Below are 56,500 nucleotides of genomic sequence, written 5' to 3'. Positions count from 1 at the left end.
AGCGAACAACGTGACATCGCCGTCTTGGTTCTTGCCTTCATCGGCTCACCTTGCCGCCAGCCGCGCTGGACGACGCAGCCCTCCTTCTCATAAAATCGATGAGCGCACTGATCGTCATCTCTCGGCGCCTTGCCCGGAGATTACCGGCCGGATCTTCCCCAGCCGCAACGCCACCGAGCTTAGCCTTGGCGAGTTTTCTTGCTTGCTCAACGGTGACTGAACCAAAACGTCCGATAGTCAAGATGCGCTGGGTGGCTGATCGACCGCCACCATCTGCTCGATACCTGAGGATGAAAGTCTTCACGCCTGTAGGACCAACGCGGAGATCAAAGCCTGAAAGCTCGCTATCCCAAACGTGGTAACGTTCACGATTGGGTTGAGCCGCATCGACGACGCGCTTCGTCAGCAGCACAGCACTTCGTTTGCCCATTTGCCGCCTCCAGGACTTTGAGCGAGATACCACCGGGATACCACCGCAATCGGAAACCGGAGGATAATGATAGCGTCAAATCGGCTAATGCATCAACATAACTAATTGATATCATAGAATTATGTGCGATGTTTGGATACTGTAGCGCTACCCAATCTCATCCTCGGAGCGGATATACACCTGCAACGTATAACCGATATGCTCGGTCATCAGCATCCTGGCGCGCTCGATATCTCGGTCGAGCGCCGCCTCCATCAGCGTCGTATGGTGTTCCATCGCCATAGCGTCGCGCAAAGCGGCGACCGCCTTTTCGTAGCCGATCGTCAGGCCGGCCGCGGCGCGCTGTGTCGGCGCCAGGCCGAGGAAGCGGTGATGGCGGCGGAGCTGGTCGGAAATCGTGCTTTGGAAGCGCTGAAGCCAGTTCGATGATGCCGCGCTGATCAGCGCGGCGTGAAAGGCCGTATGCTTCTCGTCCCATTCGTCGGCCATTTCCTCGGAAGCGGCATCGGGGACGATCTTGCAGCGCGACAGGCGGTAGTGAGCGGTGACGACGGCGGATTCCCAGTCCGGGCCGCCCCTCTCGATCGATTCCAGCAGCAACGGCAGTTCGACGACCATGCGCGCCCGCATCAGGTCTTCCAGCTCGGCGCGCGATACCGGTGCAACGGCGAAGCCGCGATTGCTGACGGCGGTGACGAGCTTCTCGGCCTCCAGCCGCGACAGCGCCTCGCGCAAAGGCGTCCAGCCGACACCATAAGCATCCCGCAGGGCGCTGAGCTTCAACGATGCGCCGGGCCTGAGCTTCGTGTTGAGAATATCCCGCCGCAGCAGCCAATAGGCCGCTTCCGTCTTGGTCAACGAGTCCTTGTCCTGCATGGTATTCGTCCCGGTCGTCGGAGTCCTGAAATTATATATAAAACGGCTCTGGAGCAAAAATATATATCAAAGGTTCTGATGGTGCATATCATATATCAGAAATTGACAGAGACACGGCAGGCGCTATGATCCGCCGCAACAAGGCCGATTAAACACGGCTGCTTACAACATCCGGGAGGGAAATCATGCGTAAATCCACGTCCAAATGGCTGTCCGGGCTCGTTCTCGCCAGCGCGTTCATGGCGAGCGTCGCGACTGCGGCGGCCGAGCCGATCAAGGTTGCCATCGCCAATTTCGGCGAGCATCCGCAGCTCAACGCCTCGATCGCCGGCTTCAAGAAGGCCCTGGCCGACAATGGCTTCGTTGAGGGCAAGGACGTTGTCTACACCGAGAGCAACACCAGCTTCGACGCTTCGCTGGTGCCGCAGATGATCGCCAAGCTGCAGTCCGATCATCCGAAGCTGATGTACACCGTCACCACGCCGGTCTCGCAGATCGCCAAGAAGGCGCTCGCCGGCTCCGGCATCCCGATCGTGTTCTCGGCCGTGACCGATCCCGTCGCCGCCAAGCTCACACCTTCCTGGAACGCGGGCGACGAGGGCATCACCGGCGCATCCGACCTGCAGGATATCGCCGCCATCATGACCTTCACCAAGAAGCTGCTGCCGAACGCCAAGCGCTTCGGCCTGCCCTACAATCCGGGCGAAGCCAATGACGTCGCCCTGCTCGAAAAGGTCAAGGAAGCAGCCCCGGCTGCCGGCTTCGAAGTCGTTCCCGTCGGCGTCGACAGCGTCAACGACATCCAGCAGCGCATCGCATCGCTGGCCGGCAAGGCCGACGTGATCTACACGCCCGCCTCCAACCTGCTGCAGCCGGCGATCACCGCCGTTTCCGCAGCTGCCCGCCAGGCTCAAATCCCGATCGTCAATTCGGATGACGCCGCGGTTCGCAGCGGTATCGTACCGGCAAGCTTCGCGGTCAATTACGAGCAGGTCGGCGAGAATGCCGGCAAGATCGCCGCGCAGATCCTGAAGGGCGCGGATCCGAAGACGATCGCCCCGGTGCGTCCGGCCTATGCCGACCATGCGCCGCTGATCAACAAGACGGTTCTGAAGGCCTTCGGCGCCGAGGTGCCGGCCGAACTTGCCGATTGCAATTGCTTCGTCAACTGACAAGCGGCATCTTCGACAGACAATTCAGCAGACATGGCGGCGTGGCCAACGCCGCCATTTTTTCAAGGAGGCACGGATGCTGGACATCAAATCCGCGCGCAAGGTTTTCTACAAGGGACTGCCGGACGAGAAGGTCGCCCTCGACGGCCTCACCCTGTCGCTCAAGTCAGGCGAATTCGGCGTGGTCATCGGCTCGAACGGTGCCGGCAAGAGCAGCATGCTCAACGCGATCTCGGGCGCGCTCAGCCTCGATTCCGGTCAGATCATCATCAATGGCGACGACGTTACCGGTTCGCCCGTGCACAAGCGCGCCGCACGGCTCGCCCGCGTCTTCCAGGATCCGATGAAGGGCACCGCCGCCAGCATGACGGTTGCCGAAAACATGCTGCTCGCCGAACTGCGCGGCAAGAAGCGCGCCCTGCGCCCCGGTCTCAACGCATCCCGGCTTGCCATATATAGAGAACGGCTGTCTGTTCTCGGCCTCGGCCTGGAAAACCGGCTAGATACGAAGGTGGAGCTGCTCTCCGGCGGCCAGCGGCAATCGCTATCGCTGATCATGGCCGTCGGCGGTTCGCCGGATGTCCTTTTGCTCGACGAACATACGGCAGCGCTCGATCCGCGCACCGCCGATATCGTCATGCAGGCGACAGTTCGCACGGTCGAGGCGCTGAAGCTGACGACGCTGATGGTAACGCACAACATGCAGCACGCCGTCGATTTCGGTGACAGCATCATCATGCTCGACGCCGGCCGTGTGCATCTCGAGATCACCGGCGAGGGAAAACGCCGGATCACCGTGCCCGAGCTGATCGGTCATTTCGCCGTCAAGACCGACCGCATGCTGCTGGTGAGCTGATATCATGGACTTCATTCAGACAACCGTTTCGAGTTTCATCTCGCTGATCCCGGTCACGCTGGCGCAGAGCTTCATCCTGAGCTTCGTCGTGCTCGGCATCATGATCCCCTTCCGCATGCTGAGCTTTCCGGACCTGACCAGCGAGGGCGCCTTTCCGCTCGGCGGCTGCATCTGCGGCATCCTGCTAGCCGCGGGCGTGACGCCGCCGCTCGCGATCGTCGCCGCCTTCGCCGTTGGGCTTGCGGCCGGCTGCTGCACGGCCTTTATTCACCTGCGTTTCCGCATCCACACACTGCTCGCCGGCATCCTGATGTCGACCATGCTCTACAGCATCAATCTCGGCATCATGGGTAAGTCGAACCTCTCGGTCTTCGGCTCGCCGACCGTGTTCGACTGGGTGCCGCTGACGCAGCCGGGCTTTCCGGCGAGCAAGATCATCGTCGCCGGCGTGATCGCCCTCGTCGTCCTCATTGCCCTCAACCTCTATTTCAAGACGGAGAAGGGCACGGCGATGCGCGCCGTCGGCGCCAATCCGGATATGGCCGAGGCGCAGGGCATCAATGTCTGGGCCGCGACCATCGGCGGCGTCGGCCTTGCCAGCGCCTTTTCCGCCACCAGCGGCGCGCTGATGGTGCAGTCGCAGGGTTTTGCCGACGTCAACATGGGCATCGGCATCCTCATCAACGGCCTGGCTGCCCTGATGATCGGCGAGGCCTTCACCGGCAAGCAGACCGTGTTGCGGCAGTTGCTCGCGCCTTTCGTCGGCTCGATCATCTACTACCAGCTCGTGTCGCTCTGCCTTGCCGCCGGCCTGCCACCATCGAACCTGAAGCTCGCCACCGGCCTGTTTGTGCTGATCATGCTGGCGCTGCCGAGCATCCGCCGCAGCCGTGGCGGTGCGCCGTCCCGGGAAACCATTCGCGAATAAAGAGGCCAGTAACATGGACAGCCTTCCCGATCTCGCCGCCATCGAGGCCATGGACGAGGCCGATTCGCTGCGCTTCTTCCGCAGCCGCTTCGCCCTGCCCCACGGCGTCATCTATCTCGACGGCAACTCGCTTGGCGCTGCCTCCCATGATGTCTTCACGGAACTCAAGCAGGCGATGATGGAGGAATGGGGTAATGGCCTCATTCGCAGCTGGAACAGCGCCGGCTGGTTCCAGCTGCCGCTCGAACTCGGCGACCGTATCGGCCGGCTGATCGGGGCGGCATCCGGCCAGACCGTGGTCGCCGACTCTACGTCGATCAATATCTACAAGGCCTTGCACGCCGCCTTGGCGATGCGCCCTGATCGCAGCGTCATCGTCGCCGAGGGCGACAGTTTTCCGACTGACCTCTATATGGCCGAAGGTGTCACTTCCACGCGGCCGGGCACCGCACTTCGCCTCGAAGACCGGGATGCCGACGATATCGAGAACCTGATCGACAACCAGACCGCCGCCGTCCTCGTCAACCACGTCAACTACAAGACAGGTGCGCTGCGCGATATGGCGGCACTGACGCGCCGGATCCACGAGGCCGGTGCGCTGGTCATCTGGGATCTCTGCCACAGCGCCGGCGCATTGCCGGTCGGCCTCGATGGAGCTAACGCCGATTTCGCGGTTGGCTGCACCTATAAATATCTGAACGGCGGACCCGGCGCGCCAGCCTTCATCTATGCCGCGCACCGCCATCATGCCTCGATCGTCCAGCCGCTCAGCGGCTGGGGGAGCCATGCCCGGCCTTTCGCCTTCGAGCAGGGCTTTGCCGAAGGCGACGGCATCAAGCGCTTCCTCTGCGGCACGCCGCCGGTCTTGTCGCTAAGAGCATTAAAGGGCGCGCTCGGCATCTGGGACGAGGTCGATCTAAACATGCTGCGCCAGAAGAGCATCGCGCTCAGCGATCTCTTCATTCGCCTGGTCGAGGCGAAATGCGGCCAATATGGCGTCGTGCTGGACACCACGCGCGATAGCGAAAAGCGCGGCAGCCAGGTCTCCTTCATCCATGACAACGGCTATGAAGTCATGCAGGCGCTGATCGAGCGCGGCGTCATTGGCGATTTCCGTGCGCCGTCGACCCTGCGCTTCGGCTTCACGCCGCTTTATGTCAGCTACCGCGATGTCTGGCAGGCGGCCGGCGTGTTGGAGGATATTCTGAGCAGCGGATCTTGGCAGGAAGCACGCTTTGCCGTGCGCTCCGCCGTGACCTGAGCACTGGCAAGAACCTGGAGATCGGGCAATGAGCTATTTCAGGATCAGCGATTGGGACGTTGCCTATACCAACGGCGCCTATGTCGTTGATGGAGACCGCTGGCCGGCGGCCTGGGTGGGACCGGCACAGGCCTTTCGCGACAGCCTGATTGCGGACGGACGAGCCAGGCTCGACCTTGCCTACGGACCCGGCACGCGCAATCGCTTCGATCTCTTCCTACCTTCCGAGAAACCGAAGGGATTGGTCGTCTTCGTCCATGGCGGCTACTGGCTGGAACTGGACAAGAGCTATTCGTCGCATCTCGCGGCAGGCCCCATCGCCCACGGCTACGCCGTCGCCATGCCCTCCTACACGCTTTGCCCGGAGATACGCATCACCGCCATCGCAAAGGAAATCGCCACGGCGATCGGCGCTGCGGCCGAGATGATCGATGGTCCGTTGATCCTCACAGGGCATTCGGCCGGCGGCCAGCTCGCCACCCGCATGGTCACCGCCACCTCGCCGCTTGCCGCACCGATCCAGATCCGCATCCGCCATGTGCTGTCCATATCGGGCCTGCACGATCTACGCCCAATCATGAGGCGAGCCATGAACCAGCAACTGCGCATCGACGAGGCGGAAGCCATGGCCGAGAGCCCGGCGCTGCTGGAGCCGATGGACAACCTCCGCCTCACCTGCTGGGTCGGCGGCGCAGAGCGCTCCGAATTCGTCCGTCAGAGCACCCTGCTTGCCAATATCTGGACCGGTCTCGGCGCGGCGGCGGCAACCATCGTCGAGCCGGACCGGAATCATTTCACCATATTGGACGGGCTTGCCGATCCAGCGCATCCGCTAACGCGGGCCTTGCTCTCCGACTGATCGGAAGGAGAGACTATGCCTTCACAGGCGCGTTGATCGCCCAGGTGACACCGAAGGGATCGCGAAGCTGGCCCCAGCGATCGCCCCAGAACATCACCTGCGGCTCCATGATCACCTCCGCTCCGGCCTCGACGGCACGCGCCCACCAGGGATCGAGGTCGTCGACAAGCAGTTGCAGCGAGAAGGCCTGCGGCTTTTCCACTCCAAAGCCATGTTCAGGATAAAAATCTCCCAGCATCAGCGAGCTGCCGTTGACATAGAGATGGATATGCATCGTCCGGCCCTGCTCATCGGCCGGATACATGAAGGCACGCTCGGCGCCGAAGGCGCGTTCATAGAATTCGGCGGCCTTCACGGCGCCATCCACCATCACATAGGTCACCAGGCCGCCCTTGGCCGGGATATTGGGCTGGGATGATTGTTCTGCATCGGTCATGATCGTCTCCTCGGAACAGGTTTGAACATTGCGCCCGTCGACGGGCTGCCCCAAGGACGATGACCGATCACGTTTCCCGACAGGCGACGCCAAATATTTTCCATTTGATCATTTCATGGCAGAACACTTCGCATCCGAATGAAAGGCGAGAAGCATATGGACCGACCGCGAACAGTGCTGCTCTCCCTATGCCTGATGGTCACCACCGCTCAGAATTGTCCGGCATCCGAAGCCGTCTATCGGGGCATAGAGGATGACAGGACGAACGGCGTGAAGCACGGCCTGTTCGAAATCAGGGAAGAGGCGAGACAATTCATCGCCACGGAAAATCTGTCTCGTGGCACCCATTGGGAGGTGCTTGACCCAAACCTGAAGATTCAGGTGCCGCGATGTGCCGTTCCCTTGACGACCAAGTGGGTTCCCAAGACCTATGGCCTGTCCGCACCGAATGTCGCGGTGAGCTGCGGCAGGACGGTCCACGACAGTTGGGAGAAACACTGGAACGTCTTCGTTCCCGTCACCTCAAAGCGATGAAACCCGCTTCATGGGGCGCTTTTCGCCAAAAATCAGCGCCTCCGCATCCTGTCGCGGCATAGGCCGGCCGAGCAGGAAACCTTGCACTTCGCTGTAGCCCTCGGCCCGCAATTTCCCCAGCTGTTCTTCCGTCTCGATGCCCTCGGCCAACGTCATGGCATTGAATCCGGAGGCGATGCCGACGACGGCGCGGACGATCGCGAGATTGCCGGGATCGGTCTCGATGCCGGCAACGAAGCTGCGATCGAGCTTGATCTTGTCAAAGGCGAAGGAACGCAGATAACTGAGCGAGGAATAGCCTGTGCCGAAATCGTCGATGGCAATGCGGATGCCGAGCTCCTTCAAGGCGCGCAGCAAATGCAGGCTCTGCTCAACCTCGGAGAGCAGGACGGATTCGGTGATTTCGATCTCTAGCCGTTCGGGACGCAGTCCCGTCTCATCCAGCACCGAGACGACGGTGGCGAGCAGGCCTGCATGCCGGAATTGATAGACAGACAGATTGACGGCGATCTTCAGGTGGCTCGGCCATCGTGCAGCAGTGCGGCATGCCTCCCGCAGCACCCATTCGCCGATCGGCACGATCATGCCGGTCTCCTCGGCAACGGGGATGAACTCCATCGGTGGGATCAGCCCACGCTCCGGGTGCCGCCAGCGGATCAGCGCCTCGAAGCCGGACAGGCCGTCATTGTCCAGCCGGATGATCGGCTGATAATAAAGCTCGAATTCGCCGTTTTGCAACGCCTCGCGAAGCTCGACGGTGAGTTGATGGCGCCGCTCCGCCTCTAGCCGCATCTCGGTCTGGTAAAAACGATAGGTCGACCGGCCGCTGCCCTTGGCCGCATAAAGCGCCAGGTCCGCGTCGCGCATCAGGACATCGGCATCGTCCGCATGGTCCGGCGCCATCGCGATGCCGATGCTGCAGGTGACATGTTCGCGAACGCCGTCGAGATCGAAGGGGGCCGCAAGCGACAGCAGCAGCAGATCGGCAAAGCGCTGTGCCCGATCGGCATCGGTCATCCTCAGCACCAGCGCGAATTCATCGCCGCCAAGACGGGCGACAAGATCACTTTTCTCGGCAAGCCGCAGAAGCCGCTGCGCGACCTGGCGCAGAAGCGTGTCGCCGGCGGCATGCCCTTTGCTGTCGTTGATGTGCTTGAAATGATCGATGTCGATGTAAAGCAGCGCGATCGGTGTTTCCGGAGTGGCGGAGGCCACCTGCCGGACGATGCTTTCGGAGAAGAAGGCGCGGTTCGGAAGACCGGTGAGGGAATCATGCATGGCGAGATGCGCAAGCTTTGCCTCGACGCCGCGTTCCTCCGTGACATCCTGGGAAATGCCGAGAAGGTAGCGCGGCGCTTCGCCCTTCGGCGCAGGCAGCGCCCGCTTCGCTGTCCTCAGGATGCGCGTGACGCCATCCATACCCCGGACTGTTTCTTCGAAACTGACGGTCGATGGCGTTTCGAAGGTGCGTTCATCCTGCTGACGGAATGCCGCGATCTGCTCCGCGTGGAAAACCGCCTGGTCGTTCTTGCCGACAACATCTTTTGCCGGACGCCCGATGGCGGCCGCGCAGGCCTCGTTGAACAGGATATAGCGACCGTCCTCCGCCATGTCCTTGACGAAAACGCCGACCGGCAGATTGTCGACGATGCTGTCGAGCAGCGAGCGGGTATCGGTGACTTGGCGCCGTGCGGCATTGACCTCCGTGCGATCCTGGACGATCGCAAGGATCGCCGCCTTGCCGTCAAAACGGATTTCGCGGCCGTAGGTCAGCACCTCGAATGTCTCGCCGTCAGCTTTCAGATGCGTCCAGCGCTCTGCCTTCTCCACATCCGTCCGGCGCCGAATGGCATCAAGCATACGCTCGCGCTCTTTCTGCGGGCGGATGTCGAGAACCGTCATGCCGATATAATCCTCATGGCGATAGCCATAGAGATCGCGGGCGGCATCGTTGACGATCAGGAATTTCAGCGTCTCGGGATCGTAGACCCACATCGGCGAGGGATGCGTCTCGAATAGCGACCGAAAGTCATCGTTCGGAGTGTCGGGCCAAACGGAATTCATGTGCGGATCGACCTAGCCAATTTGCGTTGAAATGATACGGAACGCGATAGTCATAATTAAAAAAGTTAAACAAAATCAAAATGCTATACTAGCTTAAACTTTAAGCAAAAGCTTACCAAATACGCAACCATGCGCTTTGTTTGTCAGCGACTTCCCGAAGAGGCGTAATATCGCCTTGAATGACCGGGGGTGGTATTGATTTTCGCCGCCGATGAACAGGCTCAAATATGCTGAGCCTTGCCAAGTCCTGATAACAACGTCATTTTCCGCCAATCATGAAGATTGTCTCCCAAAAGGATCTCGAAGCAAATCTTGCGGCTCAGGCGCGGGAAGGCGGTATCGACCTGAGCAATGCCGACCTCTCGGACATTGCGTGGCACGGCCTCGATCTGAGCGGGAAGACCATCGCTATGTCGGTTCTGCGGGGCGCGCATTTTTCCGGAGCGGAAGCACTGCATGGCTGCACCTGGATCGGCAACAGGATCGAAAACTGTAGGTTCGAGTCGGTATCGACCTCAAAGGCCGATATACTGGATTGCGAATTCAAAGCATGCACGGTGCACGCGATGCGGTTTTTCAGGGTCGACCTGTCCCGAACGGTTTTCTCTTCCTGCAGCTTTGTCGACGTTGACTTTTCGGAAGCCGTCGCGATCCGGTTGCGGTTCGAAAATTGCAGTTTCGTCGACACCCGATTGACCAAGGATGTACTGTTCACCGGTGCTGGCAACTTCGAATTCTCGGCGGAAGGCAAATTGGAAATATAAGCTCCGTCCGATTTCTAAAACCGCCGCCAATGTCGCGAGAACTCATCCGTCTTGCCGATGGCATGAATGACGCCGTGCAGTTCCGCCAACCCCTTCAGACGCCCGATCAGTGAGTAGCCGGGATTGGTCGGCTTATCGACATCGTCAGCGATCAGATGGCCATGATCGGGGCGCATCGGGATCAGATGATCCGCACGGCCCTCGGCCCGACGCCGGGCCTCTTCCGCCAGAAGCGTGCGCAGAATGGCGTACATGTCGCTGCGGCCCTCGAGATGGGACGCTTCGACAAAGGAACCGTCCGGCTCGATCGCCACGTCGCGAAGATGGGCGAAATTGATGCGCGGCGCAAACTCGCGGGCAATGGCAAGCACGTCGTTGTCGGCACGCGAACCGAGAGAGCCGACGCAAAGCGTCAGGCCATTCGCCGGATCATCAACGCTGGTGACGATGCGGCGCAGATCCTCAGCCGTCGAGACCACGCGCGGCAGGCCGAACAGAGAAATCGGCGGGTCGTCGGGATGGATGGCAAGCCTTGCGCCAACCTCCGCCGCAACCGGCACCACTTCGCGCAGAAAATTGTCAAGGTTCGCCCGAAGATCGTCGGCCGTCACGCCGTCGAAGGCGGCAATCTCAGCACGAATGGCCTCCCGGCCATAGCTGTCCTCGCCACCGGGAAGACCGGCGATGATATTGCTTTCAAGCCGCTGAACCGCTTCCTCGGAAAGCCCCTTCAGCCGCTGCTCCGCGCGCTGCAGAATCTCCGGCGCGTAGCTCGTCTCGGCGCCTTTTCGGCGGAGAATAAAGACGTCGTAAGCGACGAATTCCACCATGTCGAAGCGAAGCGCCAGCGCCGTCGTCGGCATCTCGAAACGCAGATCCGTGCGTGTCCAGTCGACCACCGGCATGAAATTGTAGCAGATCGTCCTGATGTCGGAGCGGGCGAGATTGACCAGCGTATCCTTCCAGACGCCGATCGCCTTCGCAGCGCCAGCGCCACCAAGCTTGATGGCGCTCGGGATCGGGATCGATTCACAGACGCTCCAGCGCATGCCGGCCGCTGCCACGAGGGCCTTGCGCGCCTCGATCTCCTCCGGCGCCCATGTGCGTGAGTAGGAAATCTCGTGCAGCGCGGTCACGACGCCCGTCGCCCCGCCCTGGCGGGCGTGAATGAGTGGAACTAGATCCCTAGGCCCGAACCAACGCCAGCAACTCTCCATGTGATATCTCCTGATTTGTTGGTCAACATAATGCCAGATCCGAGATTGTCCATTCCATTGCCACCCTTATCCCGCTTGACATCTCTTATTGACCAACAATATCCTCTTCGAGACGGAGGATGCATGGCGACGGAAATCGCAGAGATCGGGGACAAGGGATCGGCGGTGGACCAGGTGGTCGATGCGATCCGGCGGCTGATGCGTGAGCGCAATCTCGGCCTCGGCGACGCCCTGCCCTCGGAAATCGAGCTGGCGGCAATGTTCAACAGCAGCCGCAATACCGTGCGCGAAGCGATCCGCATGCTGAAGGCATACGGCATCGTCGAAAGCAGGCAGAAGGTCGGGGCCGTCATCACGGATCGGCGTCAGCAAGCGCTGATGGAGCAGTTCTCCTTCGCACTCGATATTTCCGCCGAAAGCTTCCTCGATATCCAGGGTTTTCGCCGACTGATCGAGGTCAATCTCTCCGATCTCCTGTTTGAACATATCGATGATGCCGGCATTGTGCGGCTGGAGGCGATCAACGATGCCATGAAGCTGGCGCCGGACCTTTCGGATGCCGCCGAATGCGACTTCAAGTTCCACGCCACGCTGGTGAGCCTTGCCGGCAATCAGACGGTGTCACAAGTCTATGGCATTCTGCAGCCATTGTTGCAGCGGCTGATGGAAGCAGGAAAGCGCTCCCGCGCCGCTATCGACAGCGCCTATGACGACCATCGCGACATCATCGCCGCACTGAAGCAGCGCGACCGCATTGCCTACGCCTATCACATGAACCGTCATCTTCACGCCGGATTGCAGTTCATCCAACCATCCAAAGAGCCGCGGCAGATCTGACACAATCCATCTTATGACGGACCGACAAGCATGACGACACTGGCACTCGATACCGGCTGGACGCTTTCCCGCCTTCGCGCACCCTCCACCGCACCCTCCCTGCCCGCGACGATCCCGGCCACCGTGCCGGGCAATGTGCATGTCGATCTGCTGTCTGCCCGGCTGATCACCGACCCCTATCTCGACGTCAACGAGATCTCCCAGGATTGGATCGGCCGCTCGGCCTGGCGATATCGCCTGGCCTTCGACTGGGATAGCGATGACGCAGATCGGGTTGATCTCTCCTGCCTCGGCCTCGACACGGCCGCCCGCCTGGAGCTGAACGGCGCACTGCTCGGTGAAACGAGCAACATGCACCGCAGCTACCGGTTCGATATTCGCGAGAAGCTCAAGGATGGCCGCAACGAACTGGTCATCGATTTCGAGTCCGCCTATGCCCATGGCGAAGCGGTGCGCGCAGCACTTGGTACCGCCGCCGACATCCCGACCAACTATCCCGGCCCGAGCCACCTCATCCGCAAGATGGCCTGTAATTTCGGCTGGGACTGGGGTCCGACCGTCGTCACCGCAGGCATATGGAAGTCGGTTGCCATCGAGAGCTGGACGAAGGCGCGTCTCGGCACCGTTCGCCCGGAAATTACCCTGCAGGGCGGCGACGGCGTCGCCCGCCTGCGCGTCGAGATCGAATGGGCCGCCGAGGGCATGGATAGCGCCGCACTCGTGATGTCGGTCGGCGGCAAGCGATCCGAGGTCCGCATTGCGCAGGGCGAAACGCATACGCTGGTGGAATGCCGGGTCGATAATCCGCAGGTCTGGTGGCCGCATGGGCTTGGCAATCAGCCGCTCTACGATCTCGACCTCCAGCTTCTGGGGTCAGACGGCGCGGTGCTCGACCGCTGGCAACGGCGGGTCGGTTTCCGCTCCGTGCGGCTCGACACGACGCCCGATGAGATCGGCTCCGCCTTCACCCTCATCGTCAACGACGTCCCTGTCTTTGCCCGTGGCGCCAACTGGATTCCGGACGATTGCTTCCTGCCGCGTGTGACGCGGGAGCGCTATCGCGAGAGAATTGCCCAGGCCCGCGACGCCAATATGAATATCCTGCGCGTCTGGGGCGGCGGTATCTACGAGACCGATGCCTTCTACGAGGAATGCGACGCCGCCGGCATCATGGTCTGGCAGGATTTCCTCTTTGCCTGCGCCGCCTATCCCGAAGAGGAGCCGGTCTATAGCGAGATCGAGGCGGAAGCGCGCGAGGCGATTACCCGGCTGATGCCCTACGCTTCGCTGGTGCTCTGGAACGGTAACAACGAGAACATCTGGGGCTATTTCGATTGGGGCTGGCAGGATGTGCTCGCCAATCGTCCCTGGGGTGCTGGCTATTATCTCGACCTCTTGCCGAAACTTGTCGCCGAGATCGACCCGACGCGGCCCTATTGGCCGGGCAGCCCCTATTCCGGCTCGATGGATATCGCGCCGAATGCCGACGAGCATGGCTGCAAGCACATCTGGGATGTTTGGAACGAGGTGGGATACGAGACCTACCGTAACTATATCCCGCGTTTCTGCTCCGAATTCGGCTGGCAGGCGCCTCCGACCTACGGGACGCTTGCCTCATCCGTGCGGGAGAAAGATCGGGCGCCCGCCTCGCCCGGTGTTCTGCATCACCAGAAGGCCACGACCGGCAACGACAAGCTGCTCAAGGGATTGGAAGGCTGGTTCCCCGCGCCGGAAAACTTCGACGACTGGCTCTTCGTCACCCAGCTCAATCAGGCGCGCGCCATCAGCTTCGGCGTCGACCACATGCGCTCGCATCGCCCCACCTGCATGGGCGCGATCGTCTGGCAGCTCAACGATTGCTGGCCAGTGACCTCCTGGGCGGCAATCGATGGCGGCGGCCGGAAGAAGCCGCTTTGGTATGCACTGCGCAACAGCTACGCCCCGCATCTCCTCACCATCCAGCCACGCGGCGACGGCCTTGCCGCCATCGCCGTCAATGATGCCACCCTGTTCTGGCGCGTGCCCTTCACCGTCGAGCGTTTCGACTTCAACGGCACGCTTCTCGCCCATCATTCCGTCTGGCGCATCCTCTGCGACCGCTTCGAAAATGCCGAGATATCGATACCCAGGGACGTGGCGACACCCGGCGATCCGCAGCGCGAATTCCTGCGCGCCCGGCTTGGCGATTCAGAGGCCTGGTGGTTCTTCGAAAAGGACATGAAGCTGCAATATCCGCAGCCGCGCTTCGAAATAGAGGCCGCGCAAACCGCCGACGGTATAGCCGTCACAGTCACGGCGCAAACCTTCCTGCGCGATCTCTGCCTGTTTGCCGACCGGATCGACCCGAATGCTGAGGTCGACGATATGCTGGTCAACCTGGTGCCGGGCGAGAGCAAGACGTTCCTCATCCAGGGCCTCTCGAAAGAGGCATGGGATGATGCCGATCTTTCCTCTGTGGTGCGAACGGCCAATCAGGTTGCGAGCACGATTCACCATCGTTGAGACGGAAACATTGTCACGAAAGATTGCGATCTCAGAGGGCAAATTCCCGCCTATGATCGCGCCGCACCTTGTGATCTAGTGCGCTCACCCGACCCATGAATCAGCGAGACACCGACTATGCCTTCGGAATCCCAGCGCAGCTTTCAGACGCCTCGGCGCGAAGAACTCGGTCTTTCCACGCTTACCAATAGCGCCGGCCTGTCCGCATCGGCTTTGCCGAACGGCACGCTGTTTGCCATCGATTTTGCCGACCAGCAGGGCGGCATCATGATCAACCAGGTGCTCGGATCGCCTGTCTATGGCGGCATCGGACGGCTTTATCTGCGCATCGGCGGTTCAAAGCCTGAAGTCGTCGAAATCGTCGGCCCGAAGGCGGTGGTCAGCTTCGGCCATGACGAGACGAGTTTTGGGTGGAGCGGCGAGACGGCAGGTGTCCGGCATACGGTGCGACTACAGCTCCATCCCGGCGATACCGCCTGGTTCTGGCGGGTTTCGCTTGAGAATACGGCGAACAAGCCAATTTCGGCCGATCTCGTGCTGATCCAGGATGTCGGCATCGGCGACCGTGGTTTCCTGATGAACAGCGAGGCCTATGCCTCGCAATATATCGATCATCACATCGCCGCTCATCCCGCCTTCGGGCCGGTCGTGATGAACCGGCAAAATCTGAAGCAAGGCGGCGGGCGCAATCCGTGGCTGGCGCAGGGCTGCCTGGATGGCGCAGCCGCCTATGCCACGGATGCGATCCAGCTGATGGTGCCGGCTCCAAGCGGCGATGCCCCCATGGTGCCGGGTTTCGGCGAAAACCTGGCGAGCACGCGCCGGCAACACGAGGTCGCCTGCCCGGCGATCCAGTCGAAGCCGCTGACGCTGGTAGCAAAGGCGACTGCTACCACGACGTTCTTCGGTCTGTTCGTTGCCGATCACCCCTTGGCCTCCAGCGATATCGATCTCGTCCGTCTCGATGCCTTGCCACAGGCACTCGGCCAGCTGACGGCGACGGATATTGCCTCGGAGACACCGGTTCGCAGCCTGGTGCAGGACGCGCCGCTGTTCGTGACCGAGCCGTTGGATGACGCGACCATCGACCGGCTCTATCCCGAGCGGATGCTGGAAGAGCGTATCGACGGCCAGCTCTATTCCTTCTTTGTGCCGGAGGGTTCGCTGAACCGTCATATCGTGCTGCGCGAAAAGGAACGCCTCGTGGCGCGCCGCCATGGCGCCATCGTCCGCAGCGGCCAGAACATGCTGCTCGACGACCAGACTCTGGGCGCGACCTGCTGGATGCAGGGCATCTTCGCGGCGCAGCTCACCATCGGCAACACCTCCTTCCACAAGCTGTTCTCGATCTCCCGCGATCCCTATAATCTGACGCGGGCAAGTGGCTTGCGCATCCTCGTGGATCTCGGCGAAGGCTGGCGCCTGCTCGGCGTGCCCGCCGCTTTCGACATAGGTCTCAGCGATGTCAGATGGATCTACAAGCTTGCCGGCCGCACCATCACCGTAACGGCGGCAGCCTCGGGCGATGATCCCGCCATGCAGTGGAACGTCACGGTCGAGGGCAAGGCCTGCCGTTTCCTGGTGTTCGGCCATATCGTTCTCGGCGAGCGCGACTATGAAGCCGTCGCCAACATCGAAATCGATGCTGCGGCCAAGCAGATATCCTTCCGTCCTCAATCCTCCTGGCTTTGGGATCGCTATCCGCAGGCCGCCTATCATCTCGTTACCGCAACGCCGGATGCTTTCGAAGCAATCGGCGGCGACGAGCTTCTCTATGGCGACGGCATCTCACGCAACGGTCCGTTCATCGCGCTGAAATCGCACTCGACGCAAGGCTTCAGCTTTGCCGTCACCGGATCGATGACCGACGCAGCGGCGGATGAAGCCCTTGCCGCACGTTACAAGGCAGGCGTCAGCGCTGAGGACATGCTTGCGCCGGCACAAGGCTTCTGGAGCCATGTGACACGCGGCTTGCGCATCAAGGGCAGCGGACCGGATATCGTCGAGCAGGCGGTAATGCTGCCCTGGCTGGCGCATGACGCCATCATCCATCTGAGCGTGCCGCACGGCCTAGAACAATATACCGGGGCGGCCTGGGGAACGCGCGACGTCTGCCAGGGGCCGGTTGAATTCCTGCTTGCCTATGAACACGACGCCGAGGTGAAGCAGGTCCTGAGCACCGTCTTTTCCGAACAATACCGGGACCGGGGCGACTGGCCACAATGGTTCATGCTGGAACCCTATGCCAATATCCGCGCCGGCGAGAGCCATGGCGATATCGTCGTCTGGCCGCTGAAGGCGCTCTGCGACTATATCGAGGCGACGGGCGATATCACTTTCCTCGCCGAAACCGTTCCCTGGCGAGCCGATGACACCATGCAGCGGACGGAAGAGACCGCAACGATCTCCGACCATGTCGAAAAGCTGCTCGACACCGTGCGCAGCCGCTTCGTGCCCGGCACCAGCCTGATCCGCTATGGCGAAGGTGACTGGAACGACAGCCTGCAGCCGGCCGATCCGCATTTGCGCGACTGGATGGTCAGCAGCTGGACCGTTTCGCTGCTCTACGAACAGCTCGTGCGCTATGCCGCAATCCTGACATTCGCAAGCCGGGACGAAGAGGCGCAGAGCCTCAAAGAGACTGCCGCCGCCATGCGCAGCGATTTCAATCGCCTGCTGATGCGCGACGGTATCGTCGCCGGCTATGGTGTCTTCGATCCGAGCCATGACGGCGTCGAGCTGCTGCTGCATCCGGCCGACACCCGCACCGGCCTGCATTTTTCGCTGATCGCGATGACGCAGCCGATGCTGGGCGGCCTGTTTACACCCGAGCAGCGGCGCGACCACATGAAGCTGATCAGCGAGAACCTGCTCTTCCCGGATGGCGTCCGGCTGATGGAAAAGCCGGCGACCTATGCCGGGGGGCCGGAGACGCTGTTCCGCCGCGCCGAGTCCTCGTCCTTCTTCGGGCGCGAGATCGGCCTCATGTATGTGCACGCGCATCTGCGTTACTGCGAGGCGCTGGCTCTGGATAACGATGCCGAAGGCGTCTGGAGCGCGCTGGCGCTCGCCAATCCGATCTCGGTCAGCGGTCGGCTAGACCACGCGTCGCTGCGACAGCGCAACACCTATTTCAGCAGCAGCGATGCCGCTTTCGATGACCGCTATCATGCTTCGTCCGATTGGGCTCGCGTCAAGGCGGGCGACATCGCCGTCGATGGCGGCTGGCGCATCTATTCGAGCGGCCCGGGCCTCTATACCAAGAGCTTGATCAACAACGTCTTCGGCTTCAAGCGGCATTTCGGCCAGCGTGTCCACAAACCGCTGTTGCCGGCATCGGTTACCGTTTCCAAGGTCGAGCTGGATTTCAAGGCGTAATCAAAAAGGGGCCGCGTGTGGCGGCCCCTCTCCAGATTTTGCAATCAAGCAGCTGCGTCCCAGACCGGTGCGAGGCCATCGGGGCTGACGATTCGCCCGTTGGGCTCGGCAAGCGCACTAATCGCTGCCATTTCTTCCGCCGTCAGCTCGAAGTCGAAGATCGCCGCATTTTCCTGGGCACGGGTCTCGGAGACCGTCTTCGACAGCGCGACCAGACCCTGCTGCACGATCCAGCGCAGGACGATCTGCGCGACGGATTTACCGTGCCGGCCGGCGATAGCCTTCAGAACCGGATCGTTCAGCACCCTGCCATCCGCCATGGCGTAGTAGGCGGTGACGGACATGCCGAGACTCTTGGCCGTTTCAATCACCTGTGACTGGTCGAGATAGGGGTGATACTCGACTTGATTGGTGATAAGTGGCAGTTCGCTGAGCTTTGCCGCCTCCGTCATCAGCGCGCGGTTGAAGTTCGAGACGCCAATGTGGCGAACCTTGCCGGCCTTGGCAACGTCGTTCAAGGCACCGATCTGCTCGGCAAGCGGCACGGCGTCGTTCGGCCAATGGAGGAGGAGGAGATCGACATAGTCGGTCTTCAGCTTCTTCAGACTTTCATCGACCGAAGCGACGAAGGCCGCATGCTTATAATGTTCGACCCAGACCTTGGTCGTCAGGAAAAGATCGGCGCGGGCAAGGCCGGAGCGCAGGATGCCCTCCCCGACCTCTGCCTCGTTGCCGTAGATCTGGGCGGTATCGATATGTCGGTAGCCGTTGTTCAGCACATACGACACCATGCGTTCGGTATCGGGGCCGGGCACGCGGAAGGTGCCGAAGCCGAGAGCTGGGATCGATGCGCCATTGGCGTTGACGAGATGCATGGGATTTCCTTTCGATTGCAGATTGATCAGGCGGCGCAGGAAGCGCTTTGCGCCACAGGGGCCGAGCGGCGGTCGAGAACGCCGCTCCAAAGGGTGAGGACGAGGGCAGCGACGACCAGGATCGCGCCGACCCAGGGCGTAGCGCCGAGGCCAAGCGAAGACTCCACCACCAGCCCGCCGATCCAGGCACCGGCGGCAATGCCAAGGTTGAAGGCGGCGATGTTAAGCGCCGAGGCGACATCGACGGCTGCGGGACGCACCTCGCGGGCAAGCTGGACGACATAAAGCTGCAGGCCCGGTACGTTGGCGAAGGACAGAAATCCGAGGGCGGCGAGCGTCGGAATGGCAAGCCAGGGCGAAACGGCCGTAAAGCTGAAAAGCACGAGCACGATCGCCTGGGCGAGGAAGAGCCATGTCAGCGCCTTGACCGGATTGCCATTGGCAAGGCGACCGCCGACGACATTGCCGATGGCGATGGCAATGCCGTAGAGCACCAGGATCAGGCTGACGGCGGAGGCGGCAAAGCCGGTCACGTCCTGCAGGATCGATGCGAGGAAAGTAAACGCGACGAAGGTGCCGCCGTAGCCGAGCGCCGTCATGGCAAAGACGATCAGCAACCGGCCGCTTCCAAGCACGCGAAGCTGTTCGCCGATACCGGCCGGCGGCGCCTTCTTCAGGTTCGACGGTAGCAACAGGGCGATACCGGCAAAGGCGATGACGCCGAGCACGGCGACAGCGGCGAAAGTTGCGCGCCAGCCGAAGGTCTGGCCGATGAGCGTACCAAGCGGCACGCCGGTGACGATCGCGACCGTCAGCCCCATGAACATCATGGCGATCGCCGAGGCGCGGCGGTTTTCCGGCACGAGATCGGCGGCGATGGTCGAGCCGACGGAGAAGAAGACGCCGTGGGCGAAAGCCGAGAGCACCCGGGCGACGAGCAGGAACTCATAGCCGGTGCTCAACGCCGCCATGCCGTTGCCGACAATGAAGAGCGCCATCAGTCCGAGCAACAGCGGCTTGCGCTCGATGCGGCCGGTGAGCGCCGTCAGGATCGGCGCGCCGAAGGTGACGCCGAGCGCGTAGACGCTGACGATGAGGCCGGCAAGCGGCAGGGTAATGTGAAGATCATTCGCGACCGTCGGCAGCAGGCCGACGATGACGAATTCGGTAGTGCCAATCGCGTAAGCCGCGATCGTCAAGGCAAAGAGAGCGAGTGGCATGAGATGACCCGATCGAAAAGGCATCCGGACTCATCCGGTTGCGCTGGTTCTTGTTCGGACAGAATATGGGCTCAAGACATTCGTTCGATAATCACCTATATAAAATCAACACTTGTGAATTGAATTCAAAGTATCGAGGGGAAGGGTGGATAATCGCGCCGGGGAAATGGATGTCTTCGTCCAGGTGGCCGAGCTTCGCAGCTTCTCGGCCGCCGGGCGGAAATTGCGCTTGTCGCCCTCCGCCGTGAGCAAGCTCGTCACCCGTCTTGAGGACCGGCTCGGCACGCGCCTTCTGGTACGCACCACCCGCTCGCTGCAATTGACACCGGAGGGCGAGGTCTATCTCGAACGGGCGCAGGCGATCCTCGCGGATATCCAAGAGGCCGAGCGCATGGTCGCCGCGGGCGGAGCGGCAGTGCCGCGTGGACGGCTGCGCGTCAGCGCCTCGGTTGCTTTCGGCGTGTGCTATGTCGTGCCGCTCATTCCCGAGTTCCTGACGCTCTATCCGGAAGTCGAGCTGGAGATATCGCTGAGCGACAGCGTCATCGACATCGTCGGCGAGCGCGCCGATGTCGCCATTCGCGTCGGATCGCTGCGCGACAGCTCGCTGAAAGCCCGCAAGCTTCTCGAAAGCCGCCGTGTCATCGTGGCATCCCCGGCCTATATCGAAAGGAAAGGCCTGCCGGCGACGCCGGATGATCTCGATCATCACAATTGCCTGACCTTCAACTTTCGGCCGACCGCTGAGGGCTGGTCATTTCGCGATCCGCACACCGGCTCCGTATCCGTCAAACCCGTCTTCGGCAATCTCCAGGCCAACAACGGGCCGACCGTGCGCAGCCTTTGCCTCGCGGGCGTTGGGCTTGCCCGCGTCGGCCAATTCCATGTCCAGCCGGATCTCGACGCCGGGGGTCTGGTGCCGGTGCTCGAAGACTTCAATCCCGAGGATATCGAGATGATCCACGCCGTCTATGCCGGCCACGACCATCTTGCCGCCCGCATCCGCGCCTTTATCGACTTCCTGGCCTCGCGAATCGCGTAAAACGATCCTGAGATCCTCAAGCCAGAGAGCAAGATTTGGAAACGGCGCTTTACCTCCCGATCAAGAGTTTCCTTGAGACGGCCGGCTATATGGTGAAGGGCGAGATCGGCAATTGCGATCTCGTCGGGCTCAGCGACGGCGAGCCGCCTGTTGTCGTCATCTGCGAGTTGAAGCTGAGTTTCAATCTCGAACTCGTGCTGCAGGCTGTCGACAGGGCTGCGGCCAGCGACGAGGTGTGGATCGCTGCCCGCGTCTCGGCAAAGGGCAAGGGACGGGAGAGCGATCGCCGCTTTCGCGATCTCTGCCGCCGGCTCGGCTTCGGAATGCTGGCAGTCTCCGATAGCGGCCTGGTCGACATCATCGTCAGCCCGGTCGCATTGATGCCGCGCAAGAATCTCCGCAAGCGTTCGCGTCTTGTCGAGGAACACCGGCGGCGCAAGGGCGATCCCGCCTTGGGCGGCAGCACGCGCTCGCCGATCATGACCGCCTATCGCCAGCAGGCCCTCGCTTGTGCCGCCGCCATTCGGGGTGGCCTGCAACGCCCGAAGGATATTCGCGCCAGCGCGCCGAAAGCCGCCCAAATCCTGCAGGATAATGTCTATGGCTGGTTTGAACGTGTCGATCGCGGGATTTACAGTTTAACCGCGCTTGGTGTGGAAGCATTGGCCCGCTGGCCGCAGACGGAAACCCCTTAAGCAGAAAGATGGAAAGATTCCGGCGAAACCGCATTAAATTTCGGTAATATTCTTAAATTTTTGCAATAAAAACATGATCAATATTTAATTTGTAAAACACAATTGGCGGATCATATTAATCAGCAACGCCAATTCCTTTTTATACTTTGCGCTCCTCAGTAAAATCTGAAGGCGGAGGCTCCCGGAAGGAGTTGGCGTCCACCCATTCGACGCCTGGTCCCTGACATGGACCCAAGACGCCATATCGCCAACGATCTCGTAAGGGACTTTTGCCATGTCATCTCTTCTTCGCAAACATCGTGCTGCAGCCATTGTCGGCGCGGCCATCATCGTCGGCGCCGGCGCCCTGCCCTTCGCCTTCAACGCCTCCACTGTCGCTTCGGCCGCCGAGCCTAGCGGCATCATCGCACCCGGCGGCTCCTTCGCGCCGATCGTCGACGCCGACAAGCCGGCCGTCGTCACCGTCACCACGACGATGAAGGCGACCGACACCAGCGCGGATACCAGCAATTCGCCGATGGACGAGCAGTTCCGCCAGTTCTTCGAGAACCAGGGCATTCCCTTCCCGCAGCAACAGGCGCCTCAACGTCATCAAAGCCAGAGTGCCATGGCGCTCGGCTCCGGCTTCATTATCAGCCCTGATGGCATCATCGTCACCAACAATCACGTCATTGAAAATGCCACCAACATCAAGGTGACGCTGGATGACGGCACCGAACTGCCGGCCAAGCTCCTCGGCGCCGACGCAAAATCCGACCTCGCCGTTCTGAAGATCCAGGCACCGAAGCCGCTCGCCACCGTCGCCTGGGGCGATTCCGACAGGCTGAAGCTCGGCGACCAGATCCTGGCGATCGGCAACCCCTTTGGCATCGGCACGACGGTCACTGCCGGCATCGTCTCGGCTCGCGGCCGTGACCTGCATAGCGGCCCCTATGACGACTTCATCCAGATCGACGCGCCGATCAACCACGGCAACTCCGGCGGCCCGCTGGTCGACCGTGAAGGCAATGTCGTCGGCATCAACACCGCCATCTATTCGCCGAATGGCGGTAGCGTCGGCGTCGGTTTCGCCATCCCGTCTGACGAAGCCAAGGCGATCGTCGCCAAGCTGGAAAAGAACGGCTCGATCGACCACGGCTATCTTGGCGTCGCCATTCAGCCGGTCACGTCCGATATCGCCAATGCCGTCGGTCTATCGCAGGCGCAGGGCGCGTTGGTCGCCAGCGTCAACGACGGAACGCCAGCCGCCCGCGCCGGTATCAAGAGCGGCGACATCGTCACAGCCGTCAATGATGAGACCGTGAAGACACCCAAGGATCTGTCGCGCCTGGTCGCAGATCTCTCCCCAGGCGACAAGCGCTCGCTCACCGTCTGGCGCGATGGCAAGAGCATGGACGTCAATGTCACCATCGGCGGCAATGACGACAGCAAGCAGGCCGCCAACGACAGCGGTGACGGCAAGGTCCTGCCCTCCAACCAGCCGAGCATCGGCGTCGGCCTCGCAAACCTGACCCCTGATCTACGGGAACAGCTGAACCTGCCCCACAGCGTCCAGGGCGCCGTCGTCGCCAGCGTCAACCCGGACAAGTCGGCCGCTGCTGCAGGCATCCAAGCCGGTGACGTCATCGTCTCGGTCAACGACCAGCCGGTGCACAATGCTCATGATGTTCAAAGCGCTGTTGCCCAGGCAGGCAAGGCAGGCCGCAAGTCCGTCCTGCTGCTGATCGAACGCGGCGGCGACAAGACCTTCGTGGCTGTACCGTTCTCGGCCGCCTGACCCTGAACGAACCAATGAAACCCCGCTTCCGCCGCTCGGAAGCGGGGTTTTTATGTGACCAGCAGCCCTTGCCTGTCGGCAGGACCGATCGTCGCCTGCGTCCCGGCATTGAATGCGAGAAAATCAATCTCGATACCGTCGCTGAAGATCACCCCATGCTCGGCCATCTCGGACACGACCGTCATCGGGACTTCGCTTGAGACCCGCCCGGAAACCAGCGAGACGCCGGTGGTCCGACTCGGAAACGGCTCCCGAACAAAATAGTGCAGGAATTCCGCATCCCAGGGAAACGAGGCATTCAGCGCCGCTTGCGGAAGTTCAATACCGAAGCTCGCAGCCGCCCCCGCCCAACCGGCATAAAGGCTCTTCAACCATCCTGTCGACCCCATGCCGGTCGAGACGATGATACCGCTCGACGATTGCCTTTCCCGCCGGTCACCGATCTGTAGATCGTAACGGGCAGAGACATGGCTGCGCGGGCCGATGAAAAGATCATTGACCGCGTAAAGCGTCTCTCCGGTGTTCAACGAGACTTTTGCCATGGTGACATGTTTCACCGGCCGGCGATGCGCGATCTCCTGCGGCATGATCTTGCCGATGTCGGCTGTGCGGAAGGGCAGGAGAACACCGTCCCATCGTTTCGGATCCGGATTAACGCCCAGGACATGCTGGCCGTCGAGATATTTGAGGGTATTGGCGACAAGGCCGTCCTGACCCAGAACCACGACGATATCGTCGGCTCCGAAGATGAAATTGCCGAGGTAGCGCCGGTTGAGCTTCAGCACGCGCCCGAAGACACGAAGGCTGGTCTCGGCCTCCAGAATCGCCGCGCGGTAGTGCTGCTGCTCCGCCAGATAATCGCCGAAATCGGCACCGAGATGCTCGACATAGAACTGGGCCTGCTGGACCGTATTGAAGCGCGCGATCAGCTCATCGAGCCGGGTGTCGCGCACGATCAACACGATCTTCCTGTCGTCTCCAGCCGCCATGGCTCACTTCCTGGTCTGAGGCTGCCGAGCCTGCGGCTGCATGATTTCCCGCAGGAGATCGGGCGTGACGTTGAGCTGGCCGATCTTCGTTGCATTGTCTGCGAGATCGCGGAAGGCAAGCGCCATCAGCTGACCGGGATCCATGCCGACCGAAGCCAGTGCCTGCAGCAGTTTCGGATCGGCATTGCCGAAAGACTTCATCATGGCAGCAAGACCATAGGCCTTGGCGTCCGCCTCCTCGCGGGCATTAGCCGAGGCGAGTGCGACAAGCGCCTTGTTCTGCTCTTCCAGGCCGATCTTCCCGGTCATCTCTTCCCGGCGTATCTGCAATTTCCGTTCCTGGACCGAGCGCTCGGCATCCATCTGTGCCTCACGAACCTGGCGGTTCTTGTTCTCGATGGCGATCTCGGTAGCCAGTTCGTTCTCCTTGATCGTCCGCTCCTGTTCGACGGCGGCATTGCGGCGCGCATAGATCGCCTCATCGGCGCTGCGCAGCAGAGCTTCGCGTGCAGCGGCTTCCAGCGCCTTGGCCGTCTCCGGTTTCGGCTTCACCGCCAGCAGCGACAGGCCGAGAAGTTCAAGGCCAAGCGCTTCCATCGTCGGGTGGTCATGCAATGCCTTGGCGACGCGAGTGACCAGCAATTCACCGGCTGCGAGAACTTCCTTCAGCGAAAGGGCCTGCACTTCAGCGCGCATCGCCACCTGAACCTGGTCGATCAATCGCTGCGACAGCTTTTGTGGATCTTCCGAGATATAGGCGCCCTTGGGATTAAGGGCGAAATTGAGCAGGGCTGCCGTCCGACGCGGATCAGCGATGCGGTAGATGATCTGGCCCTGTACCGTCACCTCCTGGAAGTCAGAGGTAATCTCCGGAAAGATAAAGGGTTCGTTCACGCTTGCCGTCGGCACGACAACGATCGAGCTCGACGGCGCATAGTACCAGAAAGAAAGTCCCGCACCCTCGCGCAGCGGCTGGCCATTGCGATATTGAATCAGATATTGGGTCGGCTGGGTCTTGATGAAACGAAATCCGAACATGACTGTCTCCTGGCAAGTCGCGCGGCGGTCTTGCGCCGCCCATGCTCGGCAACAAACATTACTTAGTATTAAATGTCAACTAAGTTAGTTGCAACTTTACACTAACATCTGGGCGCGCTATGGTCCATATCATGAACAGCCCCGAAGACCTCCACAAAAGACCGATCGTTTCGGTCGATCTCGCGATTTTCGTGCTGGCGCCGGATGGGCTCGAAGTGCTGCTGATGCAGCGCGGCGCGGCCCCCTATGCCGGCGACTGGGCGCTGCCGGGCGGCTGGATCCACGTCGATGAGGACGGCGACCTGGAGGCTGCAGCGCGGCGGGTGCTTGCCGCCAAGACCGGCGTTACGGCACCCTATCTCGAACAGTTGCAGGCATTCGGGAATGCGGCCCGCGATCCGCGCGACTGGAGCCTGAGCATCACCTATATGGCGCTGATCCCGTCCGACGAGATCACGCTGCGCCAAGGCGGCAATGTGGCGGACGTCGCCTGGTGGCCGATCGCAGGCGACGCCATGACGACACCCCTCGCCTTCGACCATGCCGACATCCTACGCACAGCGATAATGCGGCTGAGGAACAAGGTCGAATACTCGACGCTGCCCGTGCATCTATTGCCGACAGCCTTCACCCTGGGGGAATTGCAAGCCGTCTACGAGCGGCTTCTCGGGCGCGATCTCGATAAATCCGCCTTCCGCAAACGGATCGCCGAAGTGGATTTCATCGAGCCGATCCCCGGCGAGATGCGCCGGGCCAGCAACCGCCCGGCTCAGCTTTACCGGCTGAAGCAAGCCCACTCGACGGTCTTCTTCGACAGGACGATCTGACGGCGACTATTTCCACAGAAGACATGTTTCCGCCGCACACGCCGATCTTTTTGTCCAAACTCTGCCGTTGTGATGATAAAGAAGGAAGAGAGCGGCGGCTATCAACCGCCCGCCGGCGGGCTTATGACCCACTGGCAATATCGATGGCAGAAGGGCTTCAGGACTTTGGTCGGGGCTGAGCGGCAGCAGGAGTTGGAGTGACCGATCCATACGACATTCTCGGCGTCGGGCGCGATGCGAGCGACGAGCAGATCAAAGCGGCCTATCGCAAGCGGGCGAAAGGGGCACACCCTGATTCCGGCGGCGACGCCGAAGCCTTCGGGCGACTGAAGAAGGCCCATGAGTTGCTTCTGGACCCCGTGCGCCGCAAGGTCTTCGACGATACCGGCTACGATGTCGAACTGACCGACGCCGTCGACCTGCAGGCGCTGGTCGCCATCGAGAAGCTGATCACCGACATGGTTCTGGACGAGCGCGAGCCGGGAACCTTCGATCCGGTCGCCCATATGCGCGCCAGTCTCCTGGAAGAAATCCGCAAGGCGAATTTCAGCAAGAGCGAGCTGGAACGCCATTCCGACCGCATCCGTCTTCATCTGGATCGCCTGGGCAAACGCCCCGGCAAGGATGTCGTCGGCCATATGCTGCGTGCCCGCATCAAGGCTATCGCCACGGCGATCGGCGAAACGGACGCCAAGATCGGCGCCACCGAGCGCGCCTGCGATATGCTCGACGGCTATCTCTATGTGATGGATACGCCGATGCTTGAGGACGAGGACGGCGAACCGGAAATCGAATGGGATGAGGCGGTCGAGGCCCGTTCCGCCGCCCAGTGATCTCCCGGAGTGTTATGCCTCCTCCGCTGCCGGAACTTTCGACCGACAATCGGGTTTTCCTTCCATGTTTTTGTCGAAATCCGATGGCGCCATGCGACCAGCATCAGCGCAACGGATCACACAGGGAGGATATCATGATCAATGAAGACGGTTATGTGCCGGCATCCGAGCTGGCGCAAAGAAACGGCGTACGATTTCCGAACGAGAGCATCGAATACCGGCAGGCGCGTGACGCGCTGCTCGCCGAAGAGATCGAGCTTCGCCGCCATATAGAGCGCGTCGCGGCGCAACGGCGGGCGCTGCCGCCGGGCGGGATAGTGAAGAAGCATTACCAGTTCATCAGCCCCGACGGCCCCCTCGACTTCGCCGATCTGTTCGACGACAAGGAGAGCCTGCTGGTCTACAGCTTCATGTTCGGCCCGGAACGGACACGGCCCTGCCCGATGTGCACATGTCTGCTCTCGGCCTTAGAAGGCGAAGTGCTCGACATCGAGCAGCGGATGGCAATCGCCGTCGTGGCCCGGTCGCCGATCGACAGGCTGATGGATTTCAAGCGGGAGCGCGGCTGGCGCAATCTGCCGCTCTATTCCGACCCGACCGGTGAGTATAGCCGCGACTATCGCGCGCTCGGCCCGGGCGGCAGCGACGATGCCGCGGTCAATGTCTTCACGCGGCGGGACGGAACGGTCCGGCATTTCTGGGGTGAAGAAATGGGTCCGGTGACGGCCGATCCCGGTCAGGATCCGCGCGGCGCCCCGGACCTCATGCCGCTTTGGACGATCCTCGACATGACGCCCGAGGGACGGGCAAGGGACTGGTATCCGAAGCTCTCCTACGGACGCGCGTGACCGGCGCATACTATCCGTCGGCCACGCCAATCGGCTAGCGACGAAGGGGATGACATCGGTCAGCACGTCGGCTATAAATTCGACGCGACTCATGAAGGAGGCTCGTTCGATGAGAAATTTCGGCACTCATAAACGCTGAACAGCGCTGCCGGATGTGGACTGCTGTTCTGTCCATTCTTGTCTGATCCTGTCTTCTCCCATGCCCATGGAGGGCATTTATGCTTCGTCGCTTCTTCTCCTATTATGCGCGTTACAAGACGCTGTTTTTCCTTGATTTCGGCTGCGCCGTCGTCGCCGGCCTGCTCGAGCTCGGCTTTCCGCTGGCGGTCAAGCTCTTCGTCGATCAGTTGTTGCCGGGCCGTGACTGGGGCCTGATCGCAGCAACCACCGCGGTGCTGCTGATGGTCTACGCGCTGTCGACCGGCCTGTCGGCGATCGTCAACTATTGGGGCCATGCGCTCGGCATCTCGATCGAATCCGACATGCGCCGCCAGGCCTTCGAGCATATCCAGAAGCTCTCCTTCCGTTATTTCGACAACAACAAGACCGGGCATCTGATCACCCACGTCACCAAGGATCTCGAGGAAGTGGGTGAAATCGCCCATCACGGCCCCGAGGACCTGTTCATCGCGATCATGACCTTCATCGGCGCCTTCCTGCTGATGTTCTCAGTGCATTGGAAGCTGGCGCTGCTGACGACGACCATCGTGCCCTTCATGACCTGGTTGGTCAGCCGCTACGGCGCCAAGATGACCAAGAATTCGCGCAGCCTGTTCGGCAAGGTCGGCGACTTCAACACGCGCATGCAGGAAACCGTCGGCGGCATCCGCGTGGTCAAGGCTTTCGCGAACGAGACATACGAAAGCCAGCTGTTTGCCGGCCATAACGAGGATTACAAGGCCACCAAGCTGGATGGCTACGCCTATATGACGGCAGGCATAGCACTGAGCTATTTCAGCACGCGCGTGGTGCAGCTCGTCGTCATGATGGCCGGGACCTGGTTCGTCATATCGGGAGAGCTGAGCTATGGCGGCTTCATCAGCTTCCTGCTTCTGATCAACGTTTTCTTCCGCCCGATCGATAAGATCACCTCGGTGATCGAGACCTATCCGAAGGGTATTGCCGGCTTTAAGCGCTTCCTGTCACTGATCGACACGCAGCCCGACTTGGCCGACCGGCCGAATGCGATGGAGGTCAAACATCTCAAGGGCAATATCACCTACAAGGATGTCAGCTTCGGCTATTCGGAGCACGGCACGATCTTCGCGGACCTGAACCTGACGATCGCGGCCGGCGAGACGGTGGCTTTCGTCGGTGCTTCGGGAACAGGCAAAACGACGATCTGCTCGCTGCTGCCGCGTTTTTACGACGTGACGGGCGGCAGCATCACCATCGACGGCATCGACATCCGCGATATGACACAGGCCTCCCTGCGCAGCCAAATCGGCATCGTGCAGCAGGACGTATTCCTGTTCGGATCGACCATTCGCGAGAACATCGCCTATGGACGGCTCGGTGCGAACGATCAGGAAATCATGGAGGCGCTGCGCCGCGCATCGCTCGATGAATTCGTGCTGTCGCTGCCCGATGGTTTGGACACGCCGACCGGCGAACGTGGCGTGAAACTCTCAGGCGGCCAAAAGCAGCGCCTCGCCATCGCCCGCATCTTCCTCAAGAACCCGCCGATCCTCATCCTCGACGAGGCGACATCGGCGCTCGACACGGCCACCGAATACGCCATCCAGCAGGCGCTGGCCGACCTGTCGACAGGACGCACGACCCTGGTGGTCGCTCACCGGCTTGCCACCATCCGCAATGCCGACCGTATCATCGTCATGGGACCGACCGGTATCGTCGAGCAAGGCACACATGCCGAACTCTTGGCCCGCGACGGCGCCTATGCCCGGCTGCACAACGCCCAGTTCGGAGCTTTGGTATAAGAGCAACCTTCAGAACGAATTGACGATATCGCCGCCGGTGCGCATTTGCTGGACCATCAGATGCGCATGGTAGTGCATCGCGCATTTGATCGCGTAGATCTGCAGAACGACCGGCGAGCGGCGGCGCAGCAGGAGCTTCCAGAGGCGCTGCCGATAGATATTGCGCAAGTCCGCCTCCGGCACCCGCCGCATCAATCTTGTGAAGATGCCAATGGCCTCCAAGGCCCACATCACATTGAGGGCCACCAGGCGGAGAGGATGGCGCCGCAGATGCCGCAGGCGCGTCCGCTCCGGCTGGATACGGGCATCGAGATAAAGCGCGTCCAGCCGGTCGAAATAGGCGGCGGGCTGGTGAAGGTCGCTGAGCACGGCGAGATAGCCGTCGCGCAGGGTCTCACGACTGAGATTGAGCGGGATGACATTGGTGCCGTAGGCCGGGGGATCGGCGTGATCGAGCCGCCCCTCCTGTTCAAGGCGCGTATAAAGCGGTGTCTTCGGGATCGCGGCGAGCATGCCGATCATGGCATTGACGATCCGCGCGTCCTTGATGAAGACACGCTGAGCCTCGAAGATTGTCGCGTCGTCGCTGTCGAAGCCGAGGATCATGCCACACCAGACTTCCATGCCGGTCTGCTGGATCGCGTGGATCTTATCCAGCATCGTCCCGCCTTTTCTCAAGTTCTGCAGCTTCTTGGTCTCGCGCAACGCCTCTTCGTTCGGCGTCTCGATGCCGACGAAGACGACGCGGATATTGGCATCGACCATCAGCTGCATCAGCTCGGCATCGTCGGCAAGATCGATCGAGGCTTCCGTGAGGAACGTCATCGGATAATGGTGACGCTCCTGCCAGGCGACCACCTCGCGAAGGACCTCCTTGATCGCCTTCTTGTTGCCGATGAGATTGTCGTCGACGATGAATGCCGTATCCATGCCCACCGCCAGCAATGCCTCAATTTCAGCGATGATCTGCACGCTGGTCTTGATCCGCGGCTTTCGCCCGAACACGACGATGATATCGCAGAAATCGCAGGTGAACGGACAGCCCCGTGAGAACTGGATGCTGCCGACCGCATAATCATCCATCTTCAGAAGATCGAAGCGCGGAACCGGCACCGTGCTCATATCCGTCTTGCCGGACTGTTCGTAGCGTCCGGCGTGGCGCCCTTCCTTCCATTCGAAAAGAAATTGCGGCCAGGTCTCCTCGGCCTCACCGATGAATTTGACGTCGATTAGCCCGTCAAAATAATCCTCCTTCACCGTCACCCACGGCCCGCCGACGACGATGAAACAATGACGCGCTCTGAGCGCGGTGAGGATTTCCGTCATCCGGAAACGCTGAACGATCATACCCGTCAGCGCCACGATGTCTGCTTGAGCACAGAGATCGTAGTCGATCGGCTCGACATTCTCATCCACCAGCGTGACGGTGTGCTCGGCAGGCGTCAGCGCCGCCAGCAGAGGCAGACAGGCGACGGGAAGATTTGCCTTCACGTCGAACAGCGGCAGCGCGTGTTCAAGCCCCCAATAGGAGGTTTCGAAGCGAGGATTGATAATAACGATATGAGCCATGAATTACACCGCCCCATGACCTAGAAGACCCTGATCGGCATTCGCGAAGGCTGTATTTCAATGCGGTTCCGGTGCCCCAAATCAAACAGGGCAAGTGTTCGATACCGTCGCGTCGAGCATTAGCAGCCGTAGATGAGCTGAGGATTAAGTTCGGACGGAGACTGCGAAAGGGAAAATAGCCGGCTTCTGTCCGTACCGTGCAAACCGCAAGAATTGAAGCGACGGAAATCTGCTTATGATTCTTGCTTTGTACACCGGCGACAGGAGTACTTGGCCTTTGCCAAGGGGGCGTGTGGTTCATCGAACGAGAACGAAATGGGCGTCAGGAACTATTTGATCGAGGGCATTTCCGGGACTGGCAAGACCTCAGTCGCCACCGAGCTGCAGCAGCGCGGTTACCACGTCATCCACGGTGACCGTGAATTGGCTTATCAAGGCGACCCTCAGACGGGCGTGCCGCTTGACAGCTCTGCGCAGAGGCAGAACATTCCGGACGTGGCCTTTGGCCACGAGCACCACATTTGGGATGTCGACAAAGTCAAATCCCTCGTGGCCGATCGAAGCCACGCGATTTCCTTTTTCTGCGGCGGCTCAAGGAATTTTCATCATTTTATTGATTTGTTTGACAGGGTTTTCGTTCTCGACGTCGATTTGGACACGTTGAAGAGGCGGCTTGCCAGCAGAGCTGAAGACGAGTTTGGCGGAAAACCAGCCGAGCGAGACGTGGTTCTGCGACTGCATGCAACGCAAGAAGACATTCCCAACAACGCCACGACCATTGACGCCGCTGCGCCGCTCGCCTCCGTTGTCGACGATATTCTATCGAAATGCGGAGAGATCGGCTAACGGCCGGCGCCCGTAAGTTTCGCAACAAATGAGAACACACCGCAAAAAATGCTTGGGTATCATCATCGGGCTATGTGCCGCACGAGAACCAAGGTTAGCGGTTGCGACCTGGCCAACTTCAAGCATCTCCACAGGAGATTGCACATGTCAGGAACGGATAAAGGATATGCCAATGAAGATCGCCTTCATCGCGCTGGGTATGACAGCAGTCATGACGATGGGTCTCATCACGCCCGCCGTTGCTCAAGTCGTTATCTATAACGATCAATCACCGGATGGCGATTCCGACCAGAGCGACAGCCAGACCGAGGCCAACTTTCTTCATGCCTGGAACCGCCATCACGACTCGTCCAACCGTTGGGGAGAGCCCCGCGGCAACTACGGCCCGAACGATGTCATCCAATTGCTGGAGAGACGCGGTTATAGAGTAAGAGACGTCAACGACGTGGGCGAGCGCTTTCTGGTCAGGGCAACGCGCGACGGCGACAAGCTCCTGGTGAGCGTATCCCGGAGGGGCGAAATCATGGGTGTCGTCCACGATCGCGAGTATTGACACCAAGCAGATACTGCTGCCGCGGCAAAACGCTACGGCAGCAGAGACCCGAAGAGCGGTAAAACCGCTATCCCTTCTTCAGCTTCCAGCTTCTGACCTCGAAGGGTAGGATATCCGGGCCTGCATCGCGCTTGGCAGGCTCTTCCATCAGATTGACGGCTTCGGCGACATGCCAGCCGCTTGCGGGCTGGACGCTCAGTCCGCCGCGCCGGCCGGCCGGCTCGTAGACGCGCAGCACAAGCCCATCCCCCTCTTCAGCCGGCTTGATGGCAGACAGTGCGACCGGCGTGCCTGTTACGACGACCGGAGCAAGCGTCGTTCCCGCAAGATTGGCGGCAGTGGTCGCCACTAGCGGCTGGTTCAGATCGTCGGCCTCCTCGCGCACGCCACCAGAGTGCCACGCGCCGGCATGCGGCAGCAGCGCATAGGTAAATTGCTGCTCGCCCTCGTCCGCCAGCGGATCGGGATAGATCGGCCCACGCACCAGGCTGATGCCGAGCACGTTGCCACGGGCGCTATGGCCGTATTTGGCGTCGTTCAGCAGCGCAACGCCGAAATCCGGTTCGCTCAAATCCACGAAACGATGGGCGACGGCTTCGAACATCGCCGCGTCCCAGCTCGTATTGGTGTGTGTCGGGCGGCTGACGACGCCATAGGCACATTCGAACGTCGCGGTACGAGCTCGCACCGCGACCGGATTAAGCGCGCGCAAGAAGGTGCGGCGGTCGTGCCAGTCGATATGGGTCTCGATATCCAGCCGCCTGGCGTTGGCGGTCAGCACATAATGCTGCACGACGCTCGAATCGCGGTAGCGATGGACGACCTTGATCGCCGCGCGATGCGGGCCGCTTTCGACAAGCTCGATGCTCTCGGGCCGGTCGAGGCGGACGCCCTTTTCCGGATAATCGGCGTCGATATCCCAGGCATCCCAATTGCGCGGCTTGTCGACGGGATAGATCCAGAGCTGATTGGCCGGCTCGGCCAGTGCCTCGCGGCCGCTAGCCTTGTGCACGAGGCTCTGGACCGCGCCATCGGCGTCGATGACGGCAATAAGATGCTCGTTTTCCAGTCGGTTCGCCTCAGCGTGCAATCCGCCAGCCGGCTTCAACGCGACACGATCCAGCACCTGGACGGAGAGCGGCGCGATGATATCGCCGGTGGACAGAACCGTGCCATCAGCGAGCGTAACACGCAGAGGCCGTCCATCCAGCGACGGATTGGCGACGACCAGCGCATCCGCGACCCCACCCTTCGGCAGGACCGCCACGACGGCATCCATGACCTGCTTTTGAGCCACCTTGGCATGATCGATCACTTCGGTAAGCTCGCGCTCGGCATCCTGATAGACCTCGCGGATACTCGATCCCGGCAAGATATCGTGGAACTCGTTCTTCAGCGTCACGCGCCAGTCCGGTTCGAGGCTGCGCGGCGCTTCGGCGCCCGCCATATGGGCGATCGAGCCCAGGGATTCAGCGGTGATCAAGGCGCGCTCGGCCCTGCGATGCAGACGCTTGACACCGCTCTGGCTGGTCAGCGTCGCGCGATGCAGTTCGAGATAGATCTCGCCCGACCAGGCCGGCAGCTGCTTTTCCCCGGCAGTACGGTGGGCGCCGGTGAAGAAATCGCCGACCTTGCCCCAGCGCGCCTTCGGAATGGCCGGGAAACTACGCAACTGCTCCTCGCGCTCCACCATCTCCGGCGTCACGCCGCCGCCGCCATCGCCATAGCCCACCGCCAGAAGCGACGTGTCCTGCAGCGTCTTGGCGCGGAAGTTCTTCCACGTCGGCAGATAGCAATCCGGCCGCACGAAGCCGTTATAGCCTTCCATGGGATTGTCGAAGACATGCGCCAGCACGCGGCTGCCGTCGAGCCCTTCCCACCAGAAGAGGTCATAGGGAAACTTGTTGGTCTCGCTCCAATTGACCTTGATGGTGAAGAAGCTCTCGATGCCGCCCTGGCGCAACAGTTGCGGCAGGGCGCCGGAGAAGCCAAAGCAATCCGGCAACCAGCAGACCTTATGCCGTGCGCCGAAGGTTTTCTCGAAATAACGCTGGCCATAGAGGATCTGCCGCACCAGGCTTTCGCCCGTCGGCATGTTCGTGTCCGGCTCGACCCACATGCCGCCGATCACTTCCCAGGTACCATCGCCGACCTTCTCCTTGATCCGGGCGAACAGTTCGGGATCGTCGGCCTCCATCTGCGCGTAATAATGCGCCGTCGATTGGTTGAAGCGGAAGTCGGGCGAGCGCTCCATCAGCGACAAGGCGGTGTGGAAGGTACGGCGCATCTTGCGACGCGTCTCGTCATATGGCCACAGCCAAGCAAGATCGATATGGGCGTGTCCAGTGAGCAACAATTCGCCATTCTGCGGATAACGCTCCTGCAATGCCTTGAGGCGGGCAAGCAGCGCATCATGGGCTGCGACCACGGTCGCACGCTCTCCCTCGGACAGTCCTGCCGGACTTTCCGCAAGCTCCGGCAATTCCCAGATCTTCTGCTGCTGCTCGGCATTCGCCGTACGCGCGATATAAGGAGCCGTCGCGGATGGCCAGTCGAGGCTGCGCAGCGCAGTCTCGGCGGCATCGAGCATATGTGGCACGACTTCATGATCCCGTAGCGCCTCGATGGCTTCGACGATCTGCCGCAGCAGGAGGTGCAGCCTGTGCACCGGTAGGTCGATCCAGCCAAGCTGCGCCCGGTTCAGCTTCGGCTGCCGGTTCTGTTCGCCGAACGGAAAGCGGGCAACGCTGTCGGTCGCAATCGAGAAACTGCGGCCTTTCAGCGGAAACTCCTGATGATAGGGGTCGAGGCCGAAACTCTCGCTCTCCCCTCCCGCAAAGGCAAGCGTGATCAGGCTCTCGCCGCCAAGATCGAGTTGTAACCGCGTCTCCTCCAGCGGCCAGTCGGCAGGCACCGTCGCCTGCGAGGCAAAATGCACCACCCCCTTGCGATGCGGCCAAGCTTGGCCAATGGCGATTTCCGCGCCTTCAAAGGTCCAGTTGTCGATGGCGAGTGCCGTACGCACGCGCCAATGGCTGAGTTCGGCGGTACGGACCTTGAGACGGTCTAGGCGCTGGGCAAGGGTGAGCGGCATGGCATGTCCTACATGATTGATATCAGCCGGGACCGCACCGGCGGCCGTGGCGTCGAAATGAGGCATTGCAAGGCAAGAAAGGTGGGAATGGCCGTCCCGGTCGGGATCAGGCGAACATAAGCGGCGAAGATAAATGGAGAGAATCGCTGCAATGGCGTTCCTCGGCCGCGGTTTTGATGGTGATGCTCATTCGACGGTCTCCTCCTCCTGCATGAAGCAGGCATAGACTATGGCGAAGACCTGCCCGATGGCCAGTCTGAAAATGGAGGTAAAATTTTAGACTTGGCGATCTGCACGGAAGGGTCAGACGGCAATAGCTGCGTCGACTTCGACCTGCCGGGAGATTGGCCGCGCATGTAGGTGTTCGGCGGGGCAGCGAGCCCCGCCTCTGTCATTCAATGCCTCGGTATGCGCGGCAGGAAGATCGTGAACAGACCGAGCAGCGGCAGATACGAGCAGATCATATAGACGAAGGGGATGCCGTGCGTATCGGCGAAATCGCCGAGAAGAGCAGCACCCAGCCCGCCAGCCCCAAAGGCGAAGCCGAAGAAGATGCCGCCAATCAGCCCGACCCGGCCCGGAATCAGCTCCTGTGCGAAGACCACAATTGCCGGGAACGCAGAGGCCAGTACCAGCCCGATCACCACCGTCAGCACACAGGTCCAGAACAGGTTCGCATAGGGCATCATCAGCGCGAACGGAATGACGCCGAGGATCGAGAACCAGATCACGAAGCGTGCTCCGAAACGGTCACCGAACGTGCCACCCAGGATCGTTCCGGTCGCGACAGAGCCCAAGAAAAGGAACAGCATCAGCTGCGCGTCGCGCACGTCGAGATGGAACTTGTCGATGACGTAGAAGGTGAAATAGCTGGAGATGCTCGCCATGTAGACATTCTTCGTCGCCGTCAGCAGGATCAGGATCGCCAGCGCCCAGATCGCCTTGTTGCGCGCGATCGGCAAGGCGCGGCTGGCCGCCGGACGCGCCGCGTGCTCACGCCGATGGTTGACGTACCAGGTGCCGACCCAGCTCAGGACGATGAAGCCGATGACTGCCAGGATCGAAAGCCAGGCCACGCTCTTCTGCCCATGCTGGAGCACGAAGAAGGCGGCGATCAGCGGCCCAATGGCCGATCCGGCATTGCCGCCGAGCTGAAAGAACGACTGCGCCAGGCCATGGCGTCCGCCGGACGCCAGCCGCGCCACGCGCGAGGCTTCCGGATGAAACACCGCCGAGCCGAAACCGATGAGGCTAGCCGCCACCAGCAGCATGCCGAAACTACCGGCATAACCGAGCATGATGAGCCCGAGGAAGGTGCTGATCATGCCGACTGGCAGGGAATAGGGCATCGGCCATTTGTCGGTGACGATACCCACCACCGGCTGCAGCAACGACGCCGTGATCTGGAACATCATGGTCAGGAGCCCGATCTGGACGAAATCGAGCGCGTAGTTTTCCCGGAACATAGGATAGAGCGATGTCAGCAGCGATTGCATGATGTCGTTCAGGAGATGACAGCCGCTGACTGCCACCACGATCGATATTGTCGTCTTCTGAAATCGGGCCGGCGTGCCGGAAAATGCCGCAACCATTGAGGTTTCCTTCCTGAGCCGGCCGATTCTTTTCCGCCGTGCTGTTTGACTAGCCTTTTACACGGCTTGCGGGTGACCTTCTTTCGTGTTTTGGTCCTATTCTTTCGCGATTGGGCCAAAATGGAAAAACTCTCCCAACAATTGCTGGCAACCGTCGACAGCGGCCACGAGCAAAACATGCACTGGACGGAGGCATCGAATGCGGACGTGCTCGTCCACAGCTCAGAGCCGCGGCAGGGCTATACCGTGCCGTGGCATCATCATCGTCGCTCGCAATTGCTCTGCGTCTTCGCCGGCGTCATCTTGATCCTGACGACCCGGGGCCGGTGGATGGTGCCGCCCGGCCATGCCTTGTTCATTCCCGCCGGCCTGGAACACTCCGTCGAGATGCTGAGTGATGTCAGTATGAAATCGGTCTATGTGATGCCGCACGATCCCCGGCAATCGGACGAAGCCCCTCGCGTCGTCGAGGTGACGGATCTCGCCCGCAGCCTTTTGCTCGAAGCCATCCGACTGCGAGAAGCCCCGGTGGGGAACCGCAAGGCGGAACTGGTCCTTTCCCTCCTCCTCGAAGAGATTTCGACACTCGAGGAACGCCCGCTCGGACTGCCCTTCCCGTCCGACCGGCGATTGGCGGCACTCTGCCGTGCCTATCTGGCAAATCCGACGCCGAATGCTCGTCTGGATGACTGGGCCGAGAAGCTGGCAATGAGCCGCCGGACCTTCACCCGGCAATTCCGCAAGGAAACTGGCATCAGCTTCACCATCTGGCGGCAGCAGGCGAGCGTTTTTGCCTGCCTACCCCAACTCGCGGAAGGCCAGCCGGTCACCAACGTCGCGCTGGAAGCCGGTTATGAAAGCGCTGCCGCCTTCACCACCATGTTCCGGCGCATGCTCGGAACCTCGCCACGCACCTATATGGTCAATCGCTGGTCTTTCGACCGGGCGTGAGCATCGCAAATGTTACCTGACACGCTGAATGATAAGCGGCCTGCAGAGAAACCGTCCCTACAGCGGCGCCTGTTTCATGATTGCGGCTACGGCCGGAATTGCTCATCCGATAATTCAATTGTCCGATTATATCCTCGACAACATCGCGCTCATTCTTTGGTGTTTTGACCGTACATGATATCCGCAAAATTCGGCTCGATAAAATCATCTATCTGCGCTTAAAGATTACAATAATTTATATGTATATCTTAAGTTGAATAGTGTTTCACGAGTATTCCCCGACACCATCGGCGCCGTGCGCTTTTCTATGCCTTGTTGCAAGCCCCAGATCCAAGTAGGACAAATGCGAACCGCTCGTCATGCACCGTTAGCTGGCATCTGCGCCCGCTCTCTCGATGCGCACCACCTGTCCAGCAGACGCATCCATATCCAGAACGCGCATCTATATTGAAAGAACGAACAGCTTCTCCTTTTTATGGCCATTCTTTCATCGAAACAGAAGTTACTCTTCAAAAAATTCTATCTCTGTCTGTATACAAAGCATGCACAACCTGAATGACGTCACGCGTTTCCAAAGCAACGTTTTCATTGGATATTCCGTCTTTTTGCTGACCGAACCAGCTAATCCCATGCCCTGGTACGCGCAATTGCATACCCCCACGAACGACCATTCGCCTTGGTCCCGGTTATATCAATGGAGTTGAGGCTAATGGCCAAGCCAGACGGCTATAGTTTTGTTGAACTCGACACAAAGAACGAGGACGGCATATTTTCGGCCATTCCCGAGGAGATCGGCCCACGGACACAGACGCTCTTGGGTGGGCTGATGAAGGTTGCTCGACCTGCAGGATCGATGAGTTTCAAGACCAATGTAGAATTCGCCTCGGTCGCTCTTGCCCCCATGCCGGAAATGGAGGCGGCCTTTTCCAGCGATAAGCTTCAAAAGTTCGAAGTGCCTGTCGGCATGCTAGTCATCAATCCGGCCGGCGTCGACAGAACCCTCAAATGGCCGAGCCTGAAACGGAATGCGGCCATTGCCTTCAGCCCGGTCGCCTATACAAATCTGGCGAATGCCGAGCTTGAAGGCGGAAGCTGGGAACTGCGTCCACCTCGCTTCGGCCACGTCGATCTTTACACGCTTCGGATGGCCCGGACCATGATCATGGAGATATCAAGCGCATCGATCAACGAACTCTATATCGACGCGTTCCTGACGATCCTCGGCGTTTATCTTATCCGGAATTATTCGACGGCGAAGGTAAGGGCAACAAAGGCGCAAAATCGGCGCATGCCCCTGCAGACGTCCAAGAGAGTACTAGACTACATGAACGAACATATAGCCGACAGACTGTCGATCGAAACGCTCGCCAATATCTGTCGGATGTCGCCCAGTCATTTTATCCGGGCATTTTCTATGACGTTCGGCACGCCGCCCTACAAATACCTTGTGAGCATCCGCCTGGAGGAGGCCGAACGGTTGCTTCTGGGCTCGACACTGCCAATCTCGGACATAGCCTTGCAGACAGGGTTCTCAAGCCAAAGCCATCTGACGAATGCCATGATGCGCCACAAGCAAACAACCCCCGCCAAATTCCGGGCCGAACACAGTTAGAAAACCTGCAACAGCCATCTACCGGAACCCATGGACGATCAGCATTTCGTGTAACCGCTTGCAAATTCTCGACATATACTCAACCCAAGAGGGTGCTCAATAAAAGCAGAAAGCTGCAAGCGTAGCGTTTCCATGAAAGACTCCTGGAAAAAACTATGCCTCAATTCCCCACGTTTTTAATGGAGAACCTTGCCCTGGGAATTGATGAACGACGGTCACGTTTGTCGTTAGCTCACTACCACCCTAACGAGATCGCTACAATCGGAGATCAGTAAAGCGGCGACTATCGCGAAGACGCCTGTCGAGGAGAAGGCATGTTCGTGCGCCCGCTTCAGATATCACACGCATGTTGGGGGAATGTCACTGATGTCAGAGTATAATACGATCTACGCTGAAGTGGTCCAACCGTTTCTTCATCAGCTCGAGTTGTGTACCGACATACACTCTCTCGAAGCTGTCTTTTCCAAGACGCTGTCTCACCTCGGATTTCCGATGTTCGCCTATAATATTCACAGGATGAGCGCTTCGTTCATCATGAATGAATCCACGGTGGACCCACAAAACTTTATCATTTCAAATTTTCCAAACAAATGGCTCACCCACTATTTTCACCAGAAGTACAAGGAAATCGATCCGACCTTGAAATGGGTAGGCACCGGCCAAGGGATCGCGCAGTGGAGCGATCTGCTGACATCGGATGATATCGACAAGAACCAGAGGCGCCTGCTGCAGGAGGCCTGGGATGCAGGTCTCACCAACGGCATCACGCTGCCGATCATGACCGAATTGGGCGAAGCCGTGGCCATCAGCGTTGTTCCAGAGCCTGGCACCGGAAACAACGAGCGTATCCTTGCCGCTCTGCCTATCGTACAGATCCTGGCCCAAGGCTATCATCGGAAAGCCAAGGGCATATTGCTGGGTCATTCTCTGAAAGTCGGGTCGGCGCGGCGCAAATCTTTTCTATCCCCACGCGAAATCGACGTACTGCACTGGATGGCCAGGGGGAAGACCGCATGGGAGATCGCTGAAATCCTCAGCATTTCCCAAAAAAGCGTCGATTTCTACACCGATATGGCAAAGACGAAGCTCCAGGCGATGAATAGAACCCATGCGGTCGTAAAAGCCATCATGCTGGGGCTGGTGACGCTCGATTGAGCGCAGGTGCAACGCCACAGCCTCTTGTGACCCGATCCGAAATCGGGCCTAGTGCAGAGCAAGATCATCCTCAAAAAATCGCAGACAGCAGCGCGCGACGATCTCCCGCGGTCGCGCGTTAGGCTAAGGCCGATTGAGCGAGACTGGCGGTCGGTTGATTGCTCTGGCTCGACAGCGGACATAGCGACCCGGATTTGTGGCGACCCCTGCCGGTGAGCAAGGCAGAGCGGCAAGCACCCAGGATGTCGGGCGAGACTTCGTGTTCCAGCGCAACCGTCGGAATGCCGTCAATACAGTCGACATCTCCAAGCCTGCGAAAACGGTAACCCGCCTTGCGGAGCATCGGCTCGAGGTGGGTATAGGTGACGGAGACCATCTTATCCAATTCAAGATGCAGAGCCGCTGCTTGAATGCCCCAAAGCAACCGATTCCGCAAATCCATACTGCCTTCCAGGCGCTCCCTGCGATGATCGATGGCGAAGCGTGTGATTTCGTAAATCCGATCCGATCGCGGCAAGTCGCCATCCTTCACCAAATGAGGGAAAATCTCGTTCAGAAGACTGGCATCGGAGGTATCGAGCAACCGAGCCCCGGCGATCACATGCCCGGCACTATTGCTAATCGTCACATAGACTGCCCGCGACGTATCATATTCATCCTCCTCAAATCCGTCCCGGGCGGCAGGCAGAGCCCAGCCCAGGCGTCGGACAAAAACCTCGTATCGCAACTCGGCAAATGATCGAAGCGTTTCCGCATGCATGGCCCGATTGGAAGAATCGATCAAATTCATCATGACGTGCACTCCCGTCTTCGGTTGGATATGAACGTCACAACAACAGAAACGCATGGAGACCAAAATTGGTAGCTATTGCCGTGGGAAGAAGCACCCGGGGAAAATCCCAGATGCTGTTGAAGTCTGGTTTGGGTACGCTTCGCTCGAGCATTCGACACCTCCGACGTCGGCATGTGGCAACGCGCTCAATCGGATCGGATTCGCTTCTTATTCAGAACAGACCGATCAACCAGAGGAACTTACCAAAGCCATGAAACGATCGCGCCTTGGCAATTTACTTGTCAAACCAGTCGAAAGCTGGCGTCGTTTTCGTGGAAAAATTCCCGCGGGAAGCGACGCCGATATCGAACCACCGAACGAAGATAAGTGGCCTGACGGCACCGAACAGGACCAGCGTGGGCGCTTGCGCCAGGCTCTGATCTTTCTGCTCAATGAATCGAAATTCTTGGGTTACACAAAAGTAGCCAAGCACCTGCGTCGCGCGATCGACGCCTTGCGGTAGCTATTGCTGTGTGCGAGCGTGGCACGGACTGCTGCGGATCGACCAAATACATCTGTTTCAAACCATATAGAAATGTGCGCGCTTGGTTACGGTTGCCGCTCCGATCTCCGCCAGCAGACCGATCATGCCCGATTCGCGCGCTCACTGAGAACACTAATTCTGAATTTTCGCCGCGGAATGACAGTTAGATGCAGGCGAGGCGTCAGCGCGCTAATGTACGCGATTGGTTACAATAACGTCCTCTGCCGACTTCAGGGGCCGGCGTTGCGCGGCGAGCCCTGCACGCATGATGGCGAAGCCCCATGCTCGAAAAGCAAAGGGCGCTCGACCCATGACTGGGGAGCGCCCTCGCTGTTACCCTGGACAGCAGACACCGGCTCGGCCTCGAAAGGTTGGCCCGGCAGGCTATCGATACAGGTGATGATGCGCAGATAATACAGCATCGCGCCGATTGCAAGAGGCAGTCTGAAGAAAGACATTCACCATCGGCGGCTTCGGCGAGCGGTTTGCGATGCCTCGCGGCGATCCCCGTGAAAATAGGCTCCGCCCGTTCGCGTAAGTTCCGCGCCGGTAAACTCGATCAGCTGTTTAGCGTCTCCAGCCAGGGCAAGCGCAAAGCTTCGATCAAAGCCTTCGAACAACACTTTGTCGAATGCTTTTAGAAGCCGCGGAATCCATTTTCCCTTGCCCGACCATCGGCCACGGGTCAGGAGCATCAGATCGGCCAGCGGCTGGTATAGCTGCGCCGTGATCGCCCGTGTGTCCTCGATACCTCGCTCGTCGCTGAGATCGGCGAGCAGATCCGTGATCTGATATCGCAGCGCGTCCAGCTTGGCAGCAGAGAGCGGAGGAGCGCCCTGATCGAGCAGCCTTCGGGCATGCGCCTGACAGGCTTTGGCCTGCACCACGTCCCGGCCCAATATATGGCCCGAAGCCACCATATGGATGATGATCGGGTAGCCGAGCGCCATGTCATTTTCAAAGAACCAGCTCAGTGTTTCCGGATCGTGGACAAAAGCCTCGAATGGAAGATGGTCCTCCACGAAAGACTCGCGCCAGGCCGTAGCAAGCCTGTCGAAGACGACAACCAGATCGACATCGGACGTGTTTTTCCCTTCGCCACGCATGATCGACCCAGCAGCAAATGCGAATGCGTAACCCTGGAAACGCGTGGCGAGAACTTCTTTCGTTCTTTTCAGCGCTTCGGACCCGGCGATTATCACATTATCCTTCATTGCATACCTTTCCGCGAAGAGCCGGCATCTTCCCACCTTGGTCGGGCTTGCACCACAACGGCTCCCAGCCTTGATAGGATACGGTTTTCCATTGCACAGAGTGGCCCCATAGACAAAACCTATCGAATTTTTCGGATTTATCTATTTTGCTTATTGCGACGCACGCACTATGTTGCAGCGCGAAACTCCTCCCGTCCAAACAATACAAGGCTACCATGTCCGTTCTCAATACCGCCGTTAAGCCATTCAAAGCCCAGGCCTTCAAGCAGGGCAAATTCATCGAGGTCACCGAAGCTGACATCGCCGGCAAATGGGCGGTCTTCTTTTTCTATCCGGCCGATTTCACCTTCGTTTGCCCGACCGAGCTGGGCGACGTTGCGGATAACTATGCCGAGCTGCAGCGCTTGGGCGTCGAGGTCTTCTCGGTTTCGACCGACACCCATTTCACGCACAAGGCCTGGCACGACAGCTCCGAAACCATCGGCAAGATCCAGTATGCGATGATCGGTGACCCGACCGGCACCGTCACCCGCAACTTCGACGTCATGCGCGAAGCCGAAGGCCTTGCCGATCGCGGCACCTTCGTCGTCGATCCCGACGGTGTCGTCCAGGCCGTGGAAATCACCGCAGAAGGCATCGGCCGCAATGCCGCCGACCTGCTGCGCCGCATCAAGGCCGCCCAGTACGTTCGCTCCCATCCCGGCGAAGTTTGCCCGGCAAAGTGGGAAGAGGGCGAAAAGACCCTGGCTCCTTCGCTGCACCTCGTCGGCAAGATCTGACTTCGGCTTCGGCCATGGCCTTCCCTGACAACGGGGAAGGCCTCCCGCACACAATTTAGACTAGTGGCGCTTTTGTCCCGCCGGACAAGCCGCGCTCATTTACTTCCCAACCGGAGACATATCGATGCTAGACGACGCACTGAAAAGCCAGCTCAAGGCCTATCTGGAAAAAGTCGTACGGCCGATAGAGATCCTCGCGAATGTCGATGACAGTGCCAAATCGAAGGAGATGGTGGCGCTTCTCGAAGACATTGCCGGCCTCTCCGACAAGATCACCTTCGCCCAGCAGCGTGACGCCAGCGAACGGGCCCCCTCATTCGCCCTGACCAGCCCGGGCCACGATATCAGCCTGCGTTTCGCCGGCATTCCGCTCGGCCACGAATTCACTTCGCTCGTGCTCGCCCTTTTACAGACCGGCGGACATCCGCCCCGCGTCGAGCAGGCCATTCTCGACCAGATCCGCGATCTTGACGGAGAATTCCGTTTCGAAACCTATTTCTCACTGTCGTGCCAGAATTGCCCTGACGTCGTGCAGGCGCTCAACCTGATGTCGATTCTCAATCCGAAGATCAGCCATGTCGCCGTCGACGGCGCCGTGTTCCCGCAGGAAGTCGCCGATCGGCAGGTCATGTCGGTTCCCACGGTCTATCTGAATGGCGAAGTGTTCGGCCAGGGCCGCATGGAAGTCGAGCAGATCATCGCCAAGCTCGACACGGGCGCCGCAAAGCGCGCCGCCGAGAAGCTCGCAGATCTCGAACCCTTCGACGTGCTGGTGGTCGGCGGCGGTCCGGCTGGCGCTGCCTCGGCGATCTATGCCGCCCGCAAGGGTATCCGCACCGGTGTTGTGGCCGAACGCTTTGGCGGCCAGGTGCTCGATACCATGGCGATCGAGAATTTCATTTCGGTTCCGCATACCGAAGGCCCGGCCTTCGCCAGCGCCCTTGAGGCGCATGTGAAGGACTATCCCGTCGAGATCATGAACCTGCAGCGGGCTGAAAAGCTGACGCCCAGGGGCGACCTGTTCGAGGTCGAGCTTGCCAGCGGCGCGACGCTGAAATCGCGCACGCTGATCCTGTCCACCGGCGCGCGCTGGCGGCAGATGGGCGTGCCCGGCGAGGAGCAATATCGCAACAAGGGTGTCGCCTATTGCCCGCATTGCGATGGCCCGCTGTTCAAGGGTAAAGATGTGGCCGTGATCGGCGGCGGCAATTCCGGCGTCGAGGCGGCGATCGACCTTGCCGGTATTGTCAAACACGTCACCCTCATCGAATTCGACAGCAAGCTGCGCGCAGACGACGTCTTGCAGCGCAAGCTGCGCAGCCTTTCCAACGTCCGGATCATCCTGTCGGCCAAGAGCACGGAAGTGCTGGGCGACGGCAGCAAGGTCACCGGTCTTGTCTACGAGGACCGCAACAAGGACGAGAAGCACACATTGGCTCTGGACGGCATCTTCGTTCAGATCGGCCTTCTGCCCAATACGGAATGGCTGAAGGGTGCCATCGCGCTTTCTCCCCGTGGCGAGATCATCGTCGACCATCACGGCCAGACATCGCTGCCCGGCGTCTTTGCCGCCGGCGATTGCACCACCGTTCCCTACAAGCAGATCGTTATCGCCGTGGGCGAAGGCGCCAAGGCGTCGCTTGCCGCTTTCGACCATCTCATCCGCACCTCTGCTCCGAGCGAAGAGGAAGCCAAGGCCGCCTAAGCGGCGAAGCATCATGACACTCAGAGAACTGGAATATCTTGTCGCGCTGGCCAAATATCGCCATTTCGGCCGCGCGGCCGAGGCCTGCCTGGTCAGCCAGCCGACATTGTCGGCGCAGATCAGGAAGCTCGAGGCGGAACTCGGCACGCCGCTGGTGGAGCGCGACGCGCGCGCCTTCATGCTGACCGCCTTCGGCAAGGATGCCGCCGAACGGGCAAAGCGGATCCTCGTTGATGTCCAGCAATTGAAAAATGCCGCGCTGTTGAACCAGAACCAGGAGCTAGGAACGCTCCGTCTCGGCGCCTTTCCGACGCTCGGCCCCTATTTCCTGCCGCATGTGGTGCCGCAGGTGCATGACCGCTTCCCGCAACTGGAAATTCTTCTGAGCGAGGAAAAGAGCGGCGTGCTCTTGTCGCGCCTGCGGAGCGGCGAACTTGACGCCGCACTCCTGGCCACGCCGGTCGAGAGCGACCAGCTGCAGGTGGAATTCCTGTTTGAGGAGCCCTTCCTGCTAGCCGTGCCGAAGAAGCATCCACTGGTCGAGCGGGCAAGCATCAGCATGGAAGACCTCTCCCGTTACGACCTGATGCTGCTGGAGGAAGGGCATTGCCTGCGCGAACACGCGCTCGACGTCTGCCGGCTCTCCGGGGCCGGACAGAAATCCTCCTTTCAGGCCACAAGCCTCGAGACGTTGCGCCTGATGGTTGGCGCAAATGTTGGCATCACCCTCCTGCCTACGCTAGCGACCGTCGGCCCGATCATGTCGTCCGACCAAATCCGTCTCCTGAAATTCAGCGACGGCAACCCGAAGCGCCGTATCGGCCTATGCTGGCGCAGAAGTTCGCCGACTGGCCCGCTTCTGAAGCAGCTGGCGGAGATGTTTCGGGCAACGGCGCAGCAATTACTGCGCGATGGATCACATCCCGGCGGCTCAACGAGAGATTAGAAAGGCGCGGCACCAGCTCAACCGGCGCCAGCCTTCGCCTTGAACGCTGCCAAAATATGCGCGGCGACCAACACCTCCGTGCCACTGAGACCTGCCGAGCAGAACAATGTCGTTTGGTCGGGCGCCTGGCGCGCAATGACCTTACCACTGACGATCGCCGCCAAATCGACCAGACGCTCGGCACTCGGCGAGCCATGCAGAAAGAACGGCGCCTTATAGGCACGGACCTGCTCGGGAGAGTCGGTGGCGACGAGATCGGCGGCAGCGGCAACATCAAGGCCGAGCTCGTGCTCGTCCACCGTCTTGGGGCCGACGGTATTGATGTGAACCCCCGGCTTCAGCCAGCCTGCTTCGATCACCGGCGTGAGGCTGGTCGTGGCGCAGATCACAATATCGGCGTCGCTCACCGCGCGAAGCGGCGTGTCCACCGGCTCGACCGGAATACCCAGACGTTGCTCCATCTCCAGTGCAAATAGATAGCGCCGTCGCTCGCTGCGGCTATAAACGCGGACATGCGTTAGTTCGCGCACAAGGGCTGCCGCCTCCAACTGCGTGCGGGCTTGCTGGCCGCTGCCGATAATGCCGACCGTCCTGGCTTCGGGGGACGACATATAACGAATGGCGATGCCGCCGATCGCGCCGGTACGAACCTCCCCCAACCGAGTGCCGATGATGAGGCCTTGAAGCTCCGCCGTTTCGGTCGACCAGACTGCGACGATCTGCTCATGGCGAGGGCCTCTGAACGTATCATAGACCCGAAAGCCGGCGATGGAGGCATCGTCGAGCGTTCCGCCGATCGTGAAGATCAGGTCTCCTTTTTCGGCAAAGGAAACATTGTGCCTTGGTGGCGAAACCAGATCCCCGGCGGATCGGGCAAGGATCGCTTCCTCGATCGCCTCGATGGCGAGCCGCATGACCGGAAGCTGGTCCAGATCACTATCGCCCAGAATGATCGCCATCAGCTCCCCCTCGCCAGCAAATAAACGCATTCTCACACCCCAACCTTAGTTGAGGTCAAGAAAGATTTCCGCGCAAATGGCCAAGATACCAAGCCGGATCGACGAAAGAACAAGCTGCGCGTTCAGCAGCACCCCCACGGAAACAGCCGCTCGGTCGATTCCGGGATTGTGCGCGTCACGAAATCTCTTTGAACCAGAAGCTACCTGCGAAGGATCTTCACTGATTCGTTTGTTTCAAATGCGATTTCCTTCGAAAGAGATCCACTCGCAGCATACGGCACGGCCAACTCATTAGTCGGATAATATTATCACGGCATCAGTCATGCTCCGAAAGGAACTCGGAGACGGTTGCCAGGCAAAGCTCCTTTTCCTCGACATGCGGCATATGGCTGGAATGCTCGAAGAGCACCCATTTACAGCCGGCGACGCGGTCGACATAGGGCTTGACGACATCGGGCGTCGCCTCGTCGAATTTGCCGGAGATCAGCAGCGTCGGGGCTTCGATCAAAGGCAAGCGGTCCTCGATCGTCCAATCCTTCATCGTGCCGATGACGTGGAATTCGGTGGGGCCGTTCATGTTGCGATAGACCGTATTGTCCTCGTCCATGATCGCGAAAGTGCGCGCCACTTCAGGCGGCCAGGGGACGACGCGGCAGACATGCCGGTCGTAGAAGACGCGGGAGGCGGCGATGTATTCCGGATCGGTGATCGTGCCGGCCTCTTCGTGTTTCAGAAGCGTATCCTGCACATGCTGCGGCAGCTCGCGGCGCAGCCGATTGGCTTCGGAAACCCAAGTGTGCATGTTCGCTGGCGAATTGGCGATGACGAGCGCCTTCAGCCCCTTCGGCTGGCGCACGGCATGTTCGGCACCCAGCATGCCGCCCCAGGACTGGCCGAGGAAAGCATAGCGATCCTGGATGCCGAGAAGTTTCAGCAATGCATCCAACTCTTCGAGGAACAGCGTCGGCGTCCAGAAATCGGGGCCCTTTGCCGGCAGACGCGTGGAGTTGCCATTGCCGAGCTGGTCGTAATGGATGACGGCGCGGCCATCGATCTCGGTGATGCCCTTGAAAGAATCGACATAGTCGTGCGTGCAGCCGGGGCCACCATGGGCGACGACGAGGGGCAGCTTGCCACTATCGAGCGATCCGGTGATGCGATACCAGGTCTGGTATTCGCGAAAGGGCAGGAAGGCTTCTTTCGATGCGACGGCGGCCACGGGTTTCTCCATCTCGTTGACAAGGACGGAGGAGCATAACGCGGCCTCAAGGCCTGGGGCAGCTATCAGAAGTTATAGGATGGCTCGTTATCCAGAAGCCGATAATGCGTGGCGCGCACCACCGCCTGCGTGCGGTTCTTGGCGCCCAGCTTTTTCGCCGCCGAATTCAGATGCATGACGACGGTCGGAACCGAACGATCGATGATGCGCGAGATTTCCTTAGCCGAAAGCCCCTCGGCCGAATGACGCAGGCACTCCCGCTCCCGCTCCGTCAGCCGCATCTTGCCGACGCTGCGCGCGCTGGAATCGAAAAGCGCATAGGCGCTCTCATGAAAGACATGCGCGAGCAGGCCGAAATCGGCGATGTAGCGCAGCGCATTGCGCTCGAAATCCTTGTTCGCCCCGAAACGGATGCCGGTTACCGTCGCATAATCGCCGCGCGGCATATGGACCGGCACGGTAACACCCGTCGACATATCGCGTTCGTTGAGGTAGCGCGCAACCGGTTCGGTATTTTCTCCGAGATAGCGGTTAATCGCCGTATCAGCCTCGACATTGTAGTTCCAGAAAAACGGCGCCGAGGTGCGCAGCGCCACCTGCTGCACCGGATCGATACGAAAATAGCCGCGGTCGAACCAGTATTCGAGCATATCGTCGGAAATATTGCGCAGCTTCAGAAACGAGGGAACCATGAGCTCACCGTCGAGATCGAAGGGTACCGGCGTGTAGTCGTAGACCAGGGCTTCGAAACCGAGCTGTTGCATCGCCTCGAAAGCCTGGTCGATCCGTCCGTCCAGCGTATCATGCGCGGTAAACTTGCTTCTGATCGTTCCGATTTCGTCAAGCATGGAGAACTCCGGCTTACATCCAAACTCCGACCCTATCACTTCTTATAGCTGGTGTGGATCGCGGTTTACGGTAAAAATTTAATCATGCCCAAATGTTGAGCAAGAAGAATTTTGCCGGAGTAAGCTGATGTGGCGCGAAATGCAGCCGGACGAACGCATGGAGGTCGAAGTCGATGGGCGTAAGGTGATTGCCTATAGCTTCGGTTCCGGCGCAGAGACCGTCTTCTGTCTGAACGGCGGCCCCGGCCTTCCCTGCGACTATCTGCGCGAGGCGCATTCCTGCCTTGTCGACCGAGGTTATCGCGTCGTTGCCTTCGACCAACTTGGAACCGGCGCCTCCGACCGCCCCACCGATCCGGCTCTCTGGACCATCCGCCGCTATGTCGAAGAAACCGAAACCGTTCGCAAGGCGCTTGGCCTCGGCAAAGTTCATATGCTCGGCCATTCCTGGGGCGGCTGGCTCGCGATCGACTACGCGCTCACCTATCCCGAAAACCTCCAGACGCTGATCCTCGAAGACACCGTCGCCGACATGCCGCACCTGATCTCGGAACTGGAGCGGCTGCGTGCGGCGCTTGGCCCGGAAACGGTGGCGATGATGCAAAAGCATGAGGCGCAAGGCACCTACGATCACCCGGAATACATGGCCGCCGTGACGATCCTCAATTACCGCCATGTCTGTCGCCTGCCGGAATGGCCCGCACCTGTGCGCCGTTCGCTCGACGATTGGAACATGGGGCCTTACGCGACTATGCAGGGGCCGAACGAATTCCTCTATATCGGCAATCTCAAGGACTGGAACCGCATCCCGGACCTGCCGCGCATGACCGTGCCGACCCTGATCACCGTCGGCGAGCACGACGAGCTGACGCCCGCCTGCGCGCTGCGCATGAAGCTTGCCATTCCGAATGCCGAACTCAAGGTGTTTGCGAATGCGAGCCACATGCCCTTCTATGAAAACCCCGGCGACTATTATCCCGCACTTCTCGATTTCCTGGCGAGGCACAGGCAGGCATGATGCGACAGGAAGCGTTCAACGACCAAAGAAGGCAAGGAAGCGAGCGTCACCATGCATCGCTATAGGTTCGTTCTCAGCCGCCCGCTGCAATTCCTGCCCGTCATTTTTGGCATCAGCGTCATTACCTTCATCCTGGTGCGCCTCGTTCCCGGAGATCCCGCCCGCAATATTCTCGGTACACGCGCAACGCCGACGGCGCTGGCCAATATCCGCGCCCAATATGGCCTCGATCAGCCGATCTGGCTGCAATACTTCTACTTCCTGAAAAACCTCGCCAATGGCGAGATGGGCAAGTCCATCCTCTACAAAATCGATGTGCTGAAGCTGATTTCCACCCGCATCGAGCCGACGGTGGCGCTGGTCGTTGCCAGCGTCATCCTGTCGATCCTCATCGCCGTGCCGATGGCGGCGATTGCCGCCCGCAACAGTGGCCGCGCCGCCGACCATATCGTGCGGATCGTCTCCACCTTCGGCATCGGCTTTCCGCCTTTCTGGCTCGGCTTGATGCTCATCATTCTCTTCAGCGTCGATCTCGGCGTGCTTCCGGTCTCCGGCTACGGCGAGACGCTTGGTGACAAGCTCTTGCATCTCATCCTGCCGAGCCTCACCATCGCGCTGTCGCTGTCGACAGTGCTGACCCGCAGCCTGCGCGCCGCGATGATCGAATCCCTGAAATCGGACGTGGCGACGGCGGCGCGGGCGCGTGGCATGCCGGAGAGCATCGTTTTCTGGCGGCATGTGGTGCCGAATTCGCTGGTGCCGACCATCAACCTGCTGGCGGTCAATATCGGCTGGCTGATCGGCGGCACTGTCGTTGTCGAAAGCGTCTTTGCGCTGCCTGGCATGGGCCAGCTTCTGGTGCGCGCCATCTTCTCGCGCGATTACATGGTGGTTCAGGGCGTCGCCATGGTCTTTGCCTGCGCCACTGTGCTCGTCAATTTCCTGGCCGACATCGTCACCGTCGCCGCAGACCCACGGGTGACCATATGAGCCTCCAGGCAACCGCTCCTGTTTCCATCGCCTGGCGCCATCTTCTCGGCAAGCGGCTCACTCTCGTCATCGGCGGCGGCATTCTCCTGTTCTTTCTGTTGGCGGCGCTCGGCGCTCCGCTGATCGCACCCTACGATCCGATCCTGCAGAATGCCGATGTCCGCCTACAGGCGCCGTCTTTGCTTCATCCCTTCGGCACCGATAATTTCGGCCGAGATATACTCTCGCGCGTGCTCTGGGGCACGCGTATCGACCTGCAGATTGCCGTGATCGGCGTCGTCTTTCCCTTCTTGATCGGCACGACCATCGGCACCATCGCCGGCTTCTTCGGTGGCGTGATCGATGCAGTCTTCATGCGGATCGTCGACATCATCCTCGCCTTTCCCTTTCTAGTGCTGATGCTGTCGATCATCGCCATTCTCGGACCGGGGCTGAGCAGCTTCTATATCGCCATGGCGCTGGTTGGCTGGGTCTCCTATGCCCGCCTCATCCGCGCGCAGATGCTGGTGCTGAAGAACAGCGACTATGCGGTTGCCGCCGTCAGCCTCGGCTTCAGCCGCTTCCGCATCATGTTCCGCCATCTGCTGCCGAATGCCATCGCCGGCTCGATCGTCTTTTCGATGTCGGATGCCGTGCTCGTTCTGCTGAGCGGCGCCGCCGTCAGCTATCTCGGCCTTGGGGTACAGCCGCCGCTGGCCGAATGGGGTGTGATGGTCGCCGAAGGCCAGAGCTTTATCACCACGGCTTGGTGGATCACGCTGTTTCCCGGCCTCTCCATCGTCTGCCTAGCCTTCGGTTTCAGCATGCTTGGCGATGCGCTCGGCGAATTGCTGGGGGTGCACGAATGAGCGCCTCCGTCCTTTCCGTCCGCGATCTCACCGTCAAGGCGCATCTCGATAGTGGCGAGCGCATGCTGCTCGACGCCGTGTCGCTCGATCTCGCCAAGGGAGAAATCCTCGGCCTTGTCGGCGAAAGCGGTTCCGGCAAGAGCCTGCTCTGCCGCTCGCTGATCCGCCTCCTTCCCTCCTCGCTGTTGAAGATCGAGAGCGGCAGTGTCCTGCTTGAGGGTCGCGATCTGACGAGGATCAGCGACGCCGACATGCTGAAGGTGCGCGGCGGCGAGATCGGCATGATCTTCCAGAACCCGACCAGCCATCTCGATCCGGTCATGCGGATCGGCAACCAGATCGCCGAGGGCATCCGCTATCATCAGGGTCTCAACGCCCGCGAGGCGCGCGCTGCTGCCATCGAAATCCTCGGCCAGGTCGGTTTTCCCGATCCTATCAGGCAATATGAGAGCTATCCGCACGAATTCTCCGGCGGCATGCGCCAGCGGGCGATGATCGGCGTCGCCCTGTCCTGCAATCCGAAGATCCTGATCGCCGACGAGCCGACGACCGCGCTCGACGTCACCATTCAGGCGCAGATCCTCAAGCTCCTGATGGACATCCGCGACAAGCGCGGTCTCTCCATCATCCTCATCACTCATGATCTCGGCATCGTCGCCCAGACCTGCGACCGCATCGCCGTGATGCGCGGCGGCAAACTCTTGGAGGACGGTCCGAAACGGACGCTCCTGTCGCAGCCGCGGCATCCCTACACGATCGACCTGATCAAGAGCCATCCGTCGATGCCCGATGAGACGGTTCCTGTCGCGGAAACGGCGAAAGACGATGCGCCCCTCAAGCCGCTCCTCGAAATCGACGACCTGCACGTCCGCTTCAATGTCGGCGGCGGCCTCTTCAAGGGCAGCGGCGCCAAAACGGTCAACGCCGTCTCGGGCGTCAGCCTGCGACTGATGCCCGGCGAGACGGTCGGGATTGTCGGCGAATCCGGCAGCGGCAAGAGCACGCTTGCCCGCGCCATCCTTGGCCTGACACCGCTCTCCTCCGGCCATATCACCTTCGATGGTATCGACCTGGCGCAGCAGAGAACGGCGGGCCTCGCCAAGCTCAGGCGTGAGGCGGCGATGGTGTTCCAGGACCCCTATAATGCGCTCAATCCGCGCCTGACGATCGGCCAGATGCTCACCGAAGTGCTCAAGGTGCAGAGCAAGGTGGCATCCGCCGACATCCCCGCCCGCGTCGGCGAGTTGCTCGATCTCGTCGGGCTGGAGCTCGAATTCGCCAAGCGCAAGCCGCGCAGCATGAGCGGTGGCCAGTGCCAGCGCGCCGGTATCGCCCGGGCGCTTGCCGTCGACCCGCAGCTTATCATCGCCGACGAATGCGTCGCCGCGCTCGACGTCACCATCCAGGCGCAGATCATCGAGCTTTTTCGCGAATTGACGCGGAAGATGAACCTGACCCTGCTCTTCATCGCCCACGACCTCGCCATCGTCCGCAATCTCTGCCAACGCACCGTCGTCATGTATCGCGGAGAGATCGTCGAGGAAGGCCCGTCCGAGGAGGTCTTCGCGCGTCCGAAACACCCCTATACGGCCTCGCTCATCGCCGCCATTCCGGACATCGATCCGGACAAGCAGCTCTTTGCCGGCACCGATCTTCGCGGCGAAAGCAGCGTTGCCGAAATCCTGCCTTTCAAACGCATGCCATAACAACCAAGGGAACGATCTTATGACCAGCAGATGGAAATCAATCGGGCTTGCGGCTATCGTCGCCGGCCTTACGCTCACCGCAACCTATGCCGAGGCAGCCGGCGTGCTGACCATTGGCCGCCGTGAGGATTCGACCACGTTCGATCCGATCAAGACGGCGCAGAACATCGACAACTGGGTGTTCTCGAACGTCTATGACGTGCTGATCCGCGTCGATAAGACCGGCACCAAGCTCGAGCCCGGCCTTGCCGAAAGCTGGACCACATCCGAGGACGGCCTCACCTATGTCTTCAAGATCCGCGACGCGAAATTCTCCGACGGCTCGCCGCTGACGGCCGAGGATGCCGCCTTCAGCCTGCTGCGCATCCGTGACGACGCGGCCTCGCTCTGGAGCGATTCCTACAAGGTGATCGACACGGCGGTCGCGACCGACCCGCACACGCTGACGATCAAGCTCAAGCATCCCTCCGCACCCTTCCTGTCGACGCTGGCGCTGCCGAACGCCTCCGTCATTTCCAAGAAGGGCATGGAGACGTTCGGCCCCGACGCTTACGCCGAAAAGCCGATCGGATCCGGTGCTTTCTCCGTCGAGGAATGGCGGCGCGGTGACCGCATCATCCTCAAGAAGAACCCTTACTTCTGGCAGGCTGACCGGGTGAAGCTCGACGGCGTCGAATGGATTTCCGTGCCGGATGACAACACCCGCATGCTGAACGTCCAGGCAGGCCAGCTCGATACGGCGATCTTCGTTCCCTTTTCCCGCGTGGCGGAGCTGAAGAAGGACCCGAACCTCAATGTCGACATCGATGCCTCGACGCGCGAAGACCATCTCCTGATCAACCACGCGCATGGCGAACTCGGCAAGAAGGAAGTCCGCCAGGCCCTTGATCTGGCCATCGACAAGAAGGCGATCGTCGATGCCGTTACCTTCGGCCAAGGCACGGTCGCCAATTCCTACATTCCGAAGGGCGCGCTTTATCACTATGCCGACAACCTGCAGCGCCCCTACGATCCGGAAAAGGCCAAGAAGATGCTGGCGGACGCCGGCGTTTCCAACCTGACGCTGACCTATCTTCTGCGCGCCGGCGACGAAGTCGACGAGCAGACGGCCGTGCTGGTGCAGCAGCAATTGCAGAAAGCCGGCATCACCGCCAACCTGCAGAAGGTCGATCCAAGCCAGGAATGGGATATGACGGTCGCCGGCGATTACGACATCTCGGTCAACTACTGGACCAACGACATTCTTGACCCGGACCAGAAGACGACCTTCGTGCTCGGCCACGATTCCAACAACAACTACTCGACAAATTACAAGAACGAAGCGGTGAAGGAGTTGGTCGCCAAGGCCCGCCTGGAGCTCGATCCGAAGAAGCGCGAGCAGA

50 protein-coding genes (1 of these 50 only partly in view) are annotated in these 56,500 nt (G+C 60.4%); 31 read left to right on the top strand and 19 right to left on the bottom strand.

Annotated features, from left to right (window positions below):
• Nucleotides 1-37 precede the first annotated feature (37 nt).
• Nucleotides 38-430: an Arm DNA-binding domain-containing protein gene (locus PMI03_RS21140; protein ID WP_007697646.1), complete on the bottom strand. Its 393-nt coding sequence runs from the start codon at nt 428-430 to the stop codon at nt 38-40.
• A 147-nt stretch (nt 431-577) separates the two neighbouring features.
• Nucleotides 578-1,306, bottom strand: coding sequence for a GntR family transcriptional regulator (locus PMI03_RS21135; RefSeq protein WP_007697645.1), 729 nt, complete (start codon nt 1,304-1,306; stop codon nt 578-580).
• 185 nt (nt 1,307-1,491) lie between these two features.
• Between PMI03_RS21135 and PMI03_RS21130 the strand changes: the two genes are divergently transcribed.
• The 5 genes from PMI03_RS21130 (at nt 1,492) to PMI03_RS21110 (ending at nt 6,382) form a co-directional block, all read left to right on the top strand.
• Nucleotides 1,492-2,478, top strand: coding sequence for an ABC transporter substrate-binding protein (locus PMI03_RS21130; protein ID WP_007697644.1), 987 nt, complete (start codon nt 1,492-1,494; stop codon nt 2,476-2,478).
• A 76-nt stretch (nt 2,479-2,554) separates the two neighbouring features.
• On the top strand, nt 2,555-3,334 hold the full coding sequence (locus PMI03_RS21125; protein WP_007697643.1) for an ABC transporter ATP-binding protein: 780 nt from the start codon (nt 2,555-2,557) through the stop codon (nt 3,332-3,334).
• Between the two features lie 4 nt (nt 3,335-3,338).
• Nucleotides 3,339-4,262, top strand: coding sequence for an ABC transporter permease (locus PMI03_RS21120; protein WP_007697642.1), 924 nt, complete (start codon nt 3,339-3,341; stop codon nt 4,260-4,262).
• A gap of 13 nt (nt 4,263-4,275) precedes the next feature.
• Entirely contained in the window at nt 4,276-5,523 is a 1,248-nt protein-coding gene (gene kynU, locus PMI03_RS21115) for a kynureninase (RefSeq protein ID WP_007697639.1), read from the top strand.
• Nucleotides 5,524-5,551: 28 nt separating this feature from the next.
• Nucleotides 5,552-6,382 (top strand): alpha/beta hydrolase, encoded by an 831-nt coding sequence (locus PMI03_RS21110; RefSeq protein WP_007697635.1) that lies wholly within the window; start codon nt 5,552-5,554, stop codon nt 6,380-6,382.
• A 13-nt stretch (nt 6,383-6,395) separates the two neighbouring features.
• On the opposite strand, the gene PMI03_RS21105 is transcribed toward PMI03_RS21110, so the two are convergent.
• Nucleotides 6,396-6,818, bottom strand: a complete 423-nt coding sequence (locus tag PMI03_RS21105) for a glyoxalase/bleomycin resistance/extradiol dioxygenase family protein (protein WP_007697632.1) — start codon at nt 6,816-6,818, stop codon at nt 6,396-6,398.
• Between the two features lie 156 nt (nt 6,819-6,974).
• On the opposite strand from PMI03_RS21105, the gene PMI03_RS21100 reads away from it, so the two are divergent.
• Nucleotides 6,975-7,352: a hypothetical protein gene (locus PMI03_RS21100; RefSeq protein ID WP_007697619.1), complete on the top strand. Its 378-nt coding sequence runs from the start codon at nt 6,975-6,977 to the stop codon at nt 7,350-7,352.
• Here the strand turns inward: PMI03_RS21100 and PMI03_RS21095 are convergent.
• Both PMI03_RS21095 and PMI03_RS31845 read right to left on the bottom strand, forming a co-directional pair.
• Nucleotides 7,341-9,416, bottom strand: a complete 2,076-nt coding sequence (locus PMI03_RS21095; protein ID WP_007697616.1) for a bifunctional diguanylate cyclase/phosphodiesterase — start codon at nt 9,414-9,416, stop codon at nt 7,341-7,343. The genes PMI03_RS21100 and PMI03_RS21095 overlap by 12 nt on opposite strands.
• Before the next feature lie 221 nt (nt 9,417-9,637).
• Nucleotides 9,638-9,850: a hypothetical protein gene (locus PMI03_RS31845; RefSeq protein WP_309574446.1), complete on the bottom strand. Its 213-nt coding sequence runs from the start codon at nt 9,848-9,850 to the stop codon at nt 9,638-9,640.
• Between PMI03_RS31845 and PMI03_RS32045 the strand changes: the two genes are divergently transcribed.
• Nucleotides 9,827-10,180 (top strand): pentapeptide repeat-containing protein, encoded by a 354-nt coding sequence (locus PMI03_RS32045; protein ID WP_409033805.1) that lies wholly within the window; start codon nt 9,827-9,829, stop codon nt 10,178-10,180. The genes PMI03_RS31845 and PMI03_RS32045 overlap by 24 nt on opposite strands.
• 14 nt (nt 10,181-10,194) lie before the next feature.
• On the opposite strand, the gene uxuA is transcribed toward PMI03_RS32045, so the two are convergent.
• Nucleotides 10,195-11,397: a mannonate dehydratase gene (gene uxuA / locus PMI03_RS21085; protein ID WP_007697605.1), complete on the bottom strand. Its 1,203-nt coding sequence runs from the start codon at nt 11,395-11,397 to the stop codon at nt 10,195-10,197.
• A gap of 123 nt (nt 11,398-11,520) precedes the next feature.
• Between uxuA and PMI03_RS21080 the strand changes: the two genes are divergently transcribed.
• The 3 genes from PMI03_RS21080 (at nt 11,521) to PMI03_RS21070 (ending at nt 18,114) form a co-directional block, all read left to right on the top strand.
• Nucleotides 11,521-12,234, top strand: a complete 714-nt coding sequence (locus tag PMI03_RS21080) for a FadR/GntR family transcriptional regulator (protein ID WP_007697601.1) — start codon at nt 11,521-11,523, stop codon at nt 12,232-12,234.
• A 30-nt stretch (nt 12,235-12,264) separates the two neighbouring features.
• Nucleotides 12,265-14,736: a glycoside hydrolase family 2 protein gene (locus PMI03_RS21075; RefSeq protein WP_007697598.1), complete on the top strand. Its 2,472-nt coding sequence runs from the start codon at nt 12,265-12,267 to the stop codon at nt 14,734-14,736.
• A 117-nt stretch (nt 14,737-14,853) separates the two neighbouring features.
• Nucleotides 14,854-18,114 (top strand): GH36-type glycosyl hydrolase domain-containing protein, encoded by a 3,261-nt coding sequence (locus PMI03_RS21070; RefSeq protein WP_007697595.1) that lies wholly within the window; start codon nt 14,854-14,856, stop codon nt 18,112-18,114.
• Between the two features lie 44 nt (nt 18,115-18,158).
• Here the strand turns inward: PMI03_RS21070 and PMI03_RS21065 are convergent, their stop codons facing one another.
• Together PMI03_RS21065 and PMI03_RS21060 are read right to left on the bottom strand one after the other, a co-directional pair.
• On the bottom strand, nt 18,159-18,989 hold the full coding sequence (locus PMI03_RS21065) for an aldo/keto reductase (RefSeq protein ID WP_007697592.1): 831 nt from the start codon (nt 18,987-18,989) through the stop codon (nt 18,159-18,161).
• A 26-nt stretch (nt 18,990-19,015) separates the two neighbouring features.
• Complete coding sequence (locus PMI03_RS21060; RefSeq protein WP_039974462.1) at nt 19,016-20,209, bottom strand: MFS transporter; 1,194 nt, start codon at nt 20,207-20,209, stop codon at nt 19,016-19,018.
• A 145-nt stretch (nt 20,210-20,354) separates the two neighbouring features.
• Here PMI03_RS21060 and PMI03_RS21055 point away from each other — a divergent pair, with 145 nt between their 5' ends.
• The 3 genes from PMI03_RS21055 to PMI03_RS21040 all read left to right on the top strand — a co-directional run bounded on the left by PMI03_RS21055 (nt 20,355) and on the right by PMI03_RS21040 (nt 23,723).
• A complete protein-coding gene (locus PMI03_RS21055) occupies nt 20,355-21,251 on the top strand; it encodes a LysR family transcriptional regulator (protein ID WP_007697586.1) in 897 nt (298 codons plus the stop codon).
• Nucleotides 21,252-21,286: 35 nt separating this feature from the next.
• Nucleotides 21,287-21,946: a DUF2161 domain-containing phosphodiesterase gene (locus tag PMI03_RS21050; RefSeq protein ID WP_007697584.1), complete on the top strand. Its 660-nt coding sequence runs from the start codon at nt 21,287-21,289 to the stop codon at nt 21,944-21,946.
• A 274-nt stretch (nt 21,947-22,220) separates the two neighbouring features.
• Nucleotides 22,221-23,723, top strand: a complete 1,503-nt coding sequence (locus PMI03_RS21040) for a DegQ family serine endoprotease (RefSeq protein ID WP_007697581.1) — start codon at nt 22,221-22,223, stop codon at nt 23,721-23,723.
• Nucleotides 23,724-23,773: 50 nt separating this feature from the next.
• On the opposite strand, the gene PMI03_RS21035 is transcribed toward PMI03_RS21040, so the two are convergent.
• Together PMI03_RS21035 and PMI03_RS21030 are read right to left on the bottom strand one after the other, a co-directional pair.
• Nucleotides 23,774-24,712: a hypothetical protein gene (locus PMI03_RS21035; RefSeq protein WP_007697576.1), complete on the bottom strand. Its 939-nt coding sequence runs from the start codon at nt 24,710-24,712 to the stop codon at nt 23,774-23,776.
• A gap of 3 nt (nt 24,713-24,715) precedes the next feature.
• A complete protein-coding gene (locus tag PMI03_RS21030) occupies nt 24,716-25,750 on the bottom strand; it encodes an SPFH domain-containing protein (protein ID WP_007697573.1) in 1,035 nt (344 codons plus the stop codon).
• Between the two features lie 131 nt (nt 25,751-25,881).
• On the opposite strand from PMI03_RS21030, the gene PMI03_RS21025 reads away from it, so the two are divergent.
• The 4 genes from PMI03_RS21025 to PMI03_RS21010 all read left to right on the top strand — a co-directional run bounded on the left by PMI03_RS21025 (nt 25,882) and on the right by PMI03_RS21010 (nt 30,198).
• Nucleotides 25,882-26,577, top strand: coding sequence for an NrtR DNA-binding winged helix domain-containing protein (locus PMI03_RS21025; RefSeq protein WP_039974460.1), 696 nt, complete (start codon nt 25,882-25,884; stop codon nt 26,575-26,577).
• 197 nt (nt 26,578-26,774) lie between these two features.
• A complete protein-coding gene (locus tag PMI03_RS21020; RefSeq protein WP_007697565.1) occupies nt 26,775-27,410 on the top strand; it encodes a J domain-containing protein in 636 nt (211 codons plus the stop codon).
• Nucleotides 27,411-27,544: 134 nt separating this feature from the next.
• A complete protein-coding gene (locus tag PMI03_RS21015; RefSeq protein ID WP_007697562.1) occupies nt 27,545-28,258 on the top strand; it encodes a DUF899 family protein in 714 nt (237 codons plus the stop codon).
• Between the two features lie 218 nt (nt 28,259-28,476).
• Complete coding sequence (locus tag PMI03_RS21010) at nt 28,477-30,198, top strand: ABC transporter ATP-binding protein (protein ID WP_007697559.1); 1,722 nt, start codon at nt 28,477-28,479, stop codon at nt 30,196-30,198.
• A gap of 9 nt (nt 30,199-30,207) precedes the next feature.
• Here the strand turns inward: PMI03_RS21010 and PMI03_RS21005 are convergent, their stop codons facing one another.
• Complete coding sequence (locus tag PMI03_RS21005) at nt 30,208-31,767, bottom strand: radical SAM protein (RefSeq protein ID WP_007697557.1); 1,560 nt, start codon at nt 31,765-31,767, stop codon at nt 30,208-30,210.
• 315 nt (nt 31,768-32,082) lie between these two features.
• Here PMI03_RS21005 and PMI03_RS21000 point away from each other — a divergent pair, with 315 nt between their 5' ends.
• Both PMI03_RS21000 and PMI03_RS20995 read left to right on the top strand, forming a co-directional pair.
• Nucleotides 32,083-32,613: an AAA family ATPase gene (locus PMI03_RS21000; RefSeq protein WP_007697554.1), complete on the top strand. Its 531-nt coding sequence runs from the start codon at nt 32,083-32,085 to the stop codon at nt 32,611-32,613.
• 172 nt (nt 32,614-32,785) lie between these two features.
• Entirely contained in the window at nt 32,786-33,166 is a 381-nt protein-coding gene (locus tag PMI03_RS20995; RefSeq protein WP_007697551.1) for a hypothetical protein, read from the top strand.
• Nucleotides 33,167-33,233: 67 nt separating this feature from the next.
• Here the strand turns inward: PMI03_RS20995 and PMI03_RS20990 are convergent, their stop codons facing one another.
• The gene (locus PMI03_RS20990) at nt 33,234-36,260 is read right to left on the bottom strand and encodes a glycoside hydrolase family 38 C-terminal domain-containing protein (RefSeq protein ID WP_007697548.1); all 3,027 of its coding nucleotides are present in this window, start codon (nt 36,258-36,260) and stop codon (nt 33,234-33,236) included.
• A gap of 395 nt (nt 36,261-36,655) precedes the next feature.
• Nucleotides 36,656-37,852: an MFS transporter gene (locus tag PMI03_RS20985; protein ID WP_007697545.1), complete on the bottom strand. Its 1,197-nt coding sequence runs from the start codon at nt 37,850-37,852 to the stop codon at nt 36,656-36,658.
• Nucleotides 37,853-37,972: 120 nt separating this feature from the next.
• Here PMI03_RS20985 and PMI03_RS20980 point away from each other — a divergent pair, with 120 nt between their 5' ends.
• From PMI03_RS20980 to PMI03_RS20970, 3 genes are all read left to right on the top strand, one after another.
• A complete protein-coding gene (locus PMI03_RS20980) occupies nt 37,973-38,803 on the top strand; it encodes a helix-turn-helix domain-containing protein (RefSeq protein ID WP_007697541.1) in 831 nt (276 codons plus the stop codon).
• Nucleotides 38,804-39,617: 814 nt separating this feature from the next.
• Nucleotides 39,618-40,415, top strand: coding sequence for an AraC family transcriptional regulator (locus PMI03_RS20975; protein WP_309574443.1), 798 nt, complete (start codon nt 39,618-39,620; stop codon nt 40,413-40,415).
• A gap of 366 nt (nt 40,416-40,781) precedes the next feature.
• Nucleotides 40,782-41,570, top strand: coding sequence for a LuxR family transcriptional regulator (locus PMI03_RS20970; protein ID WP_007697534.1), 789 nt, complete (start codon nt 40,782-40,784; stop codon nt 41,568-41,570).
• 118 nt (nt 41,571-41,688) lie between these two features.
• On the opposite strand, the gene PMI03_RS20965 is transcribed toward PMI03_RS20970, so the two are convergent.
• On the bottom strand, nt 41,689-42,363 hold the full coding sequence (locus PMI03_RS20965) for an acyl-homoserine-lactone synthase (protein ID WP_007697531.1): 675 nt from the start codon (nt 42,361-42,363) through the stop codon (nt 41,689-41,691).
• A gap of 52 nt (nt 42,364-42,415) precedes the next feature.
• Between PMI03_RS20965 and PMI03_RS31835 the strand changes: the two genes are divergently transcribed.
• Nucleotides 42,416-42,865: a hypothetical protein gene (locus PMI03_RS31835; protein WP_131597913.1), complete on the top strand. Its 450-nt coding sequence runs from the start codon at nt 42,416-42,418 to the stop codon at nt 42,863-42,865.
• Between the two features lie 251 nt (nt 42,866-43,116).
• Here PMI03_RS31835 and PMI03_RS20955 read toward each other — a convergent pair whose 3' ends face one another.
• Nucleotides 43,117-43,344, bottom strand: a complete 228-nt coding sequence (locus tag PMI03_RS20955; RefSeq protein ID WP_039974450.1) for a hypothetical protein — start codon at nt 43,342-43,344, stop codon at nt 43,117-43,119.
• Nucleotides 43,345-44,100 (bottom strand): nucleotidyltransferase domain-containing protein, encoded by a 756-nt coding sequence (locus tag PMI03_RS20950; protein WP_007697525.1) that lies wholly within the window; start codon nt 44,098-44,100, stop codon nt 43,345-43,347.
• Nucleotides 44,101-44,315: 215 nt separating this feature from the next.
• Between PMI03_RS20950 and ahpC the strand changes: the two genes are divergently transcribed.
• The 3 genes from ahpC to PMI03_RS20935 all read left to right on the top strand — a co-directional run bounded on the left by ahpC (nt 44,316) and on the right by PMI03_RS20935 (nt 47,530).
• A complete protein-coding gene (ahpC, locus tag PMI03_RS20945) occupies nt 44,316-44,879 on the top strand; it encodes an alkyl hydroperoxide reductase subunit C (RefSeq protein WP_007697523.1) in 564 nt (187 codons plus the stop codon).
• Nucleotides 44,880-45,003: 124 nt separating this feature from the next.
• A complete protein-coding gene (ahpF, locus tag PMI03_RS20940) occupies nt 45,004-46,584 on the top strand; it encodes an alkyl hydroperoxide reductase subunit F (protein ID WP_007697521.1) in 1,581 nt (526 codons plus the stop codon).
• A 13-nt stretch (nt 46,585-46,597) separates the two neighbouring features.
• Nucleotides 46,598-47,530, top strand: a complete 933-nt coding sequence (locus tag PMI03_RS20935) for a LysR substrate-binding domain-containing protein (protein ID WP_007697519.1) — start codon at nt 46,598-46,600, stop codon at nt 47,528-47,530.
• Nucleotides 47,531-47,547: 17 nt separating this feature from the next.
• Here the strand turns inward: PMI03_RS20935 and PMI03_RS20930 are convergent, their stop codons facing one another.
• The 3 genes from PMI03_RS20930 to PMI03_RS20920 form a co-directional block, all read right to left on the bottom strand.
• Nucleotides 47,548-48,489: an ornithine cyclodeaminase family protein gene (locus tag PMI03_RS20930; RefSeq protein ID WP_007697516.1), complete on the bottom strand. Its 942-nt coding sequence runs from the start codon at nt 48,487-48,489 to the stop codon at nt 47,548-47,550.
• A gap of 316 nt (nt 48,490-48,805) precedes the next feature.
• Nucleotides 48,806-49,720, bottom strand: a complete 915-nt coding sequence (locus tag PMI03_RS20925) for a proline iminopeptidase-family hydrolase (RefSeq protein ID WP_039974447.1) — start codon at nt 49,718-49,720, stop codon at nt 48,806-48,808.
• 53 nt (nt 49,721-49,773) lie between these two features.
• Entirely contained in the window at nt 49,774-50,556 is a 783-nt protein-coding gene (locus PMI03_RS20920) for a LuxR family transcriptional regulator (RefSeq protein WP_007697501.1), read from the bottom strand.
• 127 nt (nt 50,557-50,683) lie between these two features.
• On the opposite strand from PMI03_RS20920, the gene PMI03_RS20915 reads away from it, so the two are divergent.
• The 5 genes in view from PMI03_RS20915 to PMI03_RS20895 are tightly spaced (at most 51 nt apart) and all read left to right on the top strand, a layout consistent with a single transcriptional unit that may run on beyond the window.
• On the top strand, nt 50,684-51,574 hold the full coding sequence (locus tag PMI03_RS20915; protein WP_007697498.1) for a proline iminopeptidase-family hydrolase: 891 nt from the start codon (nt 50,684-50,686) through the stop codon (nt 51,572-51,574).
• A gap of 51 nt (nt 51,575-51,625) precedes the next feature.
• Nucleotides 51,626-52,564, top strand: a complete 939-nt coding sequence (locus PMI03_RS20910; protein WP_007697481.1) for an ABC transporter permease — start codon at nt 51,626-51,628, stop codon at nt 52,562-52,564.
• Nucleotides 52,561-53,412 (top strand): ABC transporter permease, encoded by an 852-nt coding sequence (locus tag PMI03_RS20905; RefSeq protein ID WP_007697478.1) that lies wholly within the window; start codon nt 52,561-52,563, stop codon nt 53,410-53,412. The genes PMI03_RS20910 and PMI03_RS20905 overlap by 4 nt, the downstream gene beginning before the upstream one ends.
• Nucleotides 53,409-55,118, top strand: a complete 1,710-nt coding sequence (locus tag PMI03_RS20900; RefSeq protein WP_007697474.1) for an ABC transporter ATP-binding protein — start codon at nt 53,409-53,411, stop codon at nt 55,116-55,118. Before PMI03_RS20905 ends, PMI03_RS20900 begins: the two co-directional genes overlap by 4 nt.
• 19 nt (nt 55,119-55,137) lie before the next feature.
• On the top strand, nt 55,138-56,500 hold the 5' portion of the coding sequence (locus tag PMI03_RS20895) for an ABC transporter substrate-binding protein (protein WP_007697471.1). The gene runs 152 nt beyond the window's last position; only the first 1,363 of its 1,515 coding nucleotides appear in the window; its start codon is at nt 55,138-55,140; the stop codon falls past the right edge of the window.

The organism is Rhizobium sp. AP16 (assembly GCF_000281735.1).
Lineage (GTDB): Bacteria > Pseudomonadota > Alphaproteobacteria > Rhizobiales > Rhizobiaceae > Rhizobium > Rhizobium rhizogenes.
The sequence above is the reverse complement of the archived record's forward strand: the minus strand, read 5'-3'. Positions and strand labels throughout refer to the sequence as shown.

Coding starts and splice junctions, on each gene's coding strand:
- PMI03_RS21140 (WP_007697646.1), bottom strand. CDS start 430: ATGGGCAAACGAAGTGCTGTGCTGCTGACGAAGCGCGTCGTCGATGCG.
- PMI03_RS21135 (WP_007697645.1), bottom strand. CDS start 1,306: ATGCAGGACAAGGACTCGTTGACCAAGACGGAAGCGGCCTATTGGCTG.
- PMI03_RS21130 (WP_007697644.1), top strand. CDS start 1,492: ATGCGTAAATCCACGTCCAAATGGCTGTCCGGGCTCGTTCTCGCCAGC.
- PMI03_RS21125 (WP_007697643.1), top strand. CDS start 2,555: ATGCTGGACATCAAATCCGCGCGCAAGGTTTTCTACAAGGGACTGCCG.
- PMI03_RS21120 (WP_007697642.1), top strand. CDS start 3,339: ATGGACTTCATTCAGACAACCGTTTCGAGTTTCATCTCGCTGATCCCG.
- kynU (WP_007697639.1), top strand. CDS start 4,276: ATGGACAGCCTTCCCGATCTCGCCGCCATCGAGGCCATGGACGAGGCC.
- PMI03_RS21110 (WP_007697635.1), top strand. CDS start 5,552: ATGAGCTATTTCAGGATCAGCGATTGGGACGTTGCCTATACCAACGGC.
- PMI03_RS21105 (WP_007697632.1), bottom strand. CDS start 6,818: ATGACCGATGCAGAACAATCATCCCAGCCCAATATCCCGGCCAAGGGC.
- PMI03_RS21100 (WP_007697619.1), top strand. CDS start 6,975: ATGGACCGACCGCGAACAGTGCTGCTCTCCCTATGCCTGATGGTCACC.
- PMI03_RS21095 (WP_007697616.1), bottom strand. CDS start 9,416: ATGAATTCCGTTTGGCCCGACACTCCGAACGATGACTTTCGGTCGCTA.
- PMI03_RS32045 (WP_409033805.1), top strand. CDS start 9,827: ATGTCGGTTCTGCGGGGCGCGCATTTTTCCGGAGCGGAAGCACTGCAT.
- PMI03_RS31845 (WP_309574446.1), bottom strand. CDS start 9,850: ATGCGCGCCCCGCAGAACCGACATAGCGATGGTCTTCCCGCTCAGATC.
- uxuA (WP_007697605.1), bottom strand. CDS start 11,397: ATGGAGAGTTGCTGGCGTTGGTTCGGGCCTAGGGATCTAGTTCCACTC.
- PMI03_RS21080 (WP_007697601.1), top strand. CDS start 11,521: ATGGCGACGGAAATCGCAGAGATCGGGGACAAGGGATCGGCGGTGGAC.
- PMI03_RS21075 (WP_007697598.1), top strand. CDS start 12,265: ATGACGACACTGGCACTCGATACCGGCTGGACGCTTTCCCGCCTTCGC.
- PMI03_RS21070 (WP_007697595.1), top strand. CDS start 14,854: ATGCCTTCGGAATCCCAGCGCAGCTTTCAGACGCCTCGGCGCGAAGAA.
- PMI03_RS21065 (WP_007697592.1), bottom strand. CDS start 18,989: ATGCATCTCGTCAACGCCAATGGCGCATCGATCCCAGCTCTCGGCTTC.
- PMI03_RS21060 (WP_039974462.1), bottom strand. CDS start 20,209: ATGCCACTCGCTCTCTTTGCCTTGACGATCGCGGCTTACGCGATTGGC.
- PMI03_RS21040 (WP_007697581.1), top strand. CDS start 22,221: ATGTCATCTCTTCTTCGCAAACATCGTGCTGCAGCCATTGTCGGCGCG.
- PMI03_RS21035 (WP_007697576.1), bottom strand. CDS start 24,712: ATGGCGGCTGGAGACGACAGGAAGATCGTGTTGATCGTGCGCGACACC.
- PMI03_RS21030 (WP_007697573.1), bottom strand. CDS start 25,750: ATGTTCGGATTTCGTTTCATCAAGACCCAGCCGACCCAATATCTGATT.
- PMI03_RS21025 (WP_039974460.1), top strand. CDS start 25,882: ATGAACAGCCCCGAAGACCTCCACAAAAGACCGATCGTTTCGGTCGAT.
- PMI03_RS21015 (WP_007697562.1), top strand. CDS start 27,545: ATGATCAATGAAGACGGTTATGTGCCGGCATCCGAGCTGGCGCAAAGA.
- PMI03_RS21010 (WP_007697559.1), top strand. CDS start 28,477: ATGCTTCGTCGCTTCTTCTCCTATTATGCGCGTTACAAGACGCTGTTT.
- PMI03_RS21005 (WP_007697557.1), bottom strand. CDS start 31,767: ATGGCTCATATCGTTATTATCAATCCTCGCTTCGAAACCTCCTATTGG.
- PMI03_RS21000 (WP_007697554.1), top strand. CDS start 32,083: ATGGGCGTCAGGAACTATTTGATCGAGGGCATTTCCGGGACTGGCAAG.
- PMI03_RS20995 (WP_007697551.1), top strand. CDS start 32,786: ATGAAGATCGCCTTCATCGCGCTGGGTATGACAGCAGTCATGACGATG.
- PMI03_RS20990 (WP_007697548.1), bottom strand. CDS start 36,260: ATGCCGCTCACCCTTGCCCAGCGCCTAGACCGTCTCAAGGTCCGTACC.
- PMI03_RS20985 (WP_007697545.1), bottom strand. CDS start 37,852: ATGGTTGCGGCATTTTCCGGCACGCCGGCCCGATTTCAGAAGACGACA.
- PMI03_RS20980 (WP_007697541.1), top strand. CDS start 37,973: ATGGAAAAACTCTCCCAACAATTGCTGGCAACCGTCGACAGCGGCCAC.
- PMI03_RS20970 (WP_007697534.1), top strand. CDS start 40,782: ATGTCAGAGTATAATACGATCTACGCTGAAGTGGTCCAACCGTTTCTT.
- PMI03_RS20965 (WP_007697531.1), bottom strand. CDS start 42,363: ATGATGAATTTGATCGATTCTTCCAATCGGGCCATGCATGCGGAAACG.
- PMI03_RS31835 (WP_131597913.1), top strand. CDS start 42,416: ATGGAGACCAAAATTGGTAGCTATTGCCGTGGGAAGAAGCACCCGGGG.
- PMI03_RS20955 (WP_039974450.1), bottom strand. CDS start 43,344: ATGTCTTTCTTCAGACTGCCTCTTGCAATCGGCGCGATGCTGTATTAT.
- PMI03_RS20950 (WP_007697525.1), bottom strand. CDS start 44,100: ATGAAGGATAATGTGATAATCGCCGGGTCCGAAGCGCTGAAAAGAACG.
- ahpC (WP_007697523.1), top strand. CDS start 44,316: ATGTCCGTTCTCAATACCGCCGTTAAGCCATTCAAAGCCCAGGCCTTC.
- ahpF (WP_007697521.1), top strand. CDS start 45,004: ATGCTAGACGACGCACTGAAAAGCCAGCTCAAGGCCTATCTGGAAAAA.
- PMI03_RS20935 (WP_007697519.1), top strand. CDS start 46,598: ATGACACTCAGAGAACTGGAATATCTTGTCGCGCTGGCCAAATATCGC.
- PMI03_RS20930 (WP_007697516.1), bottom strand. CDS start 48,489: ATGGCGATCATTCTGGGCGATAGTGATCTGGACCAGCTTCCGGTCATG.
- PMI03_RS20925 (WP_039974447.1), bottom strand. CDS start 49,720: ATGGAGAAACCCGTGGCCGCCGTCGCATCGAAAGAAGCCTTCCTGCCC.
- PMI03_RS20920 (WP_007697501.1), bottom strand. CDS start 50,556: ATGCTTGACGAAATCGGAACGATCAGAAGCAAGTTTACCGCGCATGAT.
- PMI03_RS20915 (WP_007697498.1), top strand. CDS start 50,684: ATGTGGCGCGAAATGCAGCCGGACGAACGCATGGAGGTCGAAGTCGAT.
- PMI03_RS20910 (WP_007697481.1), top strand. CDS start 51,626: ATGCATCGCTATAGGTTCGTTCTCAGCCGCCCGCTGCAATTCCTGCCC.
- PMI03_RS20905 (WP_007697478.1), top strand. CDS start 52,561: ATGAGCCTCCAGGCAACCGCTCCTGTTTCCATCGCCTGGCGCCATCTT.
- PMI03_RS20900 (WP_007697474.1), top strand. CDS start 53,409: ATGAGCGCCTCCGTCCTTTCCGTCCGCGATCTCACCGTCAAGGCGCAT.